This window comes from Acidisoma sibiricum, assembly GCF_057837225.1.
In genome coordinates this window covers 1084089-1139497 of sequence record NZ_CM174445.1, presented here as the reverse complement: position 1 = coordinate 1139497, position 55409 = coordinate 1084089, and the positions used below count along the sequence as shown (strand labels likewise).

Here is a 55409-nt window from a genome sequence, read left to right as displayed (position 1 = left end):
ATGCGCGCGACGGGTTGAAGCCTGTCCATCGCCGCATCCTCTTCTCGATGCAGGAATCGGGCTTCACGCCCGACAAGCCCTATCGCAAATCGGCGCGCATCACCGGTGACGTGATGGGTAAATACCATCCGCACGGCGATAGCTCGATTTACGACGCCTTGGTGCGCATGGCGCAGCCCTTCTCGATGCGCGTGCGCCTGATCGACGGTCAGGGCAATTTCGGCTCGGTCGATGGCGATCCGCCGGCGGCCATGCGCTATACGGAATCCCGCCTCGCCAATGCCGCGATGTTCCTGCTGCAAGACATCGACCGCGATACGGTCGATTTCCAGTCGAACTACGACGAAAGCGCGGAAGAGCCCAAGGTTCTGCCGGCGGCCTTCCCGAATTTGCTGGTCAACGGCGCCAATGGCATTGCCGTCGGCATGGCGACCAATATTCCGCCGCATAACCCCAGCGAGGTCATCGACGCGACCTTCGCGATGATCGAGAACCCGGATATCGGGCTCGATGAGCTGATGGCCATCATTCCCGGCCCCGACTTCCCGACGGGCGGCATCATCCTGGGCCGCGCCGGCATCCGCCAGGCCTTCGAGACCGGCCGCGGCAGCGTCATCCTGCGCGCCCGCACCGAATTCGAGGAAATCCGCAAGGACCGTACGGCGATCATCGTCACGGAAATTCCCTATCAGGTGAACAAATCAACCCTGATGGAGCGCATCGCCGATCTGGTGCGCAACAAGCAGGTTGAAGGCATTTCCGACCTGCGCGACGAGAGCGATCGCGACGGCATGCGCATCGTCGTCGAGCTGAAGCGCGACGCGACGCCCGAAGTGGTGCTGAACCAGCTGTTCCGCTTCACCCAGCTGCAGACCTCCTTCGGCGTCAATATGCTGGCGCTGGACAATGGCCGCCCGCGGCAGATGGGCATCCGCGAAGCGCTGATGTGCTTCATCACCTTCCGCGAGGATGTCATTCTGCGGCGCGCCCGGCATGACCTGTCGCGCGCTCGCGACCGCGGCCATCTGCTGGTGGGCCTGGCCGTGGCCGTCGCCAATATCGACGAGGTCATCCGCATCATCCGGGCTGCAGCCGATGCCGCGACCGCGCGCGCCGCGCTGATGGAGCGCGAATGGCCGGCGGAGGACATTCTGCCGCTGCTGGAGCTGATCGAGGATCGCGGCAGCATCGTCGCCGGCACCGACCGCATCAAGATGACGGAAGCGCAAGCGCGCGGCATCCTGGATCTGCGCCTGCAGCGCCTGACCGGTCTGGAACGCAACAAGATCGTCTCGGAACTCGGCGAAGTGGCTGAGAAGATCAAGGATCTGCTGGACATCCTGGCGTCGCGTCCGCGCCGCCTGGAAGTGATGCGCGATGAGTTGGCAGCCGTGCGCCTGGAAATCGGCTCCCCGCGCATGACCGTGATCACCGATGCGGCGGCCGATCAGGACGATGAAAGCCTGATCGAGCCGGGCCAGATGGTCGTCACCATCACCCGCGACAATTTCATCAAGCGCACGCCGCTGGAAACCTTCCGCCAGCAGAATCGCGGCGGCCGTGGCCGGACGGCGGCGACGACGCGCGGCGATGACGTGGTCACGCGCAGCTTCAATGCCCATACCCATCAATGGGTGCTGTTCTTCTCCTCAGGCGGCAAAGCCTACCGCGAGAAGGTCTGGCGTCTGCCGGAGGCCGGACCGCAGGCCAAGGGCCGCGCCCTGATCAACCTGCTGCCGGAACTGGGCACGGATACCATCACCACCGTGCTGCCGCTGCCGCAGGATGAAAGCCTGTGGGAGAATCTGCACCTGGTCTTCGCGACCGCCGCCGGCAATGTCCGCCGCAACAAGCTGTCCGACTTCCGCAATATGCGGACCTCGGGCCTGATTGCGATGAAGCTGGACGAGGGCGATCACCTCATCGGTGTGGCGACCTGCCGCGACGGCGACGACATGATGCTGGCGACCGAACGCGGCCGCTGCATCCGCTTCCAGATCCATGAGGACAATCTGCGCGTCTTCGCCGGCCGTGATTCGGCCGGTGTGCGCGGCATTCGTCTGGGCAAGGACGACCGTGTCATCAGCCTTTCGGTGCTGCGCCATGTGCCGGCCAGCGTTGAGGAGCGCACCGCCTATCTGAAGCGCAGCCGCGCGGGGGATGAGGACGTGGTCGAGATCGAAGCCGATGCCGAGGAAGCCGCGGGCAGCGCGGTCAGCCTGTCTGACGAGCGGTTCCAGGAACTGCGCGACGCCGAGCAGAATCTGCTGACGGTAACCGATGGCGGCTTCGGCAAGCGGTCCTCCGCTTACGAATACCGCGTCACCGGCCGCGGCGGGCAGGGCATCACCAATATTACGCTGGCGCCGCGTAACGGCACGGCGGTGGTCGCGACCTTCCCGGTGCAGCCGGGCGACGACCTCATGCTGGTGACCAATGCCGCCCGCCTGATCCGCGTGCCGGGCGATCAGGTGCGCGTCACCGGCCGCCAGGCCATGGGCGTAACCCTGGTTCGCCTCGGGGATGGCGAGACGGTGACGAGCGTCTTCCCGGTCATGGAGGAGCCGACCGAGCCGGAAGCGGGCGATACGCCTGCGGATGACTTGCCGGATATCCTGGATGACGGGACACCCTTCGACGGCACGCCGCCCGACGAAACCCCGCCCGACGGGACGCCGGTCTGATATGGCCCCGCGTGAAAAGATCGGCGTCTATCCCGGGACCTTCGATCCAATCACCAATGGCCATTTGGATATCATTACCCGCGGCGCCCGCCTCGTCGACCGGCTGGTGGTCGGCGTCGCGGTCAATTCCGGCAAGAATCCCCTGATGGCGCTGGACGAGCGCGTGGCTTTGACCCGCGCCGTTCTGGCGGAGAGCATGAAAGAGACCGGGACGGTCCTTGAAGTGCGGCCCTTCTCCACCCTTCTTGTGCAATTCGCCCGCGAGGTCGGGGCCAGCGTCATTTTGCGTGGGCTGCGCGCCGTCTCGGATTTTGATTTTGAATTCCAGCTTGCCGGCATGAATTACCGGCTCGACTCTGCGATCGAGACGGTCTTCCTGATGGCGAGTGAAAAGCATCAGTTCATCTCCTCCCGTTTCGTCAAGGAAATCGCCCTGCTGGGGGGAGATGTCTCGAGCTTCGTGCCTCCCTTGACGGAGAAGCAGCTCGAAGCCTGGGCCAGGAAACAGAGAGAGCCATGACCTTCAACCGAAGAGAGGCGATGCAGGTCGTCCTCGGCGCAACCATGATTGGATTTGGTATGAGTGAAGCACAGGCGGCATCCGACACGCTCGACATGCAGCTGAAATACGGCACCGTGGTCATCAAGCTGCGGCCGGATATCGCGCCCCAGTCCTCGGCCCGGCTGCTGAAGCTGGCGAGCGAAGGGTTTTACGACAACACCCCGTTCCATCGCGTCATCGCGGGCTTCATGGCCCAGGGCGGCGACCCGACCGGCACCGGGACCGGCGGCAGCAGCCTGCCCAACGTGCCGGCTGAATTCACCAATGACGCCAAATTTCTCACCGGCACCGTGGGCATGGCCCGCACCGCCGACCCGAACAGCGCCAATAGCCAGTTCTTCATCTGCCTGGCCCCGGCCCCCTGGCTGGACGGCCAGTACACGATCGTGGGCCAGGTCGTGAGCGGCATGGACTATGTGCAGGACATCAAGAAGGGTGCGGGCCAGAGCGGCAGCGTGACCGACCCGGACCGCATCATCAAGATGACGGTGGCCCAGTAAGCCTCACGGCTTTCTAGCGGCTTCGGGACAACGCCCCGCGTCCAGCGCGGGGCGTTTTTTCGTATCCGGCGCTTGACGTGGGCGCCCATCTGCCGTTCAACCCACCCATCCTAAGTCGAGCCCGTAGCTCAGCCGGTAGAGCACGTGACTTTTAATCATGGGGTCGTGGGTTCGAGTCCCACCGGGCTCACCAAGGATCGCCTGTCAAGACCGCGCCGAATGGATGTCGAGACCCAAGTCTGGGTCCGGGCACGGGGGGTGATGCGGGTGGATGGCGATGTCTGCGCCACTGGGCGACTGGCTTTAAGCCGTGCATGATCCCGTCGTCGCGCGCACGATCGGGAGTAGCCCGACCCCAATACCATCCCGAAGGCGTGATTCGACGCGGGCCGGGGCGAAACCCATATCCCATCCGTAACGGCGGCCCTGGATCGCCGGTGGAGGGGAAGATGCAAGACGTATTGCGGATGGGCGATGTCGTGAGGCTGGTGATCGGTGGTCCCCTCATGCGGGTGACGAATGCCGACGGGGCGATGCACGAAGTATGGTGTTCCTGGTCTGACAAGACCGGCACACACCGAGATGCCTTTATTGCCGCGTCCTTGATGCGGATCGAGTCACGGGATCAGATGGCCGGGGTTGCGGCACAGAGCGACCATTCCGCCCCGCTCGGCGCGTAGTCAATCATATAACGGGCGGGTGGCCGCCGGCGTCCGCTGCAAGGTGGACGCGCGCCCGCGTGATATGCGGCGCGGTCAAGGAACTATCCTGTGGCCTGAGTTTTCGTGATAGCGATTTCGGAAGCCACGTGATTGTTTGTTGTAATGTCAACCTTCTGGCTACCGCACCTGTCTTGCGCCAATAACCGCCCATGACCTCCATCTGCCCGTGGTGCGCCGCGATGGTGGTCGGTCATCCGCCGCTTTGCCCGGAATGCGGGCTGCTGCTGAGCGCTGGCCCAGACCAGCCTGACGCCGCTGTGGCCCCTCATACAGAGGCGCCACACGGCGCGATGACGGCGGATGTGCCTGACCTTCCCCCCTTCTTCCCGCCCGCGCCCTTGCCTCCCGAGACAGAACCGGCGGCAGCCCCGCACAACCTGCCGCAGGTGCGACCCCATAGGCGGCGACTTCTGCTGCCCCTGGCCTGCTTCATCGCGGGCGGGGCACTGGCCTTGATGGGTGAGGCAGAAATCCACCCGATCTTATGGCCCGCCACAGATCCTCAACCTTCCGCCCAGGTCCGCGCGCAGGCTAAGGCCGACATCGCCCAGCGCGGCCGGGCCGCCGTTCTCGGCCAGTTGACCTTTCCCCGAGCGATGCAGTTTGCGACCAGTTTCGTGACCACGACGGCCGGCGGACTTGTGACATTCTGCGGCACGCTGCACCCGCGCGACAGGAGCGACGCGACCGCCGAGATCCGCTTCCTCTCGGTCAACGGTGATCGTGCACGAACCTTTCTGGATGTCTCGGAACCATCCTTCGTCGTGCTTTGGGCCAGGCTCTGCGTCGTGAATAGCAAGGTCTGGTAGCGTTTTTTGGCGTGACACGCGCGGCCGCACGAGAGAGTGTTGCGCTATCGGGATGAAGCCGGACAGGAGATGCACGACTATGCTGAAGAGCCCCGCCCGCTATCTGTCCGCCCCGCTCTGCGCGCTCCTCGCTCTCGCCGGCTGCGCCACCAGCAAGGGCCCGCCCTATCGCGTGCAGACGCAAAGTGCGACCGGCATCACCTTTTTGACCGATCCCAGCCTGCGCACCCTGCCGCTGATCCAGGCGGCGGCCCAGTCGCATTGTGCCGATTTGGGCAAACAGGCGGTGCAGACCAGGATCTACAGCAGACTGCGCGCGGGTCAGGCCGCGATCTATTTCGCCTGCCGCTGACCGATCGACGGCACTGGTATCCTCACCTCTGACACGGACGCGATAGCTGTTGCGCGGCCCTGCGAACTATGCAAGCCTTCTATAAAATCCGGTGATACTGGAATAAGAACAGTGAACGAAGCTGTCTTGCAAACCTCGGGGCTGACGAAGCGGTTCAGCGGATTTACCGCGGTCGATGGCGTTTCCTTGACTGTCAAAACAGGTTCCATCCATGCGCTGATCGGTCCTAACGGGGCCGGCAAAACCACCTGCTTCAACCTGCTGACCAAATTCATGCAGCCCAGCGCAGGCACAATCCATTATCGTGGCGATGACATCACTGCGCTGAAGCCGGCCGAAGTGGCCCGGCGCGGCCTTGTCCGCAGCTTCCAGATTTCTGCGGTTTTTGGCCACATGACGGCGCTGGAGAACGTCCGCATCGCCCTGCAGCGGCAGCGTGGTGCCAGCTTCGACTTTTGGCGATCGGACCGCGTGCTGCAACGGTTCAACGATCAGGCCCGCGCGCTGCTGGAGGATGTCGGCCTTGGCACGTTTGCCGATACGCCGGCGGCGGCCCTCTCCTATGGCCGCAAGCGGGCTTTGGAAATCGCCACGACCTTGGCACTCGATCCGCCTTTGATGCTGCTCGACGAACCGACAGCCGGGATGACAGAGCAAGATGTCGCGCGCATCGTAGAGCTGATCCGCCGGCTGCGGAAGGGCCGCACGATCCTGATGGTGGAGCATAATCTGTCCGTCGTCTCCGGCCTGTCGGACTGGATCACCGTGCTCACGCGCGGGCGCGTTCTGGCCGAAGGTGACTACGAAACCGTTTCACGCAATCCGGCCGTGATCACCGCCTATCTCGGACAAGATCATGCTTGAGGTTGCTGGCCTCAACGCCTGGTATGATGAGAGCCATGTCCTGCACGGCATGGATTTCACCGTGCAGGAGGGCGAGGTGGTGACGCTGCTGGGCCGCAACGGCGCGGGCAAATCAACCACGCTCAAATCCATCATGGGGCTGATCGGAAAGCGCCAGGGCAGCATCCGCTTCCGCGGGCGGGAGCTGATCGCGGCGCGGCCGGATGTCATCGGCCGCCAGGGGATCGGCTTCTGCCCCGAGGAACGCGGCATTTTCGCCTCTCTCAGCGTGCATGAAAATCTGCTGCTGCCCCCGGTGGTGGCCCAGGGTGGCCTGACGATTACCGAAATCCACACGCTTTTTCCGAATTTGCTGGAACGCGCGCGCAGCCCGGGCACGAAACTTTCGGGCGGGGAGCAGCAGATGCTGGCGATCGCGCGCATTCTGCGCACGGGCGCGAAACTGCTGCTGCTGGACGAGCCGACCGAGGGACTGGCGCCCGTCATCGTGCAGCAGATCGGCCAGATGATCGCCGAAATCAAGCGCCGCGGCTTCACGGTGCTGCTGGTGGAACAGAATTTCCGTTTTGTGTCCAGGCTGGCGGACCGCCATTACCTCGTCGAGCAGGGGCGCATCGTCGATATGATTCCTGCTGCCGCATTGCCCGCGCGCATGGACGAACTGCACAGACGACTTGGGGTTTAAGCGAGACCCCACAACGATAAGCATTCATCAGGGAGGCGACCAGAATGACCCTTACCCGGCGCAGCATCCTCGGCACCGCCATGACAGCGGCGGCGATGACCACAGTCCCGCGCCTGCGCGCGAAGGCTGCAGGCAGCAAGAGCCTGACCATTGGCGTCTGCAGCGACTTTTCCGGCGTCTACAGCGACATCGGCGGCAAAACCTCGGTCGCCTGCGTGCATCAGGCGCTGGAGGATTGGGGCGCGGCCGCCAAGGGCTATGACATCAAGGTCATCCAGGGCGATCATCAGAACAAGCCGGATGTCGGCGCGGGCCTGGCCCGGCAATGGTTCGACAATGGCGTCGATATGCTGATCGACGTGCCGAATTCCGCCGTGGGCCTGGCGATTGCCGGGGTCGCGGCCGAGAAGAACAAGACCTATATCAATTCCAATTCGGCATCCTCTCTGCTCACCGGCAAGAAGTGCAATGCCAATACAATTCACTGGACCTATGACACCTACATGCTGTCGCATTCGACGGGGGGTGCCATGGTAGCGCAGGGCGGCAAAAGCTGGTTCTTCATCACCGCCAATTACGCCTTCGGCCAGTTGCTGCGCGACCAGACCTCGGCCGTGGTGAAGGCGGCCGGCGGCACCGTGGTGGGCGACGTCGCCTATCCCTTTCCGCAGACGACGGATTTCTCGTCCTTTCTGTTGCAGGCGCAATCCTCCGGCGCGCAGGTTCTGGGTCTGGCCAATGCCGGCAAGGATACCGTCAATTCCATCAAGCAGGCGCATCAGTTCGGCATTACCCAAAGCGGCATGAAGATCGCCGGCCTGCTCATCTACCTCAACGATATCCACGGCATGGGGCTGGAGATTGCGCAAGGTCTGGTGCTGACGGAAAGCTTCTACTGGAACATGAACGACCACACGCGCGCCTTCACCAAGCGCGTGCTGCCGAAGACGCCGAACAACTACCCGTCCATGGCGCAGGCCGGCTGCTACAGCGGCACCACGCATTTCCTCAAAGCCGTCGATATCATGGGCGTCGATGCCGCCGGCAATGGCGCCAATGTTGTGGCGCAGATGAAAAAGATGCCGACCAGCGACGATGCCTTCGGGCAATGCACCATCCGCGAGGACGGGCGCTTCATGTGCCCGTCCTATCTGTTCCGCGTGAAGAAGCCAGGCGAAAGCGCCATCCCGTGGGATTATTACGACCTGCTGCACACAACCTCGGCGGAGCAGACCTTCGCACCGCTCGCCACCGAAGGCTGCCCCCTGGTCAAGGCCTGACCGGCGATGGTGATGGTCTTCGGCAAGCCGCTGCCGCTGCTCTTCGGGCAGCTGCTGCTTGGCCTCATCAACGGCTCCTTCTACGCCATGCTGTCGATGGGCTTGGCCATCATCTTCGGCCTGCTGCGGATCATCAACTTCGCCCATGGCGCGATGTTCATGGTCGGCGCCTTCGTCACCTGGGCGCTGCTGACCTATCTCGGCATCGGCTTCTGGGGCGCGCTGGTCTGCGCGCCCCTGCTGGTCGGGCTATTCGGCATCGCGCTGGAGCGGACGATCATCCGCCATATCTACAAGCTCGATATCCTCTATGGGCTGCTGCTCACCTTCGGCCTCGCGCAGGTTCTGCAGGGACTGGCGACGAATTATTTCGGCGTCTCGGGCGTGAGCTATGACCCGCCGGCAGCCTTCGCCCGCGTCGTCAATCTCGGCTTCATGTATATGCCGCTCTATCGCGGCTTCGTGGTCTTTGCCGCCATCATCATCTGCGGCACCACCTGGTTCGTGGTGGAGCGGACGCGGCTGGGCGCCCTACTGCGCGCGGCGACCGAAAACCCGGCGCTGGTGCAGGCCTTCGGCGTCAACGTGCCGCGCCTGCTGGCGCTGACCTTCGGCGGCGGCGTGGGCCTGGCGGGCCTCGCCGGTGTGCTCGCCGCGCCGCTTTATTCCGTCAATCCGGGCATGGGGTCGGATCTGATCGATACCGTTTTCGCGGTCGTCGTCATCGGCGGCATGGGGTCCATCGGCGGCGCCATCCTGACCGGCTTCGGCCTCGGCATCATCGAGGGATTCACGGATGTCTTCTATCCGCCGGGATCGGCCGTCGTGGTCTTCGTCGTCATGGCGATCGTGCTGCTGGCGCGGCCCGCGGGCCTGTTCGGCAAGGCGGCCTGAATGATCGGTTTCTCGCGCGCCCAGCTCGCCGGCCTGCTGATCCTGATCGTGGCGGTGATCGCCGCCCCCTTCCTCCTCTATCCGATCGTGGTCATGCAGGTGATGTGCTACGCGCTGTTCGCCATGGGCACCAATCTGCTGATGGGCTCGGTCGGCCTGCTGTCGCTGGGCCAGGCCGCCTATTTCGGCCTCGGCGGCTATACCGCCGGCTATCTGGTGCAAAGCCTGGGCCTGACGCCGGAGCTTGGCATCATCGCCGGCGGCGTGGCGGGCGGCCTGCTGGGTGCGGTCTTCGGCTGGCTCGCCATCCGTCGGCAGGACATCTATTTCGCGATGATTACCCTGGCCCTGGCCCAGATTGTCTATTTCGGTGCCGTGCAACTGACCGGCTTCACGGGGGGCGAGAACGGCATCCAGGGCATTCCGCGCGGGGCCCTGTTCGGCCTGCTGCCGCTCGGCCAGGACCGGGCCATGTATGCGCTGGTCGCCGTGATCTTCATCGCCGGCGTCCTCGTCGTGCATCGGGTCATCCACTCGCCCTTCGGGCAGGTGGTGCGCGCCGTGCGCGACAATGAGCCGCGCATGGTCTCACTCGGCTATCAGCCCGCCAGCTACAAGCGGATCATGTTCATCCTCGCCGCCGTGCTTGCGGGCGTCGCCGGCGGGCTGAAGGCGATGGTGATGGGGATCGAGACCCTGTCCGATGTCGGTGCCACGACCTCGGGCCTGGTTGTGCTGATGGTGCTGCTGGGCGGCATCGGCACCATTTTCGGGCCCATCGTCGGCGCGCTGATCGTGGTCGCCATGCAATACTATCTGGCGCCCTTCGGCGCCTGGGTGATTGTCATCCAAGGCAGCATTTTCGTCATCTGTGTACTGGTATTCCGTCGCGGCATTGTGGGAGAGGTCGCTTATCGGCTCAAATCGCCTCTCTAACTGCGCTGGTCCTGTTGAACGGGCTCAGCGCGGACAAGAAACCCCTCGGGAGGATAAGGCCATGGCTGCCATCGCACTGCCCAGGCTGATCCGCATCGGCGCCGGGGCCATCAAGGAAACAGCAAGCCTGCTGACACACCTTGGCCTCAGCCGGCCGCTGATCGTGACCGACGCCTTTATGGCGCAAAGCGGCGGGCTGGAGCGGCTGAGCGACATCCTGGAGGCCGCGGGCATTCAGCCCCGCGCCTTTACCGAGGTTGTGCCCGACCCGACCATCGCCTCGGTCAATAGCGCGGTCGATATGATCCGCACGCGCAATTTCGACTGCGTCATCGGCTTCGGCGGTGGCAGCCCGATCGACACCGCCAAGGCCGCGGCCGTGCTCAGCCAGCGCGGCGGGTCAATGCAGGCGCTGAAGGCGCCGCATCAGGAGGACAGGCCCGGCCTGCCGATCATCGCCATACCGACCACCGCCGGGACAGGATCGGAAGGCACGCGCTTCACCATCATCACGGATGAAGCGCAGGGCGAGAAAATGCTCTGCGCCGGCCTTGCCTATCTGCCCATCGCGGCGGTGGTCGATTTCGAGCTGACGATGAGCAAGCCGCAGCGGCTGACGGCCGATACCGGCATCGATGCGCTGACCCATGCGATCGAAGCCTATGTCTCCCGCCGCGCCAATCCCTTTTCGGACGGTCTGGCGCTGCTGGCCATGCGCGCGATCTGGCCCGCGATCCGCACCGCCTATGCCGAGCCGGGCCATCGCGGCGCGCGGGAGGCGATGATGCTGGGCTCGCATCAGGCCGGGATTGCCTTTTCCAACGCGTCGGTCGCGCTGGTGCATGGCATGAGCCGCCCGATCGGCGCGCATTTTCATGTCGCACACGGCCTGTCCAACGCCATGCTGCTGCCGGAAATCACCCGCTGGTCGGCGCCCGCGGCGATGCCGCGCTACGCCACCTGCGCCCGCACCATGGGCGTGGCGACCGAGGCCGATGATAACGACACGGCGGTTGGCCGCCTGACCGAGGCACTCAGCGCGCTGAACCGGGACCTGGCCGTGCCGACGCCGCAAAGCTACGGCATCGACCGAGATCGCTGGACCAGCCTGATCCCGCTCATGGCCCAGCAGGCGCTGGCCTCCGGCTCGCCCGGCAACAACCCGCGCATCCCGGACGCCGCGACGATCGAGGACCTGTATCGCGCCGTGTGGACCTAAGCGGTGACGACGCGGATCGGCCTGCCGTCGAGGAAGGCGAGCGCGTTCTCCACGCTCTGCGGATAGAAATCAGCCCAAGTTTCGGCCACGCCATAGCCGATATGGGGGGTGAGAACCGTGTTCGGCGCCTGCCGCCAGGGATCATCGGCGGCCAGCGGCTCCTGGGCGAAAACATCCAGCGCCGCGCGAATGCGGCCCGCCTGAACGGCGGCCAGCAAAGCTGGCTGATCGACCAGACCGGCGCGAGACGTATTGATGAAGATGGCGCGGGGCTTCATGCGCGCAATATCAGCCGCACCGATGATGCCGCGCGTGCGGCCTGACAGGACCAGATGCAGGCTGACGGCATCCGCCTCCGCCAGGAGATGGTCTTTCGCCGCATAGGTCACGCCGGCTTGGCCGGCGGTTTCGGGCGTGAGATTCTGGCTCCAGGCCAGGACCGTCATGCCCAGCGCCTGGCCGTAGCCCGCCATCATCCGGCCCAACCGACCGAGACCAATGATGCCGAGCACGCGGCCGGCGAGCGTTTCCCCGACCGGCACGCCGCCCTGAAAGCCCCCCTGGCGGATCGCGGCGTCACCCACGGCAATCCCGCGGGCGGAGGCGATGAGCAGGCCGAGGGCGAGTTCGGCGGTGGCCGAAGCCCCGCCCGGACCGCGGCTTTCGGTATTGCTGACGACGATGCCGCGCGCGGTGCAGGCCGCGACATCGAGCGACGCATTGGCCTTGCCGGTGATGCCGATCATGCCGAGATGCGGCAGGCGCGCGATGAGCGAGGCCGGAAAGGGTGTCCGTTCCCGCATGGTCAGGATGATGTCGAACCCGGCCAGCGCGTCTGCGGCCGCATCTTCATCGGCGAAGGCATCCGCAAAGAAGAGCACGTCGGCTTTGGCTTCGAGCGGCGACCAATCGGCGCTGGTCCGTGCGACCCCCTGCCAGTCATCGAGAACGGCGACCTTCGCCATGATGCGCTCCTACCCTGTTATGTGTCAGTCACGTGGTGTCACTCACGTCGTGATTCAGGTGGTTTCGGGCACCAGGCGCAACACGGTTTCCAAAAGACCTGGAAAGCGCGCGGAGAGTTCCGGCCGCAGCGAGACGATGCAACGCGTGCCATCCCGCCGATTGGCGATGATCCCGGCATTGCGCAGCACTTTCATGTGATGGCTGAGCGTGGAGGGCGCGACATTGACCATGAAGGCATTCCAGGCCGCCTCCTCCCCCGGGGCGAGGGATTGGACGATGGACAGGCGCAGCGGATCGCTCAAGGCATGCAGCACATCTGCAAGCGTGACCGCATCAAGATCGGGGTGCTGGTAGGGCTCTTGCGCCATGATGCGACCTTCTATATTCGATGTTCGTCGAACACGAAACATCGGCGCGACCGTTTTCGCCGCTTTTCTGGGTCTGCGGCGCGCCCTCACGGGGCTTTTGAGCCCGTAGAAGGATATGACGCCCATGCCCACTCTTTTCGACCCGCTCCGCCTTGGCAGCCTGGACCTGCCCAACCGTATCATCATGGCACCGCTGACGCGCGCCCGCGCGACGGAAGACCGTATTCCGAACGCCCTGATGCGCGAGTATTACGTGCAGCGCGCGACCGCAGGCCTGATCCTGACCGAAGCGACCGTCGTCAGCGCTAAAGCCGTGGGTTACGAGCGCACGCCGGGCCTATGGTCTGACGCTCAGGTTGCTGGATGGAAGAGCATCACCGAAGGCGTGCATGAGGCCGGTGGCCGTATCTTCGCGCAGCTTTGGCATTGCGGCCGCATCTCCGACCCGTCGCTGCTGGACGGCGAGCTGCCGGTGGCGCCCAGCGCCATTGCGGCGGAAGGCCATGTCAGCCTGCTGCGCCCCGAGCGGCCCTATCCGGTGCCGCATGCGCTGACCCTGGAGGAAATTCCCGGCATCGTCGAAGACTTCCGCCGCGCCGCGCAAAATGCGCAGGACGCCGGCTTTGACGGTGTCGAGATCCATGGTGCCAACGGCTATCTGCTCGACCAGTTCCTGCAGGACAGCACCAATACGCGCGACGACGCCTATGGCGGTTCGGTTGAAAACCGCGCGCGGCTGATGTTCGAGGCGGTGGATGCCGCCATCTCCGTCTGGGGTGCCGATCGCGTCGGCCTGCATCTGGCGCCGCGCGGCGATGCCCATAGCATGGGCGACAGCGATTTGCTCGGCACCTTCAGCCATGTCGCGCGCGAAGCGAAGACGCGCGGCCTCGCCTTCCTGTTCGCGCGCGAGCATGAGGCGGATGATTCCATCGGCCGCGCGCTGAAGACCGAATTCGGTGGCGTCTATATCGCCAATGAGCGGTTCACGATCGAGCAGTCGGAGCAGGCGCTGGCCGAAGGCTGGGCGGATGCGATTTCCTTTGGCGTGAAGTTCATCGCCAACCCGGATCTGGTCGCGCGCCTGAAATCCGGTGCGCCGCTGAACGAGCTTAACCGCGACACGATGTATGGCGGCGGCGCTGAAGGCTACACGGATTACCCGGCGCTGCATGAGATGGCCGACGCCTGATCCTCATAGGATCTAACATGCCTTTGAGAGGGCGGGACCTGCGGGTCCCGCCCTCTCGCGTTCAGGCCTTGTGCAGAAGTGCCTTTGTGTGATGCGCGATCATCGCTTCCTCATTGGTCGGGATCACCCTGACCGCTATCGCGCTGTCACTCTGGCTGATGATTCCGGCATGGGCCTTGTTGGCCCAAGGGTCCAAACGAAGCCCGAGCCAGCCGAGGCGCGTGCAGACATCGGCCCTGATCTCGGCTGAATGCTCGCCGATGCCGGCGGTGAAGACCAGCCCGTCCAGCCCGCCCAGCGCGCTGGTCAGCGCGCCGATTTCCCAGACCAGACGATAGGCGAAGAGATCCAGCGCCTCGCGCGCCGCGGGCTTGTCGCTCGCCAGCAATTCGCGGACATCGCCGCTGATGCCAGAGACGCCGAGCAGGCCGGATTTGCGATACAGCATCTCCTCGATCTGATCGAAACTCTGGCCCTGGCGGCCGAGATAGAGCAGGGCGCCGGGGTCGATGATGCCACACCGCGTCGCCATCATCAGCCCGTCCAGCGTGCTGAAGCCCATGGTGGTGGCGACACTGCGCCCGTGCAGCAGCGCGCAAAGACTGGCGCCGGCACCGAGATGGGCGACGATGACGCGTCCACCCGCGAGATCGGGCGCCAGGTCTTTCAGCTGGCCCGCGATATATTCGTAGGACAGGCCATGAAAGCCGTAGGCGCGCACGCCCTGTTCGGTCAGCGCGCGGGGGATTGCGTAGGTATGGGCGACCTTCGGCATGGTGTGGTGAAAGGCCGTGTCGAAACAGGCGATCTGCGGCAGTTTTGGCCGCGCGTCGGCAACCGCCCTGATGGGGGCGATGTTCAGCGGCAGATGCAGCGGGTCGAGCGGCGTCAGCGTCTCGATCGCGTCGATCACCTTGGGCGTCAGCTTCACCGGCCCGCTATAATCCGCGCCGCCATGGACGATGCGATGGCCGACGGCGGCCAAGCCGCCGTCACCCAGATGGCTTTCCGCGAAGGCCAGAAGTTCTTCGATGACGTGCGGATAGGAGGCGTTGTCCGCTTTCTTCCAGCGCCGCTCGATCAGCTCGCGGCCCTGATCGTCGACAGCATGGAAATGCGGCACGCTGCTGAGGTTTTCGATTTCCCCGCGCACCGACTGATGCAGGTCCCGCGCCGCGTCAAACAGCGCGAATTTGACGCTGGACGAGCCTGCATTCAGCGTGAGGATGGACCCTGTCCGGCTCATGCTGTCGTCCTCTCAAAGATGATGCAAAGGCACGATGGCGGTCTAACGCCGCGACAGCTGGTCCAGCAGGGTGGAGCGGACATCGTCCGGCACCGAGGTCTCGATCACCGTGCAGATACGGCGCATCTGGCGCCGCGTCTCATACAGCTGATCCATGAGCGACAGCACAACCGGCAGGGCCGTTTCATCGACGCCCAAATCGTCGCGCAGCTGCACGATCAGCCGCACGCGGGCGACGTCGATATCCTGAAAATGATAGCGCCCTGGCTCGCCGTCCGGCCGTATCCAGGCATTGTCGATCCAGCGCTGGACCTCGGCCTGATCCAGCCCCACGACCAAATGGGACAGCGTCTCGATGGTGATCATGATGCCTCCGTCATGTTCCGGCGCGGATCGAAACCCTGTCCGCCTGGCCAATCACGCAGGAAGTTTTCCAGAGCCTCGTCCGCCTTGCCCAGAACGAGCTTGAGCGTGACCAGTTCATCCCCCGCCGGCTGCCCGCCATGGGCCGCGATGCCGCGGCCGCGCAGGCGCAGCACGGTGCCGGTATCGGCATGTTTCGGCACGGTCATGGCGACGACGCCCGAGGGCGTCGGCACGGTGATTTTCGCGCCCAGCACGGCTTCCGACAGCGTCACCGGCAGTTCGACATGAATGTCGCGCCCCTCGCGGCGGAAAAAGCGATGCGGCACGATCTGGACATCGATCAGCGCATCACCGGCCGGCGCCCCGTTGCGCCCGGGGCCGCCCTGGCCCTTCAGCCGCATCGTCTGGCCTTCCTCGATCCCCGGCGGAATGCGCACATCCAGCCCCTTGCCGTCCGGCAGAGCGAGCCGCTTGGTGGCGCCGGTGACGGTGTCGAGGAAGTCGATCGTCAGCGTGTAATGCTGGTCCTGACCGCGCCGGGGGCCATTGCCGGCACGCCGCCCGCCCTGCCCACCCTGGCCGAAGAGATTCTCGAAAATGTCGCCGAGGTCATCCTCGGACATCGCGTCCCCCGCTGGCTGGCGGTAGCGCTGGCCCTGGGCGCCATCGGCATAACGGCGATAGGCCGGATGTTCGGGTGCTGCTTCGGCCCCCGTGGCGTCAATCTCACCGCGGTCATAGCGGGCGCGCTTGTCGGGGTCGCTCAGGATGTCATTGGCCGCCGCGATCGCCTTGAAGCGATCTTCGGAGTCCTTGTTGCCGGGATTGAGGTCAGGATGATGCTTCTTCGCGAGTGCCCGATAGGCCTTGCGGATATCGTCGGCGCTCGCATCGCGGGCGACACCAAGCGTCGCATAGAGGTCAGTCTTGGCCATGAAGGAAAACCCGGAAATCAAATGGCTGGGAGACTATCTAGAGGCTGATCGCCCAGGCGGGAAGGACCCAGAACCTCGGCTCCTCTTTCGTGAAGAGTGACGAGGGAGGTGCAGAGCGCCAGCGGTGCCGGGCGATGCGAGACGATGATGGCGCCCTGCCCGCTGGCTGCCAGCCGGGCCTGCAGCCGTTCCACCACCAGATGCTCGGTCGCGGCATCGAGCCCGGCCGTCGGCTCGTCCAGCAGCAGCCAGGGTGCCGGCCGCAGATAGGCGCGGGCGAGGCTGAGGCGCCGCCGCTCCCCACCCGACAGCAGGGCGCCGTTTTCGCCGATCCAGCTGTCCAGCCCCTGCGGCAAAGCGCGCACGGTATCGGCCAAAGCCGCATCCTCCAGCACCTGCCACAGGTCTGCGTCAGTCGCCTCGGCCGGGGCCGCGAGCGCCAGATTGTCACGCACCGAACCCGCCAGCAGGGCGGCATCCTGCGGCGCATAGGCGAACGCGCTGCGGAGGGCGGCAGGGTCGATCGCCGGCAGCGGCACGCCGTCAAGCAAGATCATCCCCGCATCATCCGTGCGTAGCCCGACCAAGCGGTCGAGCAGGGAAGTCTTGCCGATGCCCGAACGGCCGGTCAGGCCGACGATACTGCCGGGCAGCAGACGCGCCCTCTGGCGCAGCAGGAGGATTTCGGGCCGCGCGGTCAGCCGGGCGCTATCCGGGCCGCGCGGCGGCGGACGGTCAAGCAAGCTATCAAGCCGGCGAGCGGCTTCCGCCCAGCTGCCCTGGGCCTCCAGGCCGCGCAGAAAGGGCGCGGCGCAATCGACGGTCATGGCCGCCCCAAGCGCCGCCATGGCGGCGAAGGGCAGCGGCTGATGGATGCTCAGTGCCAGCACCAGCATGGCGGCGGTGCCGGCAGCCGCACCTTGCAGCAGGGCGAACCAGCCGCCCCAGGCGGTGAGGGCCTTCTGAGCGCGCAGCAGCACTTCGCCCTCCCGCGCGATCTCCCGCGCCGCCCAATCCTCCAGCCCATAGGCGCGGAGTTCGGACGCGGCCGAGACCAGCGCGGCATAGCGGTCCTTCAGCCGGGCGGTGGCCTGCTGCACGTCGCGCCCGACTTCGGCCGAGAGCCGCGCCAGAACCCGGCCGATGCCGAGCGTGACACCGAGCACCGCAAGCACCGCCAGCGCCGGGGCCAGCCCGGCCGGCAGCAGCATACCGAGACCGGCGACGACGCCCGCGGCCAGGCCCCAGGGCACGGGAATGCGCACGAAACGCGCTTCCAGCACATCGACATCCTGGACCATGCGGCTGGAGGCATCGCCCACCGACAGGCGCAGCGCGCGTGCGACCGGCGCGGCGAGGATGCCGGCGAACAGCGCCGGGCGCAGACGCGACAAGGCGCCCAGCGCCGCGTCATGGCCGATGACACGCTCGGCATAGCGGCCGCCGGTGCGCAGGATGGCGCAGAGCCGGATGATGGCGGCCGGCAGCACGTAGTTGAAGGCGCCCGCAATCAAAGGCCCGGCCAGGCCCGCGATGGCAGCCGCGCTGAGGAACCAGGCCGAGACGCCGAGCAGCAGGACCGAGCCGGCAGCAACCGCCATGGCAGAGAGCGAGGCGAGCAGCAGCCAGAATCGCTGCCGCTTCTTCTCTGCCGCGATGAGTTGGGCGAGCACCGTCATCACTCTGCCTCCAGCCGGACGATGCGATCGGCGATGGCCGCCAGCCGCGGCGAATGCGTCGCGATCAGCACCGTGCGGCCACGTGCTGCGCGCGCAATGGCCGCGACCAGGGCATCCTCGCTCGCCGCATCGACATGCGCGGTCGGCTCATCCAGCAGCAGCAAGGGCGCGGGATTAAGAAAGAAGCGGGCCAGGGCGATGCGCTGACGCTCGCCGCCTGACAGGCCGCTGCCGCGTTCATCGATGACGGTCTGCAACCCGTCCGCGCGGGTCGCGAGCATGGCGCAGAGCCCGGCTTCGCGGGCGGCCGCCAGCATCTCCGCCGATGTCGCGTCGGGCCGGACAAGGCCGATATTGCGGGCGAGCGTGCCGGCGGTGATGAGCGGGGACTGCCCGACCCACCCGACCGCGCCGGCGACGCTGACGGAGGGGCCCAGCGCCTGACCGTCAATGCTGATGGTGCCGCCCGAGGGCGCGACCAGGCCGAGGATGAGGTTGAGGACGGAGGTCTTGCCGGCGCCGCTGGGACCCAGCAGCGCCACCGTCTGGCCGGGCGCGATATCGAGGGTGAACGTGTCCAGCACCGCCCGGTCATGGCCGGGATAGCGGAGAGAGACCGCATCGAAGCGGATGGCGGGTGGTGCGGCCAGGACCAGCGGTGCCGCGGGCGGAGGCGCCGCCTGATCCGCGATCGCCATCAGCCCGTCGGCCGCGGTCTCAGCCGCCTGACGGTCATGATAGGCGGCGGCCAGCCTGCGCATCGGCAGGTAGAATTCCGGCGCGAGCGCCAGGATGAAGAAGGCGCGGGCGAGATCGAGATGCCCGAAATGGAAGGGCGTGATGAAAGCCGGCAGCAGGCCGAGCAGGTTGAAGCCGGCATAGACGGCGACGAGCGCGACGGCGAGGGCCGCAAAAAACTCCAGCCCCGCCGAACTGATGAAGGCGATGCGCAGCACCGCCATGGTGCGGGACTTCAGCTCCCCCGCCGCTTCCGCGAGGCGCGCGGTTTCCGCCACTTCGGCCTGGAAGACGAGGATCAGCGGCAGGGCGCGGATGCGGTCTGCGAAGATCGCGCCGAGGCGCATCATGGATTGGAACTGCGCTTCCGCCTGATCGGCCGCCGCCGTGCCGGCCAGGATCATCAGGAAGATGAAGGGCAGCAGTGTCGCGGTGAGGATGGCCGCACCGATCGGGCTTGCGACCGCCGTCGCGACCAGCACGACCATGATGCCGGCCACTGCCGCGCGGGCCGGCTGAAAGCGGGCGATATAGCCGTCCAGCGTTTCCACCCGGTCGATGGCAGCCGTCATCAGCGCACCCGTCGCCGGCCGCTGGCCAAGCGGGAGGGCGAAACTATGCCGGGTCATGCGGTCGCGCAGGATGGATTTGGCGCGGCGCGCGGCTTCCGCGCCCAGCGTGACCGAGGCCAGGCCGCAGAGGCCGCGGGCTGCGGCACTGACGATGCCGAGGGCGAGCCACGGCCAGGCGGCGGCAAATCCACCGGGCAGTGCCGTCAGCCCATAGGCAAGGGCGGCCGCAAAACCCACCGCCGCCACGCTGTCCAGGGTCAGCATCAGGCCGGCCAGACGGCTGATACCGCCGCCGGAGCGGCCGATATCGGTGAGCCAGGCGCGTCGCCGCGCCTTCATGAGCTGAAGATTGAGGTCAGATCGCGCCATATCCGCATCATGGCATGGGGCCCATGAAACGCATTGACGCAGATCAAGGCGCGCGCGCGGGCCCCTGCCTAAGCTTGCGTTACGATCTGCTGCCCAACCGCGGCAGCCGCAGCAATGCGCTTAGTAACTGGAGCATGAGATGGACCTCAGCGTCGTTGACCTGTCGCGATTACAATTCGCGCTGACTGCCCTTTATCACTTCCAGTTCGTGCCGCTGACGCTCGGCATGACATTTCTGCTCGCCGCGATGGAGACCGTCTACGTCATCACCGGCAAGCAGATCTACAAGGACATGACGCAGTTCTGGGGCAAGCTTTTCGGCATCAACTTCGCCATCGGCGTCGCCACCGGCCTGACCATGGAATTTGAATTCGGGACCAATTGGTCGATGTATTCGCATTTCGTGGGCGACGTCTTCGGCGCGCCGCTGGCCATTGAAGGGCTGATGGCCTTCTTCATGGAATCGACCTTCGTCGGCCTCATGTTCTTCGGCTGGAACCGGTTGAGCAAAGGCGGCCATCTGGCCGTGACCTATCTGGTGGCGCTCGGCTCCAACCTCTCGGCGCTGTGGATTCTCATCGCCAACGGCTTCATGCAGGACCCGGTCGGCGCCAGCTTCAACCCTGACACGATGCGCATGGAGTTCAACAACATTGCGTCGCTGATCTTCAGCGAAGATGCGCAGGCAAAATTTGTCCATACGACGATCGCCGGTTTCGTCACCGGTGCGATCTTCGTCATGGGCATCAGCGCCTATTACCTGCTCCGCGGCCGCCACCGGGAATTTGCCGCGCGCTCCTTCCGCATGGCGGCACTGTTCGGCGTCATCTCCTCGCTGGCCGTGGTGACGCTGGGCGATGCGCTGGGCCGTCTGGATTATCTGGTGCAGCCGACCAAGCTCGCCGCCATGGAGGGCATCTGGCACACGACCACGCCGCCGGCCGCCCCCTGGACCGCCTTCGCGATCCCCGATGACGTGGCGCAGAAGAATTACGCCGAAATCAACATCCCCTATGTTCTGGGCCCGCTGGTGGCACATTCCTTCAACTCCGCCATCCCCGGCATCCTCGATCTGGAACAGAAAGCGAAGCAGAACACCGTCGATGGCATCAAGGCCGTAATGGCGCTGCACGACTATTCCTCGACCAAAAGCGCTGCCTCCCTCGCGACCTTCAAGCAGTATGAACAGAATATGGGCTATGGCTTCCTCGCCCAGCGCTATGCCCCGGATCAGGATCTGTCCAAGCTGACAGCGGCGAATATGCCGGCGGTGCTGGACCACGCAGCGCGCGACACCATCCCGAACGTCTTCGTTGAATTCTGGTCTTTCCGCCTGATGGTGGCCTTCGGCTTCGCCTTCGTCGTGGTCTTCGCCTTTGCCGCCTATTTCAGCCTGCGCAACGAGCTGGAGCGCCACCGCTGGGTGCTGCGGGCCTCGATGTGGGCGATCCCGCTGCCCATCATTGCCTGCGAATATGGCTGGATCGTTGCGGAAAACGGCCGCCAGCCCTGGACCGTCTATGGCTGGCTGCCGACCTACCTGTCCGCATCCACCCATACGGTCGGCTATATGATCTTCTCGCTGATCGGCTTCGTCCTGCTCTACAGCCTGTTCATCGCGGCTGAACTCTACCTGCTGTTCAAGTTCGCCCGCCTGGGTCCCACCGAGCATGCGACGCCCAAGATCCCGCGGGATAGCGGCGTGCCGAGCTTTGCCCGGGCCGGCTACGCAGACAAGTCCTGGCAGTAAGCGGCACAGCAGGCGTTAGGAAAACAAGTCATGGAACTCTACGCGATCCTGAAACTGATCTGGGCAGGGCTGCTCGGTATCCTGCTCATCGGCCTCGCCGTCATGGTGGGCATGGATATGGGCGTGGGCACCCTGCTGCGCTTCGTGGGCAAGAATGACGCTGAGCGCCGCACCGCGCTCAATATCATCGGGCCGCATTGGGACGGCAACCAGGTGTGGTTCATCCTGGGCGGCGGCGCGATCTTCGCGGCCTTCCCGACGCTGTATGCCACCTCCTTCTCGATCTTCTACGTCGTCATGATCCTGCTGCTCTTCAGCATGATCATGCGTCCTGTCGCCTTTGAATACCGCTCCAAGGCCGGGGGCGCCTGGCGCACCAGCTGGGACTGGGCCTTTCTCATCTCGGGCGCGCTGCCGATGATCATCTATGGTGCGGCCTTCGGCAATGTGCTGCAGGGGGTGGGCTTCCACTTCGACTGGACGGGTCAGTACCACCAGGACGAAAGCTTCATCTGGTATCTGCTCAATCCCTTCGCGATCCTCTGCGGCGTGCTCTCGCTGGCGCTCTCGGTCCAGCAGGGCGGGGCGATGCTGATGATTCGCGGCGAGGAACCGATCTATGGCCGCGCCCGCAGCTTCGCCTGGATCGCGGGTCTGGTCGCGGCCGTGCTGTTTGTCATCGGCGGGGTCTGGATCAGGTTTATCCGCGGCTTCGTCTATACCGGGATCGTCAATCCGAATATGGAATCGACGCCCTTGGGCGGCCCGGCCGTCATCACCCAGGCCGGCGCCTGGCTGCATAATTTCCAGACCATCCCCGCGCTATGGGCGCTGCCGGCGCTGGGCGTGGCCGCCATGGTGCTCGCATCCCTGTCGATCCGCGCCAATAAGCCGATCCTCGGCTGGTGGCTGGGCGCGCTCGCCTGGGCCGGCACTATCGGCACCACGGGTGTGGCCATGTTCCCCTTCCTGATGCCGTCCTCCAGCAACCCGGCGCAGAGCCTGACCATCTGGAACGCCTCCAGCAGCGCCTATACGCTGGGTTGGATGGTCATCTTCGCGGCCATCTTCGTCCCCGCCATCCTTTGCTACACCTCCTGGTGCTATCGCGTGATGCGCGGCAAGGTCCGGGTTGATGACGTGGCCCATGACGAACATTCCTACTGACGCGTGCTGCCACATTGTGAGGGACGAATGATATGACACGCTTTCTGCAAATGATCGGCCTCGCTGCAGCGCTGACCCTGTCTCTGCTGTTTGCGGTGGTCGCCGGTGACTACGCACCCTGGTATTTCGCCTGGCTGGTGGGCACGGTGATGATCGTGCTGATTGCCGCCGCCGGCGCGGTGATGTTTGAAACCCAGGAAGACGGCCGGGCCAGGGCGCGCGGCGACACAACCTTCTGAAGACGGAGACCGATCCATGATGGCCGACAAGCTGGCGGGATTCATCCTCGTCATTCCCGTGATCTACCTGTGTTTCTATCTCATCGCCTGGCAACTCGTGCGCCGCAAATTTCCCTGATGATCGAGAATGTCAGATGGGATCGGACACGCACCCCCCATACCGTCATGCCCGGCTTATGCCGGGCATGACGGTTGTTGAAGTGCCGCCGCCAGACGCACAAACACCCGCGCCCCCAGGGACGCGGGTGTTTGTATCTGGACGGTGGAAGGACTAGCGGAGCCGGACGCCGGTACAGCTTTTGGTCAGCATCAGACCATCACGATTATGGCCGGCGCCCCCCAGATCCTCGGCGATCTTCGGATCTCTGTCATGCAGGATGGAGCGGATGGCGGCGCAGCCGAACCGCTTGGCCAGTTCATCCAGGGCCATGGCGAGCGCCGCCAGAACCGCATGCGGGTAGAGCAGGTCGACCGCGATGAAATGCTCGGCCGTGAGCACGGAGCCGAGGCGCAGGTCACGATCCAGCCGATAGCAGACGGCGCCACAGGGCATGGCATGGCCACGCCGGCGCGCGACGACGATGCCTTCTTTCGCGCGCGGACCGCTACGCGCAACACGCCGGGCATAGCGGTCCCATTGCGGCCACAGCAGCCCCGGTTCCACGGCGCGGACCAGCGGGAAGAGCGGCCGAATATCGGCCGCTGCAATCGATTCCACCGCAATCTCGTTTTGGACCCGTGACATCATCAGGACAAACTAGCGATTGCACCTGCGATGGATTTGACCTGGATCAAGCAACCGTGACATTTTCAAAATGCTTTTTTGCGATCAGGAGACTGAGCTTGTTTGCGTCTGCCGCCGTATTGGCTGTAAGTTGCGCTTTGGCAGCCGGTTGGCCTCCAAGGTCACTCTGCCTATAAGGTAGACCTTATGCATCGCCCCCGATCCATTCTGCTCGCCCCTCATCATGAGCCTGACACCTGCGCCTCCTGCTCGGCGCGGGGTTATAGCGTCTGCAGCGTGATGGAGGACGAGGATCTGTCGCGCCTGGCCGCCGCCGCGGTGGCACGGGATTTTGCCAAAGGCGAAACCTTCATCGAAGAGGGCGACTCCGCAAGCGACTTCTTCAATGTCACGCGCGGCACCGTGAAGCTCTACAAGCTGATGCCGGACGGCCGCCAGCAGGTGACGGGCTTCGCCGGGCCGGGGCATTTTCTGGGGCTTGCCGTCTCCAGCACCTATGCGTTCAGCGCGGAAGCCATTGAACAGACGCGGGTCTGCCGCTTTTCCCGCCCCAAGCTGCGGGAACTGCTGCACGACTTTCCGGCGCTGGAGGAACGTCTGCTCCAGACCGCCTGCAATGAACTGGTCGCCGCCCAGGAACAGATGCTGCTGCTGGGCCGCAAAACCGCCCGCGAACGCGTGGCGAGCTTCCTGATTGCGCGACTGGAATCGACCATTCCCTGCCGACCGCCGACCGATACCATCGACCTGCCCATGACGCGCAGCGAAATCGCGGATTATCTCGGCCTCACGATCGAGACGGTGAGCCGCACCTTGAGCAAATTCAAAGCCGAAAAGCGGATCACCACCCCTTCCAATGCCGAGGTGGTGGTACTTGACCGCCCCTGGCTCAGCAGCATCGCCGCGGGGCTTCACTAAACCGTCCCGATCACATCTATACCTCGCGGCGGGAGCATGCTTTTTCCTTATTGAAATATGACAACTGATGTTTTAAACATCAGCTACATTGTTTTCAGGGAAGAGGCCGGCCCGCTATGATCACCGCCGCCCAGATGCGCGCCGCCCGCGCTTTGCTTGATCTCGATCAGCGCGCCCTGGCCGAGCGGACGGGGCTGTCATTGCCCACCATTCAACGCATGGAAGGCAGTGACGGCGTCATCCGCGGCAATGTGGATTCGCTTATGAAGCTGATCGCGGGACTTGAAGAGGCCGGCATCATCCTGATCGGCGACGGCGCCAGCAGCGCGGCCGGCGGCCGCGGCGTGCGGCTTAGGGAAAAATCATGATCAGGCTGGCATAAAGAGGCAGACGGGATGGAGCGCCAGCCATGATCCTGTTCGCGCTTCTGTGCGTTCTGGCCCTGATCGCCCTGGCCGGACTGGCGACGGTGCTGCCCGCTGGCCGCGCCACGCCCATCACCTATGGCGGGACGGCGCTGATCTGCGCTCTGCTCCTGGTGCTGTCGCTGGGCGCGATGCTGCGCGTGCCGGAAAGCCTGACACTGCCTCTGGGCCCGCCGGGCATGGCGACGCAATTCCTGCTCGACCCGCTGTCGGCTGGCTTCCTGAGCCTGATCAACCTCGGCGGATTCGGCGCCAGCCTGTACGCCATCGGCTATGGCCGGCATGAAGCCGAACCGCGCCGGGTTTTGCCCTTCTTTCCGCTTTTCCTGGCCGCCATGAGCCTCGTCACCCTGGCCGCCGACGCCTACGGGTTTCTGTTTGCCTGGGAAATGATGTCCCTCGCCTCCTGGGCCTTGGTCATGTCCGACAACCGGGCGAGCCAGACGGCGGCGGCCGGGTATCTGTATCTGCTGATGGCGAGCGGCGGCACGCTGGCGCTGGTGCTGGCCTTCGGCCTGCTCGGCAGCTTTGCCGGCAGCACCGGTTTCGCCGCGATTGCCGCCCATCCGCCGCCGGCCGGCGTGGCCGCTGCCGTGCTGGTGCTGGTCATGATTGGCACCGGGTCGAAGGCCGGGCTGGTGCCGCTGCATGCCTGGCTGCCCTTGGCCCATCCCGCCGCCCCCAGCCATGTCTCCGCCCTGATGAGCGGCGTCATGACCAAGGTCGCGATCTATGCCTTCATCCGCATCACCTTCGACCTACTGGGTCCGCCCGCCTGGTGGTGGGGCACGCCTGCTTTAGTGCTGGGCGGCATCACCGCCGTGTTGGGCATGCTCTACGCGCTGATGGAAACCGATCTGAAACGGATTCTGGCCTATAGTACCATCGAGAATGTCGGGCTGATCTTCACCGCTCTTGGCCTCTCGCTGTCCTTCAAGGCCAGCGGCCTGCCGGCTGCCGCCGCCACGGCACTGGTCGCCGCCCTGTTCCACGCCGCCAACCACATGCTGTTCAAGAGCGTGCTGTTCTTCGGTGCCGGCGCGGTTGTGAGTGCCACAGGCGAGCGCAATATCGAGAAGCTGGGCGGGCTCATTCACGGCATGCCGCGATCCGCGGCCGCCTTCCTGGTGGCCAGCCTGGCGATTGCCGCGCTGCCGCCCTTGAACGGCTTTGCCTCGGAATGGCTGGTCTTTCAAAGCATCCTGCTCAGCCCGCATCTGGGCCGCATGGCGCTGCGCCTGCTGGTGCCGGCAGTGGGCGTGCTGCTGGCGCTGGCCGCGGCGCTGGCCGCCGCCTGCTTCGTGCGGGCCTTCGGCGTGACCTATCTCGGCCGCCCACGGTCGGAGGCCGCCGCCACGGCCCGCGAGACCGATCGCTGGTCGGTGGGGGCGATGATCGGGGGCGCCGGTCTCTGCGTCCTCGCCGGGCTGTTTCCGGGCTTCGTCATCGACTGGCTGCGGCCGGTGACGGACAGCCTGCTGCACAGCCATATGCCGTCCCAATCCACCATATCCTGGCTATCCATCGCGCCGATCTCGGCCAGCCGCAGCTCCTATAACGGGCTGATCATCGCGGCCTTCCTGCTGGCAGCGGCGAGCCTGACCTCGGCGCTGATCCACCGCTTCGCCTCCCGCGTCATCCGCCGCGCGCCGGCCTGGAATTGCGGCTTCCCGGACGCCAATCCGATGACGCAATATTCCGCGACCAGCCTGGCCCAGCCCATCCGCCGCGTCTTCGGCACGCTGGTCTTCAATGCCCAAAGCCGTGTCACCATGCCGCCGCCTGGCGATACCGCGCCTGCCCGCATCCGCCAGAGCAGCCGCGATCCGATCTGGGTCTTTGCCTATGCCCCCCTGGGCCGCGCCGTGCAGATTGCCGCGACCAGGCTCAACCATCTCCAGTTTCTGACCATCCGCAGCTATCTCAGCTTCGTTTTCGCGACCCTCATTCTGCTGCTCGTTCTGCTGACGGTGTGGGGATGAGCGCGGCGGCCTATGTGATCCGCGAAGCCTGGGAGCTGCTGGCACAGCTGTGCCAGGTGGCGCTGGTGGTCGCCATCGCCCCCGGAGTCACCGGCCTGATCCGCAAGATGAAGGCCCGCCTGCAGCGCCGCCGCGGCCCCCCGATCTGGCAGCCCTATCGTGACCTGCGACGGCTGCTGGGCAAGGATGCGGTCGTCGCAGAAGGCACGTCCTGGCTGTTCCGGGCCGCCCCTTACGCCGTCTTCGCGACGACCTGGGTGGCCGCCGCCCTGGTGCCGACCTTCAAAACCCAGCTCATGTTCAGCTGGTCGGGCGATCTGATCGCAATCGTCGCGCTGTTGGGCCTCGCCCGCTTCCTGCAGGCGACGGCCGCGATTGACAGCGGCACCGCCTTCGGCGGCATCGGCGCCAGCCGGGAAATCATGATCGCGTCCCTCGCCGAACCCGCCATGATCATGGTCGTGTTTACCCTGTCCCTGGTTGCCGGGTCGACGCAGCTGTCCACGGTCGCGCATTTCATGAATACCGCGGGCGAGCTGCGCCTGCCGCTGGCCATGGCGCTGCTCGGCCTCATCATCGTGGCGCTGGCGGAAAACACGCGCATCCCGATCGACAATCCGGCGACCCATCTTGAGCTGACCATGGTGCATGAGGCGATGCTGCTGGAATATTCCGGCCGTCATTTGGCGATGATGGACCTCGCCGCCTCCCTGCGCATGGTGCTGTATATTTCGCTTATCATCTGCATCTTCGTGCCGATCGGCATCGTGACGCAGGACCTGTCCCCGGGCGCGGATATCGTCGCCGTCATCCTCTATCTCGGCAAAGTGGCCATCGCCTGCCTGCTGCTCGCGATTTTTGAAATGGCGACCGCCAAGATGCGTCTGTTCCGGGTGCCTAACCTGCTTGGCATCGCGCTGATGCTGGGCCTGCTGGGCACGCTGCTGCTGTTCGTCTCGGGGGAGATGTAATGGAACCCCTGTCGCTCGACCTTGCGCATCTGTTTGCCGGCGCGCTGGTTCTGGTCAGCTTCATGATGCTGTATCAGGACCGGCTGCTGCCGCTGATCCGCACGCTGTCGCTGCATTCCCTGCTGCTGGGCCTGTCCGTCGGCTGGCAGGCGCATATCCAGCAGGCACCGGAGCTGTATGTCACGGCCGTTCTCGCCATCGGCCTGAAATGCATCCTCATTCCCATCGCGCTGCAGCGCATGGTGCGCAAGCTCGACATCCATCGCGAGATTGAGGGCGTCATCGGCACCGGCATCCCGATGCTGATCGGCATCGGCCTTGTGGCCCTCTCGATGGATCTGATGTTCCAGGTGGCCGCCAATGCCAGCGTGCTGGTGCGGGAGGATGTGGCGCTCGCCCTCTCGGTCGTATTGCTCGGCCTGCTGATGATGGTGACGCGGCGCAATGCCGTCAGTCAGGTGATCGGCTTCATGTCATTGGAGAACGGCCTGATTCTGGCAGGCACCGGCGCGCGCGGCATGCCGCTGATCGTGGAGATCAGCGTCGCCTTTTCCGTGCTCATCGCCTTCATCGTCATCGGCGTCTATCTGTTCCGCATCCGTGAGCGGTTCGATACCGTCGACTTGCAGGCGCTGGACCATTTCCGGGGCGACCATCCATGAGCGCCGCCGCCTCCCCGCTCGCCGGCATTCTGCTGACGCCGCTGATCGCGGCCCTGCTGCTGGCCTGCCTGCCCTATCACCGCCTGTCGGCCAGGCTGAACATCCTTGCCAGCGGCGTGAGCTTTCTCTTCGGCCTCCTGCTGATCGGGCATCATCCCAGCACCACAGTGCTGCTGATCGCCGACCCGATGAGCATCGCCTTCATCCTGCTCAATACCTTCATCGGCTTCACCAGCAGCATTTTCAGTGCCCGCTATGTGAGCCATGAACTGGCGACCGGGCGGCTGACGCCGACCTCGCTGCGCCTGTATCACGCCATGTTCCAGCTCATGATGCTGGCGATCAACCTGGCGCTCTGCGCCAATAATATCGGCCTGATCTGGGTCGCGGTGGAGCTGGCAACGCTCAGCACCGTCATGATGGTGGGCATCTACCGCACCCATGCGGCGCTGGAAGCAGCCTGGAAATATTTCATCCTCGGCAGCGTCGGCATCGGCCTTGCTCTGTTCGGGACGATCCTCGTCTATCTCGCCGCCGTCAATGTCATCGGCGAGGGCATGGCGTCGATGGAATGGAGCAATCTGGTGCAGCATGCGGGCGCGCTGGATGCGCCGCTGCTCAACGTCGCCTTCGTCTTTCTGCTGCTGGGCTATGGCACCAAGATGGGTCTGGTGCCAATGCATGCCTGGCTGCCGGATGCCCATGCCGAAGGACCCACGCCGGTCTCGGCCGTGCTGTCGGGTCTGCTGCTCAACGCCGCCCTTTATGCGCTGCTACGCTTCAAGATGATCATGACCGCGAATGCCGCCACCATTCCGGTGGGCGCCCTGATGATGGGTTTCGGCCTGCTCTCGGTCTTTTTCGCGGCGTTGATGCTGTATCGCCGCGGCGATATCAAACGCCTGTTCGCCTATTCCTCGATCGAGCAGATGGGGCTGATCACCTTCGCCTTCGGCCTCGGCGGCCCCTGGGGCAATTTCGCCGGCCTGCTGCAGGTGGCGCTGCACAGCCTGACGAAATCGGCGATCTTCTTTGCCGTGGGCCAGATCGTGCAGATCAAGGGCTCGCAGAAACTCTCCGACATAAAGGGCCTGACCAGCAGTCACCCGGCGCTTGGCTGGCTGCTGGTGGCGGGCGTCATCGCCATTGCCGGCCTGCCGCCCTTTGGCCTGTTCATGAGCGAGTTTCTGCTGCTGAGCACAAGCTTTGCCCATATTCCGGTGCTGACACTGCTGGCGGCGATCGGCCTGCTGCTGGCCTTCGGCGCCTTGCTGCTGCGCCTGAACGGCGTCGCTTTCGGCGTGCCGACGGCGGATGCGGCCGTACTCCGCCCCAGCTACGGACCCATCGTGGCGCATCTGGCCTGCGCGCTGCTGCTGGGCCTCTATATTCCGGCGGGTCTGGCCGTTTGGCTGCAGACCGTCGCGGCGATGCTGAAATGACGCAGCCCCTGCAAGAGGTCACGCCCGATCTGTGGGTGGCCGCGACCGAAGCCTTGGCCGATGGCGCTTTAACGCTGATCGCCCTGTGGGCCGAGCCGGGTGCCATCTGCATGGCCATCGCCGACGAAGGACCCGTGCAGGTGGTGCGCGTGCTGCGTCTGACCGCGCCCGATGGGCTGTATCCCTCGGTCGGGCAATACCATCCGCCTGCCATCCGGCTGGAGCGGGCCGCAGCCGATCTCTATGGCGTCATCCCGCAGGGACTGCCGGATCGGCGGCCCTGGCTGCGCCATGACGGCGCCTATGCCTTTCTGCCCGTGGAGGGCGATAACCTGCATCAGGTGCCGGTCGGCCCCGTGCATGCCGGCATCATCGAACCCGGTCATTTCCGCTTCACCGCCGATGGCGAGACGGTGGTGCGGCTGGAAGCGCGGCTGGGCTATGCGCATAAGGGCGTGGAGGGGTTGATGGCGGGTGCGCCGCTGGACCGCGCCGCGCGCCTGGCCGGCCGCGTCTCCGGCGATTCCACCGTCGCCTACGCGCTGGCCTTTGCGCAAGCCGCGGAAGCGGCAACCGGCCACGCCCCCCCGCCACGCGCCATCTGGCTGCGCGCGCTGATGGCCGAGATGGAGCGCCTCGCCAATCATCTTGGCGATGTCGGCGCCATCTGCAATGACGCGGCCTTTCCCATTATGCTCGCCAATTGCGCGGTGCTGCGCGAACTGGTGCTGCGCGAGGCGGACGCGAGCTTCGGCCACCGGCTGATGATGGACCGCATCATTCCGGGCGGCGTCGCCCGCGACCTCGACCGGCGCGGACGGGAGCGGATCAAGGCCCTGGTGCCGGACCTGCGCCGCCGCTTCCGCCCGCTGGTGGCGCTGTATGAGAAGACCGCCTCCGTGCTCGACCGCACCGTCGGCACCGGCATTCTGACGCCGGAACTCGCCACCCAGTTCGGCGCCGGTGGCTTTATCGGCCGCGCCGCAGGACGGGCGCAGGATGCGCGCCGCAGCCCCGGCTATGCGCCCTATGACCGGCTCGCATTCGAGGTGCCGGTTCTGACCCAGGGTGACGTGCATGCGCGGCTGTGGCTGCGCGTGCTGGAGATTGAGCAGTCCCTGCTTCTGATCGAGCAGATTCTGGCCCGCCTGCCGGACGGACCGGTGATCCAGCCGCTGCCCGCCGGCCCGGCCGGGGCCACGGGCTTTGCCCTGGTCGAAGGGTTTCGCGGCGATGTCTTCGTCTGGCTGCGCCTGGGCGAGGACGGCACCATCGACCGCTGCCATCTGCGCGATCCGTCCTGGTTTCAATGGCCGCTGCTGGAAGCGGTGATCGAAAACAACATCATCGCCGACTTCCCGCTGTGCAATAAGTCCTTCAACTGCAGCTATTCCGGCGTCGATCTGTGAAAGGCCGTGATGCGCAAGACCCTGTTTGAAAGCCTGACCCACCGGCCCTTCACCGAAAAACTGCCCGCGCAGGACCCGGAACTGGCGGCGCTGGCGCGCCATCTGGATTCGGCGGTGCAGCGCCGGCTGGGCCGGAGCCTCGCCATTCGCGTGGTCGATGCCGGGTCCTGCAACGGCTGCGAGCTGGAGCTGAACGCGCTGAGCAACCCGTTCTATGATCTGGAGCGTTTCGGCCTCAAAATCGTCGCGTCTCCGCGCCATGCCGATGTGCTGCTGGTGACGGGACCGGTGACGCGGAATATGGAAGCGGCGCTGCGCATCACCTTCGATGCGATGCCAGGGCCGAAATGGGTTCTGGCCTGCGGCGATTGCGCGGCCTGCGGCGGCCTCTTTGCCGGCGGCCCCGCCGTGCTGGGCGGGGCGCATGCCGTGGTACCGGTCGATCGTGTCATCCCCGGCTGCCCGCCCGCGCCTGTCGATCTGCTGCGCGGGCTGGTATCGCTGATGGCCGGGTGATCTCCGTCTAAACCTGATCGGCGAAAATATCCCCCGGAATGGACCCATGCGCCCGGCAGGGCGAGACGAAAAGCGTGCGCTGGCAGGCGCCGATGGTGGTCTTGACCGCAATCAGGGTCCAGAGGGCGGCCAGCAGCAGCACCAGGCCGCAGCCGATGACGGAAAACAGCGCCAGTCCGGTCTGATGGGCGAGCGCCAGGGTCGCGACGCTGTAGACGCCGAGCGGAAAGGTGAAGCCCCACCAGCCGAGATTGAAGGGCATGCCCTCGCGCCGTAGGTAGCGGAGCGTCGTCAGCACGGCCAGCAGGAACCACCAGACGCCGTAACCCCAGAGTGCGAGGCCGCCGATGAGGCCGATGCCGCGCGCGACCTGCCCGATATCGCCGAGGCCGAGCCCGGCGAAGTTGCGCGGCGCGTCGGCGCCCAGCAGCAGCAAAGCCAGCGCCCCGGTGCCGATCGGCCCCAGCGCCAGGCAGCCTGACGCCGCCATGTCCCGGTTGGGCAGCTTATGCAGCACCAGGCGCAGGAACAGGATGACCAGCAGGCTCATCGCCAGGGGCACCGAAAACGCCCAGAGCGCATACCCCAAAGCGAGGATCGTCAGCGCCTGGCTGCCCGCTGCCAGATGCGGCAGCAACTGCCCGGCGCTGGCGGCCGCCACCTCACTGGCGACAATCGGCAGCAGCCAGACCGCCGTCATCTTCTCCAGACTGTGCTCATGGCGGGTGAACATGAGGAAGGGCACGGCAATGCCACAGAGCACCGCCATGGCGGCGTCGATCCACCACAGTGCCGTCGCGATGCCGATGGCGGCCGGCGCGCCGAACATGGGAATGCCGAAGGCAATAAAACCATTGATGATGGTGGCAAGGCCCATAGGAATGGCGCCGAAGAACATGGACATCACGGCATGGCCGAAGATGCGCCGCGCCTCCTGCGGGAACAGCATCCAGCGCGCCGCGTAGAGGGTGCTGAAGGTCACGAAAAGCAGGATATTGAGCAGCCACAGGCCGGTGCCCAAGGCATGGAGCCCCGCTTGCGCGAAGGGCAGATGGTTCAGCGCGAGTGCGGTGATGCCGGTGCCCATGGTCACGGTGAACCAGTTGGGCGTGAACTCCCGGATGATGGCGACAAGTCCCGCCTGAGAAGCTGTCCGCACGATCGGTCTCCTGACATTGCCCGTGTGGCGGCCAAACTGGACCTCAGAAACCAATCTTTCCAATAGATTTTATAATGACATTCAATCTTATTTAAAGAATGATTTGAGCGGCCCTTGCGCCATCTTGCACAAGGCTGCGTCTCTCCCACATAAAACGTTCAGGATTTGTGTGAGTAAGATGCCCGCTGCCGACCTGTCGCTGGAGAGTAAGCCGAAGCCGCAGACCGTGCTCGTCGTCGAAGACGAGGTTCTGGTGCGTATGGTCATCGCAGACTACCTGCGCGAATGCGGCTATCACGTGGTCGAAGCCGGCAGCGCGGCCGAGGCGATTATCGTCCTGGAATCGCCCGAACCGGTGGATATCGTCTTCAGCGACGTGCAGATGCCGGGCGAGATGGACGGGTTCGGCCTGGCCCGCTGGGTCCGCCAGAACAGGCCCAATCTGAAGATGCTGCTGACCTCGGGCAATGCGCGCGCCGCCGATACGGCCGGGGATCTGTGCGAGGAAGGGCCGCTGGAGGCCAAGCCCTATCACCCGCAAACCGTGCTTGGCCGCATTCAGCGTCTGCTGGCCGGCATAGGCTAGGCGCCCCCGGCTAGGCGCCCCCGGCTAGAGACCCGTCGCGGCAGGGCATGCCGCGCACCGTCACAAACCTTCGACAAACTGGCCTGGGATTTGCATAGTGCAATTCATCTGCGCGGGTTCGCCCGCGCCGTCTGAATGCGCTGTCTGCCATTTCCCTCACCCCGTTGCCGGAGAATTGCATGATCAAGCCGCTTCTTTACGCTGCGCTGCCCGCGATGCTGACATTGGGCGCCGTGGCGGCCTCCGCCGATACCATCAAGATCGGCGTGCCGGTGCCCTTGTCCGGCCCCTATGCCAGTGCCGGCGTCGATGTCCTCAACGCGGCCAAGCTCGCCGCGGCCAAGATCAATGCTGCGGGCGGCGTGCTGGGCAAGCAGATCGAAATTTTGGGCGAGGATGATGCCTGCGACGCGCAGCAGGGCGTGCAGGCGGCCCAGAAGCTGGTCGATGCCGGGGTTGCGGCCGTCGCCGGCGGCTATTGCTCCGGCGCTGCCTTGCCGGAACTCACCGCCCTGCATCGTGCCGGCATCCCCTATATCCTTGATGCCTCCACCAATCCGAAGCTGACCTCGATGGGCTTCGACAATGTGTTCCGCACCATCGGGCGCGACGACCAGCAGGGTCCCTTCGCGGCCGACTTCATTGCCAATTACCTGCATGCCAAAAAGGCCGCCGTCATCGACGACAACACCGTCTATTCCAAGGGCTTGGCGGATAATACCGTCGCCGGCCTGAAGAAGGACGGCGTTGATGTCGTCTATTACGACGCGGTCACGCCCGGCCAGATGGACTATTCGGCGGTGCTGAGCCATGTCGCCTCACTCGGCCCGGATGTCATCGACTATACCGGCTATTTCGCCGAAGCCGGCCTGATGGCCAAGGAAGCAGCGGCCCTGCACCTCAAGCCGCAGATGATGGGCGGCGACGCGACCGACGACCCGACGCTGATCAAGACCGCCGGCAGCGCCGCCAATGGCTGGATTTCGACCTGCGCGCCACTGCCGCAATTCCTGTCGGGTGCGAAGGATTTCGTGACCGATTTCACCAAGACCTACAATGTCGCGCCCGGCCCCTACTCCGTCTATGAATATGATGCGGTCGATATCGCCGTGAAGGCGATCAAGGATGCAGGCTCGGCCGAACCCGCTTCCGTGCTCGCTGCCCTGCACAAGGTGAAGGATTATCCGGGCCTGACCGGCGTCATCACCTTCAACAGCGCCGGTGACCGTACCATCGCCTCCTACATCACCGTCATCGTCAAGAACGAGACCTGGACGGCCTATATGAAGCAAGACCCGAGCGGCAAATGGGTGGCGATGGCACAGTAACGCAGAGATAACGGTGCCGGTCGGGGAGAGACGCTCATGAGCGAATTCATCCAACTCGTGATCGCCGGACTGACGACCGGCTCCTTCTACGCTCTCGTGGCGCTTGGCTACACCATGGTCTACGGCATCGTCCGACTGATCAACTTCGCCCATGGCGATATCTTCATGGTCGGCGCCTTCCTGGGCTGGACGGTGCTGACGGCTTTGGCGGCGACGCATCTGCCCTGGGGGCTCGGCCTTCTCCTCGCCCTGATCATCGCGATGCTACTGACGGGCGGCCTCGGCGTGGTAGTGGAGCGCTTCGCCTATCAGCCCTTGCTGTCGGCGCCGCCGCTCTCCATCCTCATCACCGCGCTCGGCGTCTCGCTGGCGCTGGAAAACGGCGTGCTGCTGATTTTCGGTGCCGGCTTCAATACCTATCCGCAGCTGATCGGCTCGGAAGGGTTCATGATTGCCGGCGCGCGCATCACCGATATTCAGGTCGGCATCATCATCCTGAGCTTCGTGCTGATGGCCGGCCTCTATTTCTTCGTCCATCACACCTTCATCGGCACCGCCATGCGGGCGCTGGCCGTCGATCGCGACGCCGCCCGGCTGATGGGCATCAATGTCGAGCGGGTGATCCAGATCACCTTCTTCCTCGGCTCATCCCTCGCCGCCGTCGCCGGGGTGATGGAGGGCTTGTACTACACCGAAATCAACTTCTTCATGGGCTTCGTCGTGGGGCTCCGCGCCTTCACCGCCGCGGTTCTGGGCGGCATCGGCAATATTCCCGGTGCCATGGCCGGTGGACTGCTCATCGGTCTGCTGGAAGCCTTCAGCGCCGGCTATATCTCCTCCCGCTGGACGGATGTCATCGTCTTCCTGGTGCTGATCGGCACGCTTGTCATCAAGCCCACAGGCTTGTTCGGCGAGCGTGTCGTCGAGCGTATGTAGAACAGGGGGAGCGCATCCGATGAAAACGACCCCTGCTGGCGCCGCCGGCGTGGCCGCCCTGATCGTCGCCGCCTTCCTGCCCTTCCTCTGCGACAATTACGTGGTCGATGTGGCGCTGACCATCGTCACCTACGGCATCCTCGCCCTCGGGCTCAATATCGTGGTGGGCTATGCCGGTCTGCTCGACCTCGGCTATGCCGCCTTCTTCGCGATCGGCGCCTATACCACCGCCCTGCTGGAGACGCTGGCGGGTTTCAACTTCTGGGAGACGATCCCTTTCTCGCTGGTCTTCGCCGGCATTTCCGGCATCATCATCGGCTACCCAACGCTGCGGCTGCGCAGCGACTATCTGGCCATCGTAACGCTGGGCTTTGGCGAAATCGTCCGCATCATCGCGACCAATCTTGATATCACCGGCGGCCCCAACGGCATCTATGGCATCAATCCCGCCAATGTCCTGGGCCATGACCTGACCGCACCCAAAGCCATCTACATGCTGGCACTGGTCTTCATGATTTGCGTGCTCATCCTGGTCATCCGCCTCGGGCAGTCGCGCCTGGGCCGGGCCTGGACCAGCCTGCGCGAAGACGAGAACGCGGCGGAGGCCGTCGGCGTGCCGACACTGCGCGTGAAAATGCTTGCCTATGTCATCGGCGCGCTGATCGGCGGATTGGGCGGCAGCCTGTTTGCCGCGCGCTTCGGCACGATCGACCCGACCTCCTTCACCTATGCCCAATCCGTCAGCATTCTGATCATCGTGGTGCTGGGCGGCCGCGGCAGCATTCCGGGCGTGCTGCTGGGGGCCATCATCGTCGCGGGCCTGCCGGAGGCGCTGCGCTTCCTCAATCTGTGGCGCGAATTCGCCTTCGCCATTGCCCTCATTCTGCTCATGCTGCTGCGCCCGCAGGGCCTGTGGCCGGCGCGGCTGCGCCATATTGCACCCCCATCGGGCGAGGAGGCGCAGGCCATCCCGCAGGCGGACCCGGCGGCGCAGATCGCCGAGACCACGGCGGGCGAGCCCGAGGTGCTGCTGGAGGCGCGCGGCGTCAGCCGGGTCTTCGGCGGGCTGAAGGCGGTGACGGATGTCAGCTTCACCGTCCATCGCGGCGAGATCCTGAGCCTGATCGGCCCGAACGGCGCCGGCAAGACCACGGTCTTCAATTGTCTGACCGGCGTCATTCCGCCGAGCGGGGGTGCGATCATCTGGAACGGCCGTCCGCTGGCGAAGTTGGCACCCCATAAGGTGGTGGCCCGCGGCCTGGCCCGCACCTTTCAGGGCATTCGCCTGTTCGACAATCTGACGGTCTTCGAGAATGTGCTGGTGGGCATGGACCACCGCTTTCATGTCTCGCTCGCCTCCGAATTGATCGCGCTGCCCTATGCCAGGCGGGAGACGCATCTGCACCACGCGGCCGCCCGCCGCTGGCTGGACTTCGTGGGCCTCGCGTCCCAGGCGGGCCTGCGCGCCGGCGACCTGCCTTACGGCGACCAGCGCCGGCTGGAAATTGCCCGGGCGCTCGCCGGGCAGCCGCAACTGCTGCTGCTGGATGAGCCCGCCGCCGGCATGAACCCGACCGAAAAACAGGCATTGATGGGCCTGATCCGCCGCATTCGTGACCTGGGCACCACCGTTCTGCTGATCGAGCATGACATGCTGCTGGTGATGGGCGTGTCGGACCGCGTCATTGTCATGGACCGGGGACAGGTCATCGCCAGCGGCAGCCCGGCCGAGGTGCAGTCCAATCCCCGCGTCATCGAAGCCTATCTGGGCGTCGAGGAGGATGACGAGGCGGACACGGTGGAAATGTCCTCCCTCAGCGCGGGAGCGCTCGCATGACCCTGCTCACCGTCGAAGGGCTGCGCGTGGGCTACGGCAAGGTGGAAGTGCTGCACGGCATCGACCTGACCGTGGCCCCCGGCGAGATCGTCGCCCTGCTGGGCAGCAATGGGGCGGGCAAGACCACCACCCTGCGCGCGCTGTCGGGGCTGGAGCCGGTGCGGGGCGGCACCATTACGCTGAATGGCGCGGGCATCACCAACCTGCCCGCCCATAAGATTGCCGCCCTCGGCCTCGCCCATGTGCCGGAACGGCGGCGGCTGTTTGCACCGCTGTCGGTGGAAGAGAATTTGAAACTCGGCGGCTATCTCATCCGCGGGCAGCATGCCGAGCTGAAGCGCCGGATTGAGACCATGTATGCGCTGTTCCCCCGCCTGCTGGAGCGGCGGCTGCAGCTGGCCGGCACGCTCTCGGGCGGGGAGCAGCAGATGGTGGCGATTGCCCGCGCCCTGATCCTGCAGCCGCGCCTGCTGGTGCTGGACGAGCCGTCGATGGGCCTGGCGCCGCTGGTGGTGCGCGCCATTTTCGGCATCATCAAGCGGCTGCGCGACGAAGGGATGGGCATTCTCCTCGTCGAGCAGAATGCCCGCCAGACGCTGAAGATCGCCGACCGCGCCTATGTGCTCGAAAACGGCGAGATCATGCTGGAAGGCGACGCGGCCACGCTGGCGCAGGATAGGCGGGTGCAGGCGGCCTATCTGGGCGGCGCAGCGGCCGCTTAAGGGCGCTCGTCCCTCTCACACCGTCATGCCCGGGCTTGACCCGCGCATCGTCTTGCCTTGACCTCCACCCCCGCCAGTGCCGAACTGGCGGGAAACGGAGGCTTCCATGGACACCCTGCTGCCTTTGGCCGAGACCGCCGGCCGCAAGCTGCGCGCCCGCGGTGAGACCATTGCCGTGGCCGAATCCTCCTCGGGCGGCCTGATTGCGGCCGCGCTGCTGGCGCAAGCGGGCGCCAGCGCCTATTTCCGCGGCGGCGGCGTCATCTACACCGCCCAGGCGCGATCCGGCCTGCTCGGCCTGCCGACACCCCTGCCCGCGCCTGTGGAACGCGCGTCCACCGAGGCTTATGCCATCCTGCTGGCCGATACCGCGCGGGAGCGGCTGGATGCGACCTGGGGCATGGGTGAGACGGGCGCCACCGGCCCCACGGGCAATCGCTACGGCGACCCCGCCGGCCATTGCTGCATTGCCGTCACCGGCCCTTTCACCAGGGTCATCACGATCAAGACGGGGTCGGACGACCGGGTGGCCAATATGCGGGTCTTTGCGAGACGGGCGCTGGAGTTGTTGGTGGACCTCTTATAAGCATGCAGCAAAAAGAAAAAATTATCTGCCTAAGCGTATCCGCTATTTTTGATGCGAACACGCAACTTTAGTGCATATTGGAACAGCCTAAAATGAAATTGGCATGTAGCGCGAATATAAATCTGCTCAAGAAAACAGGGCTGAAATGACTAGATCTGGCACGAACGAAAAATGGCTCATCTTTGTAGATACAAATATATTGCTAGACTTTTACAGAATGCCAGGTCCCAGCACACGGCGCCAACTTGAATCTTTGGAAAGGCACAAACATATACTTATAACTTCTGACCAAATACGAATGGAGTTTTTAAAGAATCGCCAAAAGGTTATTATAGAAACGATCAAAGGAATCACCAAGCCCGCCAAGATTTCAATTCCAACTATTCTCGGTGACTTTCAACAAGCCAAGATGCTCAGTAAGCATATCGAGGACGCAGTGAAAAGTCATACAGGTGTTAGGAAAAAAATTGACTTAATTTTGAAAAACCCCTCACGCCACGACCCTGTTTTCCAATCGCTTACTAGGATATTTGACTTTGAGAGCAAGTTCAATTTGAGACGCCCGGACACGACACGGTTCGCCATACGAAGCCTTGCACGAAAAAGATTTTTTTTAGGCTATCCGCCTCGGAAATCAGGAGAGACATCTATAGGTGATTCAATAAACTGGGAATGGATCATCCGATGCGCAGAGACTAGCACAGACAACCACCACGTACTAATCGTTTCACGTGACAGTGACTATGGCGTGAACCATGACGGGAAGGCTATTCTTAATGATTGGTTGCGTCGTGAGTTTAAAGATCGAGTAAGCAAAAAGAGAAAAATCGAACTAACCAACAGACTCACTGAAGCACTAAGACTCTTGGAGGAACGAGTCAGTCCGGAAGATGAAAGCGAAGAGACAAAGCTACTCGCAGACAACGATCTACCATCAGATTGATGAGAGCCGAAACTTCACATGAAAGTTTGAAAGATTTAGCATCCAACCAGCGTAGGGCGGATAAGCGGAGCGTCATCCAGCAGTCTCCGGCGAAGAGGCAAGGCGGAAGGCATTACGCTTTTCCGTGCTACGACTTCAGAGGCAGACGGTCGCGTAGATGCCCGGCATGAAGTGCGGCCGGCTAGGCCGGGCATGACGAGGTTTAGGGCACGGTCAGTTGCAGCGCGGCAAAGGCACAAAAACGCTTTGCCTAAAACCGGATCTCAGTCGTGATGCTGTCCGCCGTCATCGTCACGCCGTCCGCTGAGCGGTCAATGAGTCCCGCTTCTTCCAAGGCAGTGACATCATCATGGACACGACGATACTGCCGCGCCAAGGAGCGTGCGAGAGACGAAATAGACGCCTCCGGATGGCTATGCAGATGCCGGAGCAAGCGGTAGCGCTCAGGCGCTCTTTGAGATGTCTTCCATGGCGTGGCCGACACAAATCTTTGTCGTTTGTTCTCGTCTGCACTACTTCGTAGTCATCCGCGCATTTATTGCGCGGATCTACCCGGTTTCGCCAGCTTAATCGGGTAGATGCCCGGCATGAAGCCGGGCATGACGTGGATACGGGCGTAACGCTGAGACAGGTGTGGGTCAGACACCGCACCCGTAACCCCGCGCCGCCTCCCTCACCCAGCGGCGAGGACGACGTCCTTAGCCTTCCACCGCGTGGTCAAAGCTACCCCAGCCCCGCGGCCCATCACGCGACCGCGGCGAATTCCGGCGCGGTCGTGGCGCGGAGGTCTTTGATGTCACGGGCGGGGGGTGCGCCAAACATGCGCGCATATTCGCGGGTGAATTGCGACAGGCTTTCATAGCCCACCGCAAAGGCGACTGAGGCCACATCACCCGGTTTGGCAAAAAGCCGTCTGCGCGCGTCATAAAGCCTGAGATGCTTTTGATACTGGAGCGGGGACAGGCCGGTGCTCGCCTTAAAGGCGCGATGGAAGGCCGACGCACTCATATGGGCACCATGCGCCAGATCTTCGACCCGGAAGGGGATGGCATAATGCGCCCTTATCCAGATCAACGCCTGTCTGATCCTGGCAAAACCACCATCGATGCTTGCGGCCTGGCGCAGAACAGCACCTTGCGGTCCGCGCAGCAGCCGGAACAGAATCTCCCGCTCCAGCAGCGGCGCCATTACCGGAATCGCGTCGGGCTCCTCCTGCAGGCGCAGCAACCGGAGCCAGGCATCCATCAGAGCGTCACTCGCGGGGCTGACGCAAAAGCTGCGGGTGTCGGACATCGGCGCCGGTGCGCACGCGTCACCACGCACCAGATCCGCGACCATGGCCAGATCGAAGGTCAGACGAAGGGCGAGGTATGGAACGGCGGCGCTCGCGGTGATGACGTCAGCACTGGCGGGAAGGTCGACGGAGGCAATAAAGGTGTCTCCCGCGGCGTAGTCCAGAACCTGATGTCCGATCAGCAGCCGCTTCGCGCCTTGCAGGATCAGGCTAACCAAAGGCTGATAGATTTCGGGAAACAGCTTCGTCGGTTCCGAGACCCTGAGGATGTCCAGCCGCGGTATTTGCGTCCGTGTCAAAACAGCTTTGGCCTGCGGCGCGACATAGTTTTTCAGGGTCTGGACCATGTCACTCATCGCGTGACGGTAGTGCCTAGAGCAGGAATAGGCAAATAATAGACCGGAACGGGCACGCGCCCCGATCGGCTGCGGCGTAGATATCCGGTTATCGGCAGCGGCCGAAGCGGCCGCGCATGAAGGACGAAATCGGATGGAGATTAAAGACGCCGTTGTGCTCGTAACCGGCGCGTCCTCGGGCATTGGCGAAGCCACGGCACGCGCCGCTGCCCGATCCGGCGCGCGGGTGGTGTTGCTCGCCCGCCGCGAGGACCGGATCGCGGCACTGGCGGCAGAGTTGGGGGATGCGCTGGCGGTCGCCTGTGATGTGACACGCCCGGAACAGGTGCGCCACGCGGTGCAAGCCGCGATGGAACGCTTCGGGCGGATCGACGCTCTGGTGAATAATGCCGGCCAAGGATTGCATGCCACGATCAAAGACATCGGGATTGACGATTTTCGCGATCTGCTCGCGCTCAATCTCATCGCCCCGCTTGTCATGATGCAGGCCGTTATTCCCCACATGCGACACCAGGGCTGCGGGAGCATTGTCAACGTCAGTTCGGGTGCGACCCTCAGGACCTATCCAGGCTCCGCCGCCTATACCAGTTCCAAAGCGGCGCTCAACATGCTCTCAAGCGTCGCGCGGCTGGAGCTTGCCGAGATCGGGATTGCCGTCTCCATCATGCACCCGTCGATTACGGCGACAGAGTTCTACGGTTCTGTGAAATCAGGGCTGGACTCGGCCAGAGCACAGGAGGCCGAGACCACGTCCTTCGCGCATCCGCCCGCGCTGGTGGCAGACAGTATTCTTGATCTGATCAAAACCGGCGATGCACAGGCCGATCTTGTGCCAGAGGACTACGGCGGCAGTTTCAAAGGCTGAATGGCGCCCCGCCGCGCCCTCCCCCATCGTCATGGCCGGAGCGGGCGATGAGACCCGCTTCTTCCAGAGCGGTGACATCGTTATTGCACGGCGATATCCGCCCATCCGTCGGAGAGAGGGGCAAAGAAATTCACATGGAGTGTGAGAGACTTCACAAGCCACCTGCCGTCGACTTTGACATAGACGTCCTCATAGGCCGCGAGCAGGATCTTTGAGACGAGCTTGCCATCTTCATTGACGGTCGCAGGCTCCCACAGGCGCCATTTGCCGTGCGCCGTATCATCGTCCTGAAACGCGATGATCGGGTTCGTCACCAGATGCGCCGCAAAAACCAGAGAGTGCGACACGCTTTTGAAGAAGTCGTGGATGGCTTGCCGCCCTTCATGGCGGCCAAACGGACCGCCATCCCAAACGGCGTCTTCCGTGAACAGGGCCGATAGGCCGTCCGGGTCATAGCCGCGGTCGCAGAGGTCGCAATAGACCGCTTTCAGGGCCCGGATCTGTTCCATCGACTCCAGACGGGCAATACGCTGCTCAAGAGAAAGCGCTTCCATGGCAATCACCTTTCTCAGTTAATGCGTCAGTGGCATCGCCACGGGACGCATCGGCGCCCCGGTCGCACCGCGAAGCTTGATGCAGGCGCCGAAGAAGGCGAATTCCCACACCCGCTCCGCGGCAAGCTCCTCAAGATAGGCCATTTCCAGGATCGGCACGCCGGCTTCCGCAAGCAGATAGGTGTGAACGGGGAAGAAATTCAGCGGATGCGCGCCCGGTGTCTGCTCAAGGGTCAGATTATCCGCGCCGATCATGATCGCGCCGTGCTTGGCCAGAAACTCCGCCCCTTCCCGATTGAGACCGGGCGTATTGGCGACGAAGGCCATGTCCGGCCACAGCTTCATCTGGCCGGTATGGATGAGCACCACATCGCCCGGCTGCAGCTTGAGATCCTGCCGCGACAGACAGGCTTTCAGATCCGCCTCTCCGATGGCGTTGCTCGGCGGCAAGGTGGCGACGCCATGCAGGGCCGCGACGTCCAGCAGCACGCCGCGGGCAAAGATCGGCGGGTGCTTCTCGGCGCCGCATTTATCCCAGGCCCGGCTGCCGAGATTCTTGTCAGCGCTGAAGCCGTTGAAGATCTCGCCATGATAGCCGAAGTGATTGAAGGTATCGATATGCGTCCCGCAATGCGTGTACATCGAGATGCTGTCGCCCGAATATCCAACCAGCTGATTGGCCTCCAGGCTGACGGCCATGCTGTTATCGACGATCTCACCACCGGGCGTATGCGTCATCCAGATCTGGTAGGGTTGGTCGCCCGCGCCAAACCAGCCCGGCATGCCGACGAAATGATCGACCGACAGGTCAAATACCTTCGACGCATCGGCACGGGCCAGGATCGCGGCCCGCGATTGCGCATCGATCAGGTTGAGCATGCCAATCTCATCGCCGGCGCCGTAGGGACTTTTCGTCACCTGATGGAATTCGGCATTATAGGCAATGATCTTCTGCTTCATTGCCTCATCGACGTAGCACGCAACGCACATGTCCTGGGCCTTTCCTGTATAGACCTACCGCCGTGGACGCACGGGGTGCAGCTCACTGGCCTGGCGCTTCGCGTCCCAGGCCACGCACCAGTCGGTGCAGAACAGGGCCTTGCGCGCGGTCGATGGCAGACCGTCTCCGTCGATGAGCAGGCCGCCGCGGACGGTGCCGCCGCGAGCGACGCCCAGGCTGATCATGCCGATACCGCCACGGAATAATCGATGTTGGTGGCGTGCCAGCCTGCGGCCCGTCGATCCCAGAAGTGCTGCCGCAACTGCGCCGAGATCGGACCGGGCCGGTCATTGCCCAGGATACGACCGTCAAGGCGGGCGGCTGGCATGATACCGCCCGCCGTGGTGGCGAGGAAAATCTCGTCTGCCGCGCGCAGTTCTTCCAGCGGCAGCGGCCGCACCGCGCAGGGCAGGCCGAGATCGGCGCAAAGCTCGATGACCGAGCGACGGGTAATGCCTTCCAAGCCGCCGCGATCGGGCGTGATCACGACGCCGTTCCGCACGGCGAAGACATTGAAGCCAGGCCCCTCGGTCACCAGCCCCGCCGCGTCGAGCAGGACGGCCGTGTCGGCGCCCGCGTCATGCGCCTCGAACAAGGCGCGCGTCAGGTCGCCCCAGTGGAAGTTCTTGACCCGCGGATCGATCGAGTCCTCGGGGATGCGTGGTGTTTTGGCGACGATCAGATGGGCGCCGCGCGCCTGCACCTCCGGCGACACCAGCCAGACCCAGGGGATGGCATAGGCGGTGAGGCGGTTGCGGCAATTGGCGGGGTGGGGTTTTAAGCCCGGCTTGGGCCGCCCGCGCAGGCAGTCCATCGCGACATAGGCTTCGCGCAGGCCGGACAGGCGCACGACCTGCATGAGGATCTGCCTGATGTCGGCATCTGTCTCGTCGGGATGCAGGCGGAGCGCGGTCATGGAGGCGCGGAAGCGCGCGATGTGATCATCGAGGCGAAAGAAGGCGCCGTCCCAGACGCCGACCACGTCATAGGTCACGTCAGATCGGCGGTAGCCCCAATCGAGGATCGGAACGGTCGCTTCCGCCACCGGCATGTAGCGCCCGTCGACATAGGCGGCACCCGCACTGTAATCGGCCATTGTCATTCGCCCGCCGCCGTCACGCCATCGGGCACCACAACGAGGGGCGGCGGGCGCCACGGCCATTGCAGCTCCCGTCCGCGGGTAAGGCCGGTCGGCCGAAAGATCATGATCAGGGCCAAGACCAGGCCGAGGCCAATTTCCTGGCTGCCGGGCGGCAGCGACAGCGTCATCTTGCCCAGGCTCAAGCCGCCCTCCAGCGTTCGCAGACCCTCCACCACGCCGGTTACGACGATCACCCCGAGGACGGCGCCGCTGAGGCTGCCGAGCCCGCCCACGACCAGCATGGAGAGCGTGATGAAGGAGAGACTGAGATAGAAGCTGTCGGCGGTGAGGACGCCGAGGAAATGGGCCCAGAGCGCACCGCCGACGCCGACGATGGCGGCGCTCAGCACGAAGGCCCCGAGGCGCACGCGGAAGATGCCGATGGCCGAGGCCTTGGCGGCCACCTCATCCTCTCGCGTTGCGCGCAGCATCAGGCCGTAGCGCGAGACCTTGAAGGCATAGGCGAGCAGGATGGCGCCGGCGGCGAAGGCAAAGGCCACCCAGGGGCCGACGACCGTCGGAATGCCGATGATGGAGCTGGTGCCGCCGGTGACCGAATCCCAGTTGGAATAGACGCTGTTGACGATCATCAGGAAGGCGAAGGTCGCGATGGAGGCGGCGATGCCCGATAGCCGCATGATGGCGGCGCCGAGCACGACGGCCACGAGTGCCGCCAGGACCATGCCGCCGATGACGGCATAGGGAAAGGGGAACTGGCCGTTCTGCAGCCAGTCCGGCAGTCCGGTGAGCATGATGCTCTTCCAGCTCGGATCGACCGTGGCCCAGGCGGCGGCATAGCCACCGATGCACATAAAGCCGACATGGCCGAAGGAGATGATGCCCGAATTGCCGACGAAGACCCACATGCCGACGACCACGACCATGCGAATGAGCATTTCGGTGAGCGACGTCTGCAGCTGATCCCCGCCGAGCACCCCCAGGAAGGTGACGATCGCCACGCCCAGGATCAGCAGCAGCGGGGTGACGAGGCCGCGCAGCATCGTTTGGAGGAACATGACCGGCCTCTACACACGCTCAGCGATGGTGCGCGACGGAATAAGACCCGCAGGACGCACCAGCAGCACAATGATGACGAAGGTGAAGGTGAAGGCATCGCGGAAGACGCGCAGGTCAGGCGGCAGATAGGCCTGCAGCAATGTGGTGACGATGCCGACGAGGAAGCCGCCGATCACCGCACCGGGCAGGCTGCCCATGCCGCCCACCACCACCGCCACGAAGGCAAAGAGGGCGAGGGGCACGCCCATGACATTGCTGAGCGCGCCGGTCTGCGCCAGAAACAGCAGCGACACGGCGGCGGCCAGGATGCCGCTGACGGCGAAGGCCAGACCGATGACAAAGTTGCCGCGCACGCCGAGATACTGGGCCATGCGGAAATCCTCCGCCGCCGCGCGCATTTGCACGCCCCACCGCGCGTGCTTGAGGAACAGCGACAGTCCCACCATGAGCACGATCGTCGTCGCGATGGTGACAAGTTGCAGAACCGGCTCGCGCAGCCCGCCGAGATTGACCTGCGTCGTCAAGGGCGACCACAGGTTCACGGCCTTGGGCCGCGCGCCATAGATCATCAGCACGCCGTTCTGAATCATATAGCTGACGGCGAAGGACGCGATCATCAGCGTGGGTGCCGAACTCCGCCGCAGCGGGCGGAACACCAGCACATCCGTCGCCATCGCAACGATGACGACGATCACACAGACCATGGGAATAAGCAGTTCCCAGTGCCAGGACCCGATCACCATGGTCGCGACCACACTGGTCGAGGGCAGGATCAGCGAATAGGCGCCGATGGTGATGAAGTCGCCATGGGCGAAATTGACCAGTCGTAGAATACCGAACAACAGGCCGATGCCCAGGGCGACCAGGGCATAGAGGCTGCCGAGGCTGAGCGCATCGATCATGTTCTGCAGGAAGTTGATCATGCTGAGACGCCCTCCGTCATGCCGGGCTTGGCCGCGGGTTCCCCAAAGCCGAAATAAGCCGCCTTGATCGCCTCCCCGTCGCGCAGCTCGTCCGCCGTGCCTTGCAGCTGAATGCCGCCGTTGCGGATGACATAGATGCGATCGGCAAACCGCAGGATGCGGTGCGAACTCTGCTCGTTGATCAGCAGGGTCAGCCCTTCCCGCGCCCGCAGCTCCAGCAGGATTTCGTAGACGGAATCGACGATGAGCGGCGCCAGGCCCAGAGAGGGTTCATCCACCATGACCAGGCGCGGGCCGGTCATCAAGGCGCGGCCGATGGACAGCATCTGCTGCTCCCCGCCCGACAGTCGCCCCGCCGGCGAGCGCCACCGCTCCTTCAATCGCGGAAAATAATTGGCCACGCGGTCCAGCGCCTCGGCACTTTCGCGCGACGTTTTGCGAAGATAACCACCGACGCGAAGATTCTCCTCCACCGTCAGGGTGCCGAAGACGTGCCGCCCTTCCGGCACCAGGGACAGGCCGAGGCGGGCGATCTGCTCGGGCTTGCGCGCCGGCAGTTCCTGACCATCGAAGCGGATCGAGCCCGCATAGCGGGGCACGCCGCCCGCGATCGCCGCCATGGTGGTGGATTTGCCGGCACCGTTGGGACCGATGAGGCAGACGACCTCACCCTGGCGCACTTCCATCGACAGACCACGCAGGGCCACCAACCGTCCGTAGCGCACTTCGACATTGGAGATTTCGAGCATGGCGCTCATGGTTCCATACCGAGATAGGCGGCCATCACCGCTGGATTGCCCTGGATTTCGGCGGGCGTACCTTCGGCGAGACTGCGCCCACCATCCAGCACATGGATGCGGTCGCAGACGCCCATGATGACGCGCATATTATGTTCGATCAGCAGCACCCCGCAGTCGAAGCGACTTGGAATGGTCGCGATCCACTCCACGAGATCTTCGCATTCGGCATCGGACATACCGGCGGCGGGTTCGTCGAGCAGCAGGAAGGCAGGGCTGAGAATGAGGGCGCGCGCAATGCCGACACGCCGCTCGTCCGTATAGGCGAGGGTCCCGGCGATGCGGTGCGCCTGGCCCGCGAGACCCACCCAATCGAGCAGGGCCATCGCTCGCAGCTGGGCGGCCCGGCGGGTGGCACCAAGACCGACCGCCGTCACTTCCACATTTTCGAGCACCGTCATATCCCGAAACAGGCGTCCGGCCTGGAAGGTGCGCGCCACGCCCTGTTTACGGAACTTGTCCGGTGACCAGCCTGCGGTCGCATCGCCCGCCAGCAGCACCCGCCCGGAGGTCGGCGCCTGGAACCCGGTGAGGCAATTGACCAGCGTGGTCTTGCCCGCACCGTTCGGACCGATCAGTCCGAAGACCTCGCCGCGTCGCACGGTAAGGCTGACATCGGAGATGGCGGCAAGGCCGCCGAAGCTGACCACTACCTTTTCCGCCGTCAACTCCGCCGCCTGGGGCTGCGCGAGCAGCCCCGGACGGTCGGTGAGGAGGCTTTCGCCCGTTTGCATGCGGCGATCCCCGGTCAGCTGGCTTTCTTCAAACGATAGAGCACGGCAACCGGGATCGGTTCCTTGATCCGCCACTGCGTCACGGCCGTCTGCTTGCCATTCGCGATATCGACGATGGTGAGCGGGATGTCGGTCTGGATATGCATCTTCGGGGTGAAGCTGCGCGGGCCCAGAGCGGTCGGCTCATTGGTGTATTTCTGCATGATGGCAACGACGGGTGCCGCATCCGTGGTGCCAGCCGCGGTGACCGCCTTGCCCCAGAGCTGCAGCCAGGCATAGATCGGATAGGCATATTGCGTGGTCGGCGGCTTGCCGTATTTGGCGGCGTATTCCTCCGTCAATTTCTGCACGGTGGCCAGCGGATCGCCGGATACCACTGCCTGGACCGGGACATAGAAGTCTTTAAGGTTCGGGACGGAGTTGATCCAGTAGGTTCCATCCATGGACGAGCCGTTCAGGATCGGCAGATTGATGCCGCCGTCGCGGAGCTGACGAACGGCGCTCGAGCCGCCGGGCTGGTAGGTGCAGAGCATCAGCACATCGACCTTGTGGTCACGCACCGCGTTGCTGATTCGTGTCACCTGCGAGCTGATCGACGGATCGTCGTTCTTGAAGCTGTCGCTGCCGACAATGGTACCGCCTTCCTTCGGGAAGGCCCAGTTGAAGCCAGCGCAGGTCGATTTGTCATACTCGATGTTGGTATCGTCAAGAACATAGGCATTGCGATAGCCCATCTTCTCATAGCCCCATTCGGCCATCGTTGCGCCTTCAAGCTGCGCAGCCTTTTCGGCGCTGAACGAGAACTTGCCTACGCCGATCACGCCGGCCTTGGGATCGGAGGCGCCGAGGAAGACCGAAATCTTGCCGGCCTTCTGCGCCTGCAGGGCGGCTGGTGCGCCGTAATCGTAATCCGCCGTGGCAAAAACCAGCACAGCACCTTGCTGGATAACCTTCAGGCCGGCGCGGGCACCTTCGACACGGTCGCTTTTGGTATCGGCATAGACTGATTTGATCTGCTTGCCGAGCAAGCCGCCCTTGGCATTGGTCTGGTCGATCCAAAGCTGCGCCATCTTGGTCGCTTCGCCGTCATAGGCGTTCATGCCACCGGACAGGGCAACCGCGAAACCGACGATGATATCATTGTCCGCTGCGCGCGCCTGGCCAGGCATGGTCGCCAGCACGATCGCCGCGGATACGACGCTCGCAAGCGCCCCCAAGATTTTGGTTCTAGTCCTCACGCCAACCCTCCTGCCTGTTTTCACACGGAGAGCCGGCGTGGGGCCGGCTCACTTCACAGGGGTTAGCGGTGCAATCGTTGTGCCACTTGGCCGCCTGCCGGTGCGGGCACGTTCGGCGCGGAGATAGTTCTCCATGATGGCGCCGCCGCCGATGACGAGATCGTCGCGCAGCGCCGCCCGCGCGGCCGCCGGATCGCCTGCGCGAATGGCTTCCACCGCGGCATAATGGAAGTCGATCATGAGCGGCGAGGCCATGGCGTAGTTTTCGCTGATCCAGGGCCCCATACTGAGCCAGAGCCGCCGCAGGATATCTGCCCGCACGGGCATCTGCGCGATGCGGACGATTTCAAAGTGGAACCTTTGATTGAGTTCCGTGGTCAGCGCCTTGTTACCGGCCCGCAAGGCCCTGGCATTGTCGCGAACCAGCCGGTCCAGCCGGCGGATATCGGCCTCGGTTGCGCGCTCGGCGGCGGCGGCGGCGGCGGCCCCTTCCAGTTCGACGCGCAGCTCCCGCACTTCCAGATACTCGTCCATCCCGACGGTGCGCACCCGGATGTCCCGCGGGCTGCGCAAATAGAGTGCGCGCTCCTGAACCAGGCGCAGCACGGCGTCGCGCACGGGGGTCACGCTGGTTCCCATCTGCAAGGCAATAGCCCGGATCTTGAGGCGTTCTTCTGGACGCAGGACGCCCTGGACAAGGCTATCGGACAGGCGCCGATAGATGTCGTCTCCCAAGCGCGCGCTCATTGCATCACTATCCATGGCGCGCGCTTCCTACGACGGGGCGCAGCGCCGCACAAGCGGCGATGGATGCCCGAATGAGGCAAAAGATGATGCATCTAATGTACGAAATCTAAGCATTTTTTGTAACATTGCCCGTGAATGAAGCAGATGGATTCAAAGGCGTTTAGACACCACCCACTCTTGACCACGTACTAGGCAATTGCGCATGATGCATCTTATGATAAAAATGGATCAGCCCTGATGCGGAACCTGCGCGTCGCGATCGATATCGGCGGAACCTTCACGGATGTCTGCGTTCTAGACGAGGCAACCGGCATCCTGCGGGTGGCGAAAACACCGTCTACACCCGATCCCATCGACGGCTTCATGACGGGCCTGACCGCCGCCGACGTTGCCCTCAGCGACGTGACCTTGCTGTCCCATGGCACGACCGTCGCCACCAACGCGCTCATCACGCGCCGGCTGCCGCGCATCGCCATGGTCTGCACGCGCGGCTTCCGCGATGTCATCGAAATTCGCCGGGCGAACAAGGAGGATCTTTGGGACGCGTATAAGGACGTCGCGCGGCCCTATGTGCCGCGGCGCGACCGCCTGCCGGTGACGGAGCGGATCGACGCCGCCGGCGTTATCGTGACCCCGCTGGATGAGACAGAAGCGGTGGATCTGGCGCGTATCCTCCGCCGCCGGGGAGTTGCGGCTGTCGCGGTCTGCTTCATGAACGCCTTCGTCAACGGCGCCAATGAGCGCGCGATGCGGGACATCCTGATGCGCGAACTGCCGGGCGTCCCGGTTTCGATCTCCTCTGACGTGCTGCCAGAGATTTTTGAGCATGAGCGCTTCTCCACCACGGTGGTGAATGCCGTTCTGAGCCCGGTTGTCGGGCGCTACGTGCAAAGCCTCAGCGAGCGCCTGCGCGACGGCGGCTACACCTCCGATCTGCTGCTGCTGCACAGTGGTGGCGGCGTCATGACGCCTGCCACCGTGCGCGACTATGCCGGCCGCCTTGCAGGCTCCGGGATTGCCGCCGGTGCCATTGCCAGCCGCCACATCGCCGGACTTTGCGGCTTTCCCAATGCCATCGGCCTCGATATGGGTGGCACGAGTTGCGATGTCTCGCTTGCCTATGAAGGACAGTCGCGGGTCACCAAGGATTGGGGCATCGAATTCGGCTACCCGATCCGCTTTCCCAGCATCGAAGTACTGACCATCGGTGCTGGCGGCGGCTCCCTCGCCCGCATCGAGGACGGTGCTCTGAAGAACGGGCCGCAATCGGCGGGGGCCCGACCGGGACCGGCCTGCTACGGTGGCGGCAATCGGGTGCCGACGAATACCGACGCGAATATGGTGCTCGGCCGCCTCGGCTCCGGCCTGGCAGGCGGCAGCGTCAGGCTTGACCCTGGCCTGGCCGAAGAGGCGGTGCGCACGGGGGTCGCCGACAAGCTTGGCGTCTCGGTACCCGAAGCGGCTGATGCCATCATCCATGTCGCCAATGCGAACATGGCCGATGCCGTCAGGCTCATCTCAATCAGCCGTGGCTACGACCCGCGTGAATTCGCGCTCGTCGCCTTCGGCGGCGCCGGCGCCCTGCATGGCGCCGCCCTGGCCCGCGAGCTGTCTATTCCCGTCGTGATCGTGCCACCCAACCCCGGCATCACCTCGGCGCTCGGTTGTCTGCTCGTCGATCTGCAGCACGATCTTGCGGAAAGCTACATGATGCCGGCGAGCGAGGTGATGCCGGCCGCTTTGCAGGCGCGCTTCATGGCCCTGGAAGCCACTGCCTCCGAGCGCCTGCTGCATGAGGGCGTGGCTGTAGCGGACATGCTGATGCAACGCAGCATCGACATGATGTATCAGGGACAGTGGCGGTCTCTCGCGGTTTCAGTCGGGGCGGAGATTACCGACGTCGCCGATCTGGTGCAGGCCTTCCATGAACAGCATGAGCGCGAATACAATTTTCGCCGCGACGATGCGCCCGTCACCCTGTTCCGCCTCAATCTCAAGGCAATCGGCCTTGTGCCGAAGGTGGAGCTGAGGAGCAGCGAGCCGACCGGCGTGACTCCCACGCCGATAAGCCGGCGTCCGGTCTATTTCGGGGGCAGTACACCCTACGACACCCCGGTCTATTGGCGGCCGGATCTGCCGACCGGCACCACGATGCAAGGCCCGGCGATCATTGACCAGCTTGATTCCACCACTGTGCTGCCACCGGGGGCAACCATGACGGTTGATCGATGGAGAAATATCATCATGCGTGTGGGAGGCGAGGTCTGATGACCGAAACACCGAACGGCCCGACGCTGGACCCCGTAACCTTCGAGGTTCTGAAGAACTCCTTCATCACCGCCGTCGACCAGATGGCCGAGCAGATGATCCGCACCTGCTATTCCTTCGTCATCTATAATCGTGACTTCTCCAATGCCCTCAATGACGCGAACGGCGATTCCATTGCCCAGGGCAATGGCGATATCGCGGTCCATGTCGGCACCCTGCACTGGACCTGCAAGGACGTGATCCGTTTCTTCGGTGATGACATGCATCCGGGGGACGTCTTCGCCATCAACGACCCCTATGCCGGCGGCACGCATTTCCCCGATGTCCGCCTGATCCGGCCCATCTTCGCGGACGGCAAGCCCATCGCCTTCGCCCAGTCCAACGGACATTGGTCCGATGTCGGCGGCAGCGTGCCCGGCTCCTTCGACGTGCGCGCGACGGACATGTTTCGCGAAGGCTTGCGCATCACACCCGTCCGCCTCTGGGACAAGGGCGTCTTCCGCCGCGACGTTGCGCATCTGATCGCGAGCAATACCCGCGACCCGGCCTCGATCATCGGCGACATGCAGTCCCAGGCCGAAGCGACGCGCGCCTGCGAACGCGAAATCCTCCGCCTCGTCGGCAAATATGGCCGCGAGACCGTGCAGGCGGGCTTTGCCGATGTGCAATCCTTTGTCGAGCGCGTGCTCCGGCAGCGGCTTTCCGCGCTGCCCGACGGTACCTGGGAAACGCAGGATTTCATCGATCAAGATCCCTCGACCGGCGAGGGCATGATCCCGATCAAGGTCAAGCTCACCATCGCCGGGGATCGGGTGATCTATGACCTCACCGGCAGCCATCCCTGCATCGGCACCCTGTACAACTCCGCCTTCGGCGCCACCTTCTCCGCGGTCGTCGCCGGCATGAAAACCTTCTTTCCCGATCTGCCTCTCAATTCCGGCTTCTATCGACCGATCGAGGTGATCGCGCCGGAAGATACCGTGGTGAATGCACGCTGGCCGGTCGCGGTCACCGGCTTTCTCGTGCCCTTCGAGAAGATCATGGGCGCGATCTATGAACTCTGGTCCAAGATCATGCCGGAGCGGGCCATCGCCTGCGTTTTCAACAACGAATATCTTCTCACCGGCGGCCGCGATACGCGCACGGCGGAGAAGCCGATCTTCATGTTCTATGACTGGCTGCCGGGCGGATGGGGCGGCCGCAATGGCCGCGACGGCTGCAATGTCACCACCTCGTCCTTCGGCTGCGGCATGATGTCGCAACCCGTTGAAGGTCAGGAGCGGACAAGCCCGATGCTGACGACGGAATTCCAGATCCTGACGGACAGCGCCGGTCCCGGCCAATGGCGCGGCGGCGTGGGTGCGCGCAAGGGCGCCTTGCTGCGCGAAGCCGAAGGCACCGTCATCTCCTATATCTGCGACCGCGAGCGCGCCGTGGTATGGGGCATTTCCGGCGGCCTACCCTCCATCCCACATGGCCTTACCCTGACCCGCGCGGGGGAAGACCCCGAATGGCTCGGCGCCGTCTTCTCGGATGTGAAGCTCAATTCCGGTGACCATTTCAGCCGGCCGACCGCCGGGGGCGGCGGCTATGGCGACCCGCTGCTGCGCGATCCCATCCTGGTGCGCGAGGATGTGGCGGACGGTTACGTCTCCGTCGCGCGCGCAGCCAAGGATTACGGTGTGGTGATCCGCGTGGTCGATGAGGAATTGGCCGAATATGAAGTGGACGCCGCCGCAACCGAGGTCGAACGAGCCCGCATCCGTGCGGCACGGCACGGCTGGCTCGCCGCCGACCCCGAGGAAATCGCCGCGCGCTTTCGCGCAGGCGAGATCGACGTGATGGACGCCGTGCGCCAATACGCCGTCCTGCTTGACTGGGAAACCGGGGAACTGCTGCCCAAATCGACCGCCCAGCACCGGGAGATGATGCTGAAACGCTCGGCGGCCTTCTGGTAAGGAAGGGTTTCATGGTGCCGCTTGGTGTCCACGCTGTGCCGACGGGGCTGAGCGTCCGCCGCGCCCGCAAGATCGTCGTCCAGGAGGACATTGCCTGATGGCCCGCACACTCGACCAGCATATTGCCATTGTCACTGGCGCCGGCTCCGGCATCGGCCGTGCGGTGGCCCGCAAACTCGCGGCCAGCGGTGCGCGGGTGATGATCGCCGACCGCGACGGAACGGGGGCCGCGCGCCTCGCCGCCGAACTGGGAGAG

The 55409-nt window shown here is 64.4% G+C and carries 56 protein-coding genes and 1 tRNA gene (2 of these 57 cut by a window edge); 36 read left to right on the top strand and 21 right to left on the bottom strand.

Annotated elements, in window-relative coordinates:
- From gyrA to AC3G7M_RS05465, 13 genes are all read left to right on the top strand, one after another.
- Positions 1 to 2684, top strand: partial view of a DNA gyrase subunit A gene (gyrA, locus tag AC3G7M_RS05525; RefSeq protein ID WP_489215968.1) — the 3' portion only. The gene continues 73 nt to the left of window position 1, outside the view; the window shows 2684 of its 2757 coding nt (coding positions 74-2757); its start codon lies off the left edge, out of view; its stop codon occupies positions 2682 to 2684.
- A gap of 1 nt (position 2685) precedes the next feature.
- Positions 2686 to 3204 (top strand): pantetheine-phosphate adenylyltransferase, encoded by a 519-nt coding sequence (coaD, locus tag AC3G7M_RS05520; RefSeq protein WP_489214706.1) that lies wholly within the window; start codon positions 2686 to 2688, stop codon positions 3202 to 3204.
- A 59-nt stretch (positions 3205 to 3263) separates the two neighbouring features.
- A complete protein-coding gene (locus tag AC3G7M_RS05515; protein ID WP_489214705.1) occupies positions 3264 to 3746 on the top strand; it encodes a peptidylprolyl isomerase in 483 nt (160 codons plus the stop codon).
- A 117-nt stretch (positions 3747 to 3863) separates the two neighbouring features.
- Positions 3864 to 3939: transfer RNA gene (locus tag AC3G7M_RS05510), tRNA-Lys, on the top strand.
- 256 nt (positions 3940 to 4195) lie between these two features.
- A complete protein-coding gene (locus AC3G7M_RS05505; protein ID WP_489214704.1) occupies positions 4196 to 4426 on the top strand; it encodes a DUF2158 domain-containing protein in 231 nt (76 codons plus the stop codon).
- Between the two features lie 191 nt (positions 4427 to 4617).
- Positions 4618 to 5277 (top strand): hypothetical protein, encoded by a 660-nt coding sequence (locus AC3G7M_RS05500; protein ID WP_489214703.1) that lies wholly within the window; start codon positions 4618 to 4620, stop codon positions 5275 to 5277.
- Between the two features lie 79 nt (positions 5278 to 5356).
- Complete coding sequence (locus tag AC3G7M_RS05495; RefSeq protein WP_489214702.1) at positions 5357 to 5629, top strand: hypothetical protein; 273 nt, start codon at positions 5357 to 5359, stop codon at positions 5627 to 5629.
- Between the two features lie 111 nt (positions 5630 to 5740).
- Complete coding sequence (locus AC3G7M_RS05490) at positions 5741 to 6493, top strand: ABC transporter ATP-binding protein (RefSeq protein ID WP_489214701.1); 753 nt, start codon at positions 5741 to 5743, stop codon at positions 6491 to 6493.
- Positions 6486 to 7178: an ABC transporter ATP-binding protein gene (locus AC3G7M_RS05485; protein WP_489214700.1), complete on the top strand. Its 693-nt coding sequence runs from the start codon at positions 6486 to 6488 to the stop codon at positions 7176 to 7178. Before AC3G7M_RS05490 ends, AC3G7M_RS05485 begins: the two co-directional genes overlap by 8 nt.
- A gap of 44 nt (positions 7179 to 7222) precedes the next feature.
- Positions 7223 to 8458 (top strand): ABC transporter substrate-binding protein, encoded by a 1236-nt coding sequence (locus AC3G7M_RS05480; RefSeq protein ID WP_489214699.1) that lies wholly within the window; start codon positions 7223 to 7225, stop codon positions 8456 to 8458.
- Between the two features lie 6 nt (positions 8459 to 8464).
- Positions 8465 to 9352 (top strand): branched-chain amino acid ABC transporter permease, encoded by an 888-nt coding sequence (locus AC3G7M_RS05475; RefSeq protein ID WP_489214698.1) that lies wholly within the window; start codon positions 8465 to 8467, stop codon positions 9350 to 9352.
- Positions 9353 to 10288, top strand: coding sequence for a branched-chain amino acid ABC transporter permease (locus tag AC3G7M_RS05470; protein WP_489214697.1), 936 nt, complete (start codon positions 9353 to 9355; stop codon positions 10286 to 10288).
- 61 nt (positions 10289 to 10349) lie between these two features.
- Positions 10350 to 11507, top strand: a complete 1158-nt coding sequence (locus AC3G7M_RS05465) for an iron-containing alcohol dehydrogenase (RefSeq protein WP_489214696.1) — start codon at positions 10350 to 10352, stop codon at positions 11505 to 11507.
- On the opposite strand, the gene AC3G7M_RS05460 is transcribed toward AC3G7M_RS05465, so the two are convergent.
- On the bottom strand, positions 11504 to 12472 hold the full coding sequence (locus AC3G7M_RS05460) for a D-2-hydroxyacid dehydrogenase family protein (protein ID WP_489214695.1): 969 nt from the start codon (positions 12470 to 12472) through the stop codon (positions 11504 to 11506). The genes AC3G7M_RS05465 and AC3G7M_RS05460 overlap by 4 nt on opposite strands.
- Positions 12473 to 12526: 54 nt before the next feature.
- A complete protein-coding gene (locus tag AC3G7M_RS05455) occupies positions 12527 to 12841 on the bottom strand; it encodes an ArsR/SmtB family transcription factor (RefSeq protein WP_489214694.1) in 315 nt (104 codons plus the stop codon).
- Between the two features lie 124 nt (positions 12842 to 12965).
- On the opposite strand from AC3G7M_RS05455, the gene AC3G7M_RS05450 reads away from it, so the two are divergent.
- A complete protein-coding gene (locus AC3G7M_RS05450; protein WP_489214693.1) occupies positions 12966 to 14033 on the top strand; it encodes an alkene reductase in 1068 nt (355 codons plus the stop codon).
- 61 nt (positions 14034 to 14094) lie between these two features.
- On the opposite strand, the gene AC3G7M_RS05445 is transcribed toward AC3G7M_RS05450, so the two are convergent.
- The 5 genes from AC3G7M_RS05445 to cydD are packed head-to-tail and all read right to left on the bottom strand — an operon-like array spanning position 14095 to position 19938.
- Positions 14095 to 15279, bottom strand: a complete 1185-nt coding sequence (locus AC3G7M_RS05445) for an acetate/propionate family kinase (RefSeq protein WP_489214692.1) — start codon at positions 15277 to 15279, stop codon at positions 14095 to 14097.
- 42 nt (positions 15280 to 15321) lie between these two features.
- Entirely contained in the window at positions 15322 to 15645 is a 324-nt protein-coding gene (locus AC3G7M_RS05440) for a chaperone modulator CbpM (protein WP_489214691.1), read from the bottom strand.
- The gene (locus AC3G7M_RS05435) at positions 15642 to 16580 is read right to left on the bottom strand and encodes a DnaJ C-terminal domain-containing protein (protein WP_489214690.1); all 939 of its coding nucleotides are present in this window, start codon (positions 16578 to 16580) and stop codon (positions 15642 to 15644) included. Before AC3G7M_RS05435 ends, AC3G7M_RS05440 begins: the two co-directional genes overlap by 4 nt.
- Before the next feature lie 17 nt (positions 16581 to 16597).
- Positions 16598 to 18259 (bottom strand): amino acid ABC transporter ATP-binding/permease protein, encoded by a 1662-nt coding sequence (locus AC3G7M_RS05430; protein WP_489214689.1) that lies wholly within the window; start codon positions 18257 to 18259, stop codon positions 16598 to 16600.
- The gene (cydD, locus tag AC3G7M_RS05425) at positions 18259 to 19938 is read right to left on the bottom strand and encodes a thiol reductant ABC exporter subunit CydD (RefSeq protein ID WP_489214688.1); all 1680 of its coding nucleotides are present in this window, start codon (positions 19936 to 19938) and stop codon (positions 18259 to 18261) included. The genes AC3G7M_RS05430 and cydD overlap by 1 nt, the downstream gene beginning before the upstream one ends.
- 139 nt (positions 19939 to 20077) lie before the next feature.
- Between cydD and AC3G7M_RS05420 the strand changes: the two genes are divergently transcribed.
- Genes AC3G7M_RS05420 through AC3G7M_RS05410 form a run of 3 tightly spaced genes read left to right on the top strand, consistent with a single transcriptional unit; the run spans position 20078 to position 23094 of the window.
- Positions 20078 to 21688 (top strand): cytochrome ubiquinol oxidase subunit I, encoded by a 1611-nt coding sequence (locus AC3G7M_RS05420; protein WP_489214687.1) that lies wholly within the window; start codon positions 20078 to 20080, stop codon positions 21686 to 21688.
- Between the two features lie 30 nt (positions 21689 to 21718).
- Entirely contained in the window at positions 21719 to 22855 is a 1137-nt protein-coding gene (gene cydB / locus AC3G7M_RS05415; protein ID WP_489214686.1) for a cytochrome d ubiquinol oxidase subunit II, read from the top strand.
- A 32-nt stretch (positions 22856 to 22887) separates the two neighbouring features.
- Positions 22888 to 23094: a hypothetical protein gene (locus AC3G7M_RS05410; protein ID WP_489214685.1), complete on the top strand. Its 207-nt coding sequence runs from the start codon at positions 22888 to 22890 to the stop codon at positions 23092 to 23094.
- A 271-nt stretch (positions 23095 to 23365) separates the two neighbouring features.
- Here AC3G7M_RS05410 and AC3G7M_RS05405 read toward each other — a convergent pair whose 3' ends face one another.
- Positions 23366 to 23812, bottom strand: a complete 447-nt coding sequence (locus AC3G7M_RS05405) for a hypothetical protein (RefSeq protein WP_489214684.1) — start codon at positions 23810 to 23812, stop codon at positions 23366 to 23368.
- A gap of 213 nt (positions 23813 to 24025) precedes the next feature.
- Here AC3G7M_RS05405 and AC3G7M_RS05400 point away from each other — a divergent pair, with 213 nt between their 5' ends.
- The 8 genes from AC3G7M_RS05400 to AC3G7M_RS05365 all read left to right on the top strand — a co-directional run bounded on the left by AC3G7M_RS05400 (position 24026) and on the right by AC3G7M_RS05365 (position 32164).
- The gene (locus AC3G7M_RS05400) at positions 24026 to 24757 is read left to right on the top strand and encodes a Crp/Fnr family transcriptional regulator (protein ID WP_489214683.1); all 732 of its coding nucleotides are present in this window, start codon (positions 24026 to 24028) and stop codon (positions 24755 to 24757) included.
- A gap of 116 nt (positions 24758 to 24873) precedes the next feature.
- A complete protein-coding gene (locus AC3G7M_RS05395) occupies positions 24874 to 25125 on the top strand; it encodes a helix-turn-helix domain-containing protein (RefSeq protein ID WP_489214682.1) in 252 nt (83 codons plus the stop codon).
- A 41-nt stretch (positions 25126 to 25166) separates the two neighbouring features.
- A complete protein-coding gene (hyfB, locus tag AC3G7M_RS05390) occupies positions 25167 to 27164 on the top strand; it encodes a hydrogenase 4 subunit B (RefSeq protein WP_489214681.1) in 1998 nt (665 codons plus the stop codon).
- Entirely contained in the window at positions 27161 to 28135 is a 975-nt protein-coding gene (locus AC3G7M_RS05385; protein WP_489214680.1) for a respiratory chain complex I subunit 1 family protein, read from the top strand. Before hyfB ends, AC3G7M_RS05385 begins: the two co-directional genes overlap by 4 nt.
- Positions 28135 to 28797: a hydrogenase-4 component E gene (locus AC3G7M_RS05380; RefSeq protein WP_489214679.1), complete on the top strand. Its 663-nt coding sequence runs from the start codon at positions 28135 to 28137 to the stop codon at positions 28795 to 28797. Before AC3G7M_RS05385 ends, AC3G7M_RS05380 begins: the two co-directional genes overlap by 1 nt.
- Positions 28794 to 30239, top strand: a complete 1446-nt coding sequence (locus tag AC3G7M_RS05375) for a hydrogenase 4 subunit F (protein WP_489214678.1) — start codon at positions 28794 to 28796, stop codon at positions 30237 to 30239. The genes AC3G7M_RS05380 and AC3G7M_RS05375 overlap by 4 nt, the downstream gene beginning before the upstream one ends.
- A complete protein-coding gene (locus tag AC3G7M_RS05370; RefSeq protein ID WP_489214677.1) occupies positions 30236 to 31648 on the top strand; it encodes a hydrogenase large subunit in 1413 nt (470 codons plus the stop codon). The genes AC3G7M_RS05375 and AC3G7M_RS05370 overlap by 4 nt, the downstream gene beginning before the upstream one ends.
- Before the next feature lie 9 nt (positions 31649 to 31657).
- Positions 31658 to 32164: an NADH-quinone oxidoreductase subunit B family protein gene (locus AC3G7M_RS05365; RefSeq protein WP_489214676.1), complete on the top strand. Its 507-nt coding sequence runs from the start codon at positions 31658 to 31660 to the stop codon at positions 32162 to 32164.
- Positions 32165 to 32171: 7 nt separating this feature from the next.
- Here the strand turns inward: AC3G7M_RS05365 and AC3G7M_RS05360 are convergent, their stop codons facing one another.
- Positions 32172 to 33323 (bottom strand): TDT family transporter, encoded by a 1152-nt coding sequence (locus AC3G7M_RS05360; RefSeq protein ID WP_489214675.1) that lies wholly within the window; start codon positions 33321 to 33323, stop codon positions 32172 to 32174.
- Positions 33324 to 33501: 178 nt separating this feature from the next.
- Between AC3G7M_RS05360 and AC3G7M_RS05355 the strand changes: the two genes are divergently transcribed.
- From AC3G7M_RS05355 to AC3G7M_RS05325, 7 genes are all read left to right on the top strand, one after another.
- Entirely contained in the window at positions 33502 to 33909 is a 408-nt protein-coding gene (locus AC3G7M_RS05355; protein ID WP_489215966.1) for a response regulator, read from the top strand.
- A 179-nt stretch (positions 33910 to 34088) separates the two neighbouring features.
- The gene (locus AC3G7M_RS05350) at positions 34089 to 35237 is read left to right on the top strand and encodes a branched-chain amino acid ABC transporter substrate-binding protein (RefSeq protein WP_489214674.1); all 1149 of its coding nucleotides are present in this window, start codon (positions 34089 to 34091) and stop codon (positions 35235 to 35237) included.
- A 36-nt stretch (positions 35238 to 35273) separates the two neighbouring features.
- Complete coding sequence (locus tag AC3G7M_RS05345) at positions 35274 to 36173, top strand: branched-chain amino acid ABC transporter permease (RefSeq protein WP_489214673.1); 900 nt, start codon at positions 35274 to 35276, stop codon at positions 36171 to 36173.
- Between the two features lie 19 nt (positions 36174 to 36192).
- Positions 36193 to 38010 (top strand): branched-chain amino acid ABC transporter ATP-binding protein/permease, encoded by a 1818-nt coding sequence (locus tag AC3G7M_RS05340; RefSeq protein WP_489214672.1) that lies wholly within the window; start codon positions 36193 to 36195, stop codon positions 38008 to 38010.
- Positions 38007 to 38732 (top strand): ABC transporter ATP-binding protein, encoded by a 726-nt coding sequence (locus AC3G7M_RS05335; protein WP_489214671.1) that lies wholly within the window; start codon positions 38007 to 38009, stop codon positions 38730 to 38732. The genes AC3G7M_RS05340 and AC3G7M_RS05335 overlap by 4 nt, the downstream gene beginning before the upstream one ends.
- Before the next feature lie 106 nt (positions 38733 to 38838).
- Positions 38839 to 39318 carry a CinA family protein gene (locus AC3G7M_RS05330; protein WP_489214670.1) on the top strand — a complete coding sequence of 160 codons (480 nt, stop codon included), beginning with the start codon at positions 38839 to 38841 and terminating at the stop codon, positions 39316 to 39318.
- Positions 39319 to 39463: 145 nt separating this feature from the next.
- A complete protein-coding gene (locus AC3G7M_RS05325; RefSeq protein WP_489214669.1) occupies positions 39464 to 40261 on the top strand; it encodes a PIN domain-containing protein in 798 nt (265 codons plus the stop codon).
- A gap of 250 nt (positions 40262 to 40511) precedes the next feature.
- Here the strand turns inward: AC3G7M_RS05325 and AC3G7M_RS05320 are convergent, their stop codons facing one another.
- Both AC3G7M_RS05320 and AC3G7M_RS05315 read right to left on the bottom strand, forming a co-directional pair.
- The gene (locus tag AC3G7M_RS05320) at positions 40512 to 40745 is read right to left on the bottom strand and encodes an HVO_A0114 family putative DNA-binding protein (protein WP_489214668.1); all 234 of its coding nucleotides are present in this window, start codon (positions 40743 to 40745) and stop codon (positions 40512 to 40514) included.
- A gap of 260 nt (positions 40746 to 41005) precedes the next feature.
- A complete protein-coding gene (locus tag AC3G7M_RS05315; protein WP_489214667.1) occupies positions 41006 to 41902 on the bottom strand; it encodes an AraC family transcriptional regulator in 897 nt (298 codons plus the stop codon).
- A gap of 142 nt (positions 41903 to 42044) precedes the next feature.
- On the opposite strand from AC3G7M_RS05315, the gene AC3G7M_RS05310 reads away from it, so the two are divergent.
- A complete protein-coding gene (locus AC3G7M_RS05310; RefSeq protein ID WP_489214666.1) occupies positions 42045 to 42776 on the top strand; it encodes an SDR family oxidoreductase in 732 nt (243 codons plus the stop codon).
- A gap of 80 nt (positions 42777 to 42856) precedes the next feature.
- Here the strand turns inward: AC3G7M_RS05310 and AC3G7M_RS05305 are convergent, their stop codons facing one another.
- From AC3G7M_RS05305 to AC3G7M_RS05260, 10 genes are read right to left on the bottom strand one after another with little or no spacing between them, the layout of a single operon-like run.
- Positions 42857 to 43330, bottom strand: a complete 474-nt coding sequence (locus tag AC3G7M_RS05305) for a nuclear transport factor 2 family protein (RefSeq protein WP_489214665.1) — start codon at positions 43328 to 43330, stop codon at positions 42857 to 42859.
- An 18-nt stretch (positions 43331 to 43348) separates the two neighbouring features.
- On the bottom strand, positions 43349 to 44290 hold the full coding sequence (locus AC3G7M_RS05300) for a cyclase family protein (protein ID WP_489214664.1): 942 nt from the start codon (positions 44288 to 44290) through the stop codon (positions 43349 to 43351).
- 54 nt (positions 44291 to 44344) lie between these two features.
- Entirely contained in the window at positions 44345 to 44515 is a 171-nt protein-coding gene (locus AC3G7M_RS05295; RefSeq protein ID WP_489214663.1) for a hypothetical protein, read from the bottom strand.
- Positions 44512 to 45426, bottom strand: coding sequence for an aminotransferase class IV (locus AC3G7M_RS05290; protein WP_489214662.1), 915 nt, complete (start codon positions 45424 to 45426; stop codon positions 44512 to 44514). Before AC3G7M_RS05290 ends, AC3G7M_RS05295 begins: the two co-directional genes overlap by 4 nt.
- 2 nt (positions 45427 to 45428) lie before the next feature.
- Positions 45429 to 46487, bottom strand: coding sequence for a branched-chain amino acid ABC transporter permease (locus tag AC3G7M_RS05285; protein ID WP_489214661.1), 1059 nt, complete (start codon positions 46485 to 46487; stop codon positions 45429 to 45431).
- Positions 46488 to 46496: 9 nt separating this feature from the next.
- Positions 46497 to 47411: a branched-chain amino acid ABC transporter permease gene (locus AC3G7M_RS05280; protein ID WP_489214660.1), complete on the bottom strand. Its 915-nt coding sequence runs from the start codon at positions 47409 to 47411 to the stop codon at positions 46497 to 46499.
- Positions 47408 to 48169, bottom strand: coding sequence for an ABC transporter ATP-binding protein (locus AC3G7M_RS05275; RefSeq protein ID WP_489214659.1), 762 nt, complete (start codon positions 48167 to 48169; stop codon positions 47408 to 47410). Before AC3G7M_RS05275 ends, AC3G7M_RS05280 begins: the two co-directional genes overlap by 4 nt.
- Positions 48166 to 48942 carry an ABC transporter ATP-binding protein gene (locus tag AC3G7M_RS05270; protein ID WP_489214658.1) on the bottom strand — a complete coding sequence of 259 codons (777 nt, stop codon included), beginning with the start codon at positions 48940 to 48942 and terminating at the stop codon, positions 48166 to 48168. Before AC3G7M_RS05270 ends, AC3G7M_RS05275 begins: the two co-directional genes overlap by 4 nt.
- Before the next feature lie 14 nt (positions 48943 to 48956).
- The gene (locus AC3G7M_RS05265) at positions 48957 to 50204 is read right to left on the bottom strand and encodes an ABC transporter substrate-binding protein (protein WP_489214657.1); all 1248 of its coding nucleotides are present in this window, start codon (positions 50202 to 50204) and stop codon (positions 48957 to 48959) included.
- A 24-nt stretch (positions 50205 to 50228) separates the two neighbouring features.
- Positions 50229 to 50942, bottom strand: a complete 714-nt coding sequence (locus AC3G7M_RS05260; protein ID WP_489214656.1) for a GntR family transcriptional regulator — start codon at positions 50940 to 50942, stop codon at positions 50229 to 50231.
- Positions 50943 to 51164: 222 nt separating this feature from the next.
- On the opposite strand from AC3G7M_RS05260, the gene AC3G7M_RS05255 reads away from it, so the two are divergent.
- From AC3G7M_RS05255 to AC3G7M_RS05245, 3 genes are all read left to right on the top strand, one after another.
- Positions 51165 to 53195, top strand: a complete 2031-nt coding sequence (locus AC3G7M_RS05255; protein ID WP_489214655.1) for a hydantoinase/oxoprolinase family protein — start codon at positions 51165 to 51167, stop codon at positions 53193 to 53195.
- Positions 53195 to 55153: a hydantoinase B/oxoprolinase family protein gene (locus AC3G7M_RS05250; protein ID WP_489214654.1), complete on the top strand. Its 1959-nt coding sequence runs from the start codon at positions 53195 to 53197 to the stop codon at positions 55151 to 55153. Before AC3G7M_RS05255 ends, AC3G7M_RS05250 begins: the two co-directional genes overlap by 1 nt.
- 97 nt (positions 55154 to 55250) lie before the next feature.
- On the top strand, positions 55251 to 55409 hold the 5' portion of the coding sequence (locus AC3G7M_RS05245) for an SDR family NAD(P)-dependent oxidoreductase (protein ID WP_489214653.1). Its footprint extends 582 nt past the window's final position; only the first 159 of its 741 coding nucleotides appear in the window; its start codon is at positions 55251 to 55253; the stop codon falls past the right edge of the window.

Bases quoted from the DNA above. Each gene is read 5' to 3' on its own strand.
- AC3G7M_RS05505 (WP_489214704.1), top strand. From the start codon at position 4,196: ATGCAAGACGTATTGCGGATGGGCGATGTCGTGAGGCTGGTGATCGGT.
- AC3G7M_RS05275 (WP_489214659.1), bottom strand. From the start codon at position 48,169: ATGAGCGCCATGCTCGAAATCTCCAATGTCGAAGTGCGCTACGGACGG.
- AC3G7M_RS05475 (WP_489214698.1), top strand. From the start codon at position 8,465: ATGGTGATGGTCTTCGGCAAGCCGCTGCCGCTGCTCTTCGGGCAGCTG.
- AC3G7M_RS05365 (WP_489214676.1), top strand. From the start codon at position 31,658: ATGCGCAAGACCCTGTTTGAAAGCCTGACCCACCGGCCCTTCACCGAA.
- AC3G7M_RS05335 (WP_489214671.1), top strand. From the start codon at position 38,007: ATGACCCTGCTCACCGTCGAAGGGCTGCGCGTGGGCTACGGCAAGGTG.
- AC3G7M_RS05315 (WP_489214667.1), bottom strand. From the start codon at position 41,902: ATGGTCCAGACCCTGAAAAACTATGTCGCGCCGCAGGCCAAAGCTGTT.
- AC3G7M_RS05515 (WP_489214705.1), top strand. From the start codon at position 3,264: ATGAGTGAAGCACAGGCGGCATCCGACACGCTCGACATGCAGCTGAAA.
- cydB (WP_489214686.1), top strand. From the start codon at position 21,719: ATGGAACTCTACGCGATCCTGAAACTGATCTGGGCAGGGCTGCTCGGT.
- AC3G7M_RS05455 (WP_489214694.1), bottom strand. From the start codon at position 12,841: ATGGCGCAAGAGCCCTACCAGCACCCCGATCTTGATGCGGTCACGCTT.
- AC3G7M_RS05435 (WP_489214690.1), bottom strand. From the start codon at position 16,580: ATGGCCAAGACTGACCTCTATGCGACGCTTGGTGTCGCCCGCGATGCG.
- AC3G7M_RS05280 (WP_489214660.1), bottom strand. From the start codon at position 47,411: ATGATCAACTTCCTGCAGAACATGATCGATGCGCTCAGCCTCGGCAGC.
- AC3G7M_RS05350 (WP_489214674.1), top strand. From the start codon at position 34,089: ATGATCAAGCCGCTTCTTTACGCTGCGCTGCCCGCGATGCTGACATTG.
- AC3G7M_RS05460 (WP_489214695.1), bottom strand. From the start codon at position 12,472: ATGGCGAAGGTCGCCGTTCTCGATGACTGGCAGGGGGTCGCACGGACC.
- hyfB (WP_489214681.1), top strand. From the start codon at position 25,167: ATGATCCTGTTCGCGCTTCTGTGCGTTCTGGCCCTGATCGCCCTGGCC.
- AC3G7M_RS05500 (WP_489214703.1), top strand. From the start codon at position 4,618: ATGACCTCCATCTGCCCGTGGTGCGCCGCGATGGTGGTCGGTCATCCG.
- AC3G7M_RS05495 (WP_489214702.1), top strand. From the start codon at position 5,357: ATGCTGAAGAGCCCCGCCCGCTATCTGTCCGCCCCGCTCTGCGCGCTC.
- AC3G7M_RS05330 (WP_489214670.1), top strand. From the start codon at position 38,839: ATGGACACCCTGCTGCCTTTGGCCGAGACCGCCGGCCGCAAGCTGCGC.
- AC3G7M_RS05385 (WP_489214680.1), top strand. From the start codon at position 27,161: ATGAGCGCGGCGGCCTATGTGATCCGCGAAGCCTGGGAGCTGCTGGCA.
- AC3G7M_RS05380 (WP_489214679.1), top strand. From the start codon at position 28,135: ATGGAACCCCTGTCGCTCGACCTTGCGCATCTGTTTGCCGGCGCGCTG.
- AC3G7M_RS05325 (WP_489214669.1), top strand. From the start codon at position 39,464: ATGACTAGATCTGGCACGAACGAAAAATGGCTCATCTTTGTAGATACA.
- AC3G7M_RS05300 (WP_489214664.1), bottom strand. From the start codon at position 44,290: ATGAAGCAGAAGATCATTGCCTATAATGCCGAATTCCATCAGGTGACG.
- AC3G7M_RS05305 (WP_489214665.1), bottom strand. From the start codon at position 43,330: ATGGAAGCGCTTTCTCTTGAGCAGCGTATTGCCCGTCTGGAGTCGATG.
- AC3G7M_RS05465 (WP_489214696.1), top strand. From the start codon at position 10,350: ATGGCTGCCATCGCACTGCCCAGGCTGATCCGCATCGGCGCCGGGGCC.
- AC3G7M_RS05285 (WP_489214661.1), bottom strand. From the start codon at position 46,487: ATGTTCCTCCAAACGATGCTGCGCGGCCTCGTCACCCCGCTGCTGCTG.
- AC3G7M_RS05430 (WP_489214689.1), bottom strand. From the start codon at position 18,259: ATGACGGTGCTCGCCCAACTCATCGCGGCAGAGAAGAAGCGGCAGCGA.
- AC3G7M_RS05260 (WP_489214656.1), bottom strand. From the start codon at position 50,942: ATGGATAGTGATGCAATGAGCGCGCGCTTGGGAGACGACATCTATCGG.
- AC3G7M_RS05445 (WP_489214692.1), bottom strand. From the start codon at position 15,279: ATGAGCCGGACAGGGTCCATCCTCACGCTGAATGCAGGCTCGTCCAGC.
- AC3G7M_RS05480 (WP_489214699.1), top strand. From the start codon at position 7,223: ATGACCCTTACCCGGCGCAGCATCCTCGGCACCGCCATGACAGCGGCG.
- AC3G7M_RS05290 (WP_489214662.1), bottom strand. From the start codon at position 45,426: ATGGCCGATTACAGTGCGGGTGCCGCCTATGTCGACGGGCGCTACATG.
- AC3G7M_RS05395 (WP_489214682.1), top strand. From the start codon at position 24,874: ATGATCACCGCCGCCCAGATGCGCGCCGCCCGCGCTTTGCTTGATCTC.
- AC3G7M_RS05440 (WP_489214691.1), bottom strand. From the start codon at position 15,645: ATGATCACCATCGAGACGCTGTCCCATTTGGTCGTGGGGCTGGATCAG.
- AC3G7M_RS05485 (WP_489214700.1), top strand. From the start codon at position 6,486: ATGCTTGAGGTTGCTGGCCTCAACGCCTGGTATGATGAGAGCCATGTC.
- AC3G7M_RS05470 (WP_489214697.1), top strand. From the start codon at position 9,353: ATGATCGGTTTCTCGCGCGCCCAGCTCGCCGGCCTGCTGATCCTGATC.
- AC3G7M_RS05420 (WP_489214687.1), top strand. From the start codon at position 20,078: ATGGACCTCAGCGTCGTTGACCTGTCGCGATTACAATTCGCGCTGACT.
- AC3G7M_RS05410 (WP_489214685.1), top strand. From the start codon at position 22,888: ATGACACGCTTTCTGCAAATGATCGGCCTCGCTGCAGCGCTGACCCTG.
- AC3G7M_RS05270 (WP_489214658.1), bottom strand. From the start codon at position 48,942: ATGCAAACGGGCGAAAGCCTCCTCACCGACCGTCCGGGGCTGCTCGCG.
- AC3G7M_RS05400 (WP_489214683.1), top strand. From the start codon at position 24,026: ATGCATCGCCCCCGATCCATTCTGCTCGCCCCTCATCATGAGCCTGAC.
- cydD (WP_489214688.1), bottom strand. From the start codon at position 19,938: ATGGCGCGATCTGACCTCAATCTTCAGCTCATGAAGGCGCGGCGACGC.
- AC3G7M_RS05255 (WP_489214655.1), top strand. From the start codon at position 51,165: ATGCGGAACCTGCGCGTCGCGATCGATATCGGCGGAACCTTCACGGAT.
- AC3G7M_RS05295 (WP_489214663.1), bottom strand. From the start codon at position 44,515: ATGATCAGCCTGGGCGTCGCTCGCGGCGGCACCGTCCGCGGCGGCCTG.
- AC3G7M_RS05450 (WP_489214693.1), top strand. From the start codon at position 12,966: ATGCCCACTCTTTTCGACCCGCTCCGCCTTGGCAGCCTGGACCTGCCC.
- coaD (WP_489214706.1), top strand. From the start codon at position 2,686: ATGGCCCCGCGTGAAAAGATCGGCGTCTATCCCGGGACCTTCGATCCA.
- AC3G7M_RS05340 (WP_489214672.1), top strand. From the start codon at position 36,193: ATGAAAACGACCCCTGCTGGCGCCGCCGGCGTGGCCGCCCTGATCGTC.
- AC3G7M_RS05370 (WP_489214677.1), top strand. From the start codon at position 30,236: ATGACGCAGCCCCTGCAAGAGGTCACGCCCGATCTGTGGGTGGCCGCG.
- AC3G7M_RS05345 (WP_489214673.1), top strand. From the start codon at position 35,274: ATGAGCGAATTCATCCAACTCGTGATCGCCGGACTGACGACCGGCTCC.
- AC3G7M_RS05310 (WP_489214666.1), top strand. From the start codon at position 42,045: ATGGAGATTAAAGACGCCGTTGTGCTCGTAACCGGCGCGTCCTCGGGC.
- AC3G7M_RS05250 (WP_489214654.1), top strand. From the start codon at position 53,195: ATGACCGAAACACCGAACGGCCCGACGCTGGACCCCGTAACCTTCGAG.
- AC3G7M_RS05375 (WP_489214678.1), top strand. From the start codon at position 28,794: ATGAGCGCCGCCGCCTCCCCGCTCGCCGGCATTCTGCTGACGCCGCTG.
- AC3G7M_RS05355 (WP_489215966.1), top strand. From the start codon at position 33,502: ATGCCCGCTGCCGACCTGTCGCTGGAGAGTAAGCCGAAGCCGCAGACC.